Here is a 55775-nt window from a genome sequence, read left to right as displayed (position 1 = left end):
CCCTTTAACGGCCGTGGGCCCCGCCAGGTTGGCGGGGCCCACGGTTGTTGGGGTTACGACAGCGGCAGCTGCCTGGGTACCTAGTCGTCCCCTCGGAGAATGGCCAGGAGACGGATGATCTCCACGTACAGCCACACGAGAGTGACGGTCAAGCCGAAAGCTGCGGTCCAGGAGAAGCGCTGCGGGGCGCCGCTGCGGACGCCGGCTTCGATGCTGGTGAAGTCCATGATCAGCGAGAAGGCGGCCAGGCCGATGGCCAGCAGGCCGATGAAGACGCCCAGCGGGATGCCGAAGATCACGATGCTGGTACGCAGGCCGAACGGTTCCTGCACGGCGCCGGTCCAGACCAGCACCATGTTGATCAGCGAGAAGACTGCGTAGCCAATGATGGCGATCATGAAGAACCGCATGGCACGGGGGGTGGCCCGGACCTTGCCGCTCTTGAAGAGGACCAGGGTGACGGCGAAGACCGAAAGCGTGCCGATCACGGCCTGCAGGCCGACGCCGGGGAACTGCGTGTCCAGGATCCGGGTCAGGCCGCCCAGGAAGAGTCCTTCCAGGGCTGCGTAAGCGAGGATCAGTGCCGGTGAGGGCTGCTTCTTGAACGTGTTGACCATGGCCAGCACGAAGCCGCCCAGGGCGCCGACGATCATCAGCATGGAAGCGAGCGGCAGCGCCGCGGTGAGGGTGATGGCTGCGCCCACCAGCACAGCGCCCAGGCACGCGGCGGTCTTCATGATGACATCGTCGAACGTCATCCGGCCGGTGTCGGCCGGGCCGGCCGACGGCTGGGCGTACATCTGGCGCAGCTGCTCGTCCGTCATGCTCTGCGGCTGCCCGTAGGGGGCCTGGCCGTAGGGCTGCTGGCCGTATGCGGGCTGCCCATACTGCTGCTGGCCGTATGCGCTGTGGCCGTATTGACCACCGTAGGGAGCCTGCGGGACAGGCGGTGCCTGGGTGGCTCCACGGAAATTCTTTCCGTTGAAGATTGGGTTGCCGCCAAGTGCCATTGCGGGGTTCCTCCATGTGGATGTGGGTGATGAGCTTTTTGTCACGCTACCAATTCCCACGTGGAGGCATTGGGGAAAGTTCCCCCGGGGTCCGGTTGCAACCGAACCGTGACCGTTGCGGCCCGTTCGTGCACCGGACCCCGTCCCCGGCTACCCGACGCCCAGGTAGGCCTCCTTGACGGAGGGATCTTCCAACAGCTCCTTGCCGGTGCCGCTGCGGGTGATCGCCCCCGTCTCGAGCACAAAGGCGCGGTGCGCGCCGGCCAGCGCCTGGTTGGCGTTCTGCTCCACCATCAGCACCGTGGTGCCCTGGTTGTTGATTTCCTTGATGATCTTGAAGATCTGTCGGATGAACTGCGGTGCCAGGCCCATTGATGGCTCATCCAGCAGCAGCAGCTTCGGGTTGGACATGAGGGCGCGGCCGATGGCGAGCATCTGCTGCTCGCCGCCGGACATCGTGCCGCCAAACTGCTTTTCCCGCTCTTTCAGGCGCGGAAAAAGGTCGAAGACGCGGTCCAGGTCCTTGGAAACGCCGCTTCTGTCCTTGCGTCCAAAAGTTCCCATGTCCAGGTTTTCCATCACCGTCATGCCCGGGAAGATCCCGCGGCCCTCGGGGGCCTGTGAAATACCGTGGACCACCCGGATATGGGCCTTCATCTTGGTGATGTCCTGGCCGGCAAAGGTGATCTTGCCTTCGGTGCAGTTCAAGAGGCCGGAGATGGTCCGCATCGTGGTGGTCTTTCCGGCGCCGTTGGCCCCAATCAGTGCCACCACTTCCCCTTCCTCAACCGTGAAGGAAATGTCGCGCAGGGCCTGGATCCTGCCGTAGTGGACGGATACGCCCTCAAGCTCAAGCAACGTCATCTTCAGGCTCTCCTAGGTAGGCGGCAATGACACGCGGGTCCTCGCGGATTTCGCGCGGCAATCCGTCCGCAATCTTTTTCCCAAACTCCAGCACTACGATCCGGTCCGTCACGCCCATCACGAGCTTCATGTCGTGCTCAATCAGGAGCACGGTGTAGCCCTCATCCCTGATGGTGCGGATGAGCGCCATCAGTTCCTCTTTCTCCGCGGGGTTGAAGCCCGCGGCGGGTTCGTCAAGGCAGAGCACCTTCGGGTCGGTGGCAAGTGCGCGTGCGATCTCCAGCCGGCGCTGGTAGCCGTACGGCAGCTGCCGCGACAGCACGTGTGCATGGCTGCCGATGCCAACGAAGTCCAGCAGCGCCATGCCGCGCTCGATGGCCGACTTTTCCTCCCTGGTGTGGGTGGGCAGGCGCAGCAGCGCCCCGCCAACGCTGGTGCGGTGGCGCGCGTCCAGGCCCACCACCACGTTCTCAAGGGCGGTCATTTCGCCGAACAGGCGAATGTTCTGGAAGGTGCGCGACAGCCCCAGGCGGGTGATTTTGTGCTGCTTGATGCCGTTCAGGACCACGCCTTCCATCACCACCTTCCCGCTCGTGGGCTTGTAGACGCCGGTCATGGCGTTGAAGCAGGTGGTCTTGCCGGCACCGTTGGGGCCAATGAGCCCCAGGATCTCGCCCCGCTTGATGTTGAAGCTGATGTTGTCCAGGGCCACAAGGCCACCGAACTTGATGGTCAGGTTCTGCACCTCGACGATGTTGTCGCCCACCTTGACCGCGATGTCGCGGTCGGGCGCCACTTTCTCCGCCAGTTCCTGGTCAACCCCCGCCTCGGCCAGGGCTTCCATGTCCAGTTCAGGCGCAACAGGGGCCGCAGATGTTTCCTGGGCGGTGTCGTCCTGTGCCGGCTGCTCCTCCACGCTGCTGGATCCGCTGTGCCTCTCCTCGGAGCTCATGCCTCCGCTCCTCTCTGGCCGGCCGCGTGGGCGCCCGGTCCGGCCGGTGGTTTGTCCATGTCCTTGGTTTCGGTGGCGTCACGGCTGGTGATCTTGTTCAGAGCAGTCCGGCCGTAGGCCAGCAGGCGCTGCCGGGCCGGAAGCAGCCCTTGGGAACGGAAGATCATGATCAGTACCAGGGCGATGCCGAAGATCAGGTATTTGTACTCGGCAATAGCGGTGAACCGGAGCGGGATGTAGCTGACCAACGCCCCGCCCAGGATGGCACCCACTTTGTTGCCCGCACCGCCCAGGACGACGGCGGCGAGGAACAGGATGGACGTGGTGACATCGAACTTCTGGTTGTTGACGAACCCTACCTGGCCGGCAAACAGGGCGCCGGAAAGGCCGCCGACGGCAGCACCGATGGCGAAGGCCCACACCTTGTATTTGAAGGTGGGGACGCCCATGATCTCCGCGGCATCCTCATCCTCGCGGATGGCAATCCACGCCCGCCCCACGCGGCTTCGTTCCAGGTTGCCCACCAGCAGGGTGACGATGATGATGATCGTCAGTGTCAGCCAGTACCAGGGAACGCCGTTCGAGTTGGAGAAAATCGGCGTTCCGTCGGCCCCGTCTCCGGGCGGGTGGCCGACGTTCTGGAAGCCCACCTGGCCCTTCATGGCCGGGATGATCGTGGCCAGGATGCGGATGATCTCCCCGAAGCCGAGCGTCACGATGGCGAGATAGTCGCCCCGGAGCCGGAGGGTGGGCACGCCCAGCATGACACCAAAAAACATGGTGACCGCCATGGCCACAGGAAGCGTCCACAGATAGGGGATGTGCAGGTAGGGCGAGTCCGGGCTGGTCAGCATGGCGGCGACATACGAACCCACCGCGAAGAAGGCGACGTATCCCAGGTCCAGCAGGCCGGCGTACCCCACCACGATATTGAGTCCGACCGCGATCAGCGCAAAGCGTGCCATGTCGAAGCAGGCCAGGGCGAAGTTGTTGCCGGGTTCGGTGGTGATGATCGGCGGATTGATCAGCGGCAGCATGTAGGCCAGGACCACCACGACCACCAGGAATGCCCACTGCTGTTGGCGGGACAGGGCGTGCCACCGGTCCGAGAAGTAGCCGGACTTGCGTTTGCCCTGCTGCCGGAGGGCGCTTCGGCCCGGTGCTTTCGGCGAGGCTTCGCGGTCCTCTGCAGCCTGTTCGGCGGCAGCAGTCCGCAGCGGCGTGGGGCCATCCGTCATACTCATGCTTTGCTCCTTCCAAGGGAGGTGCCCAGGATGCCTTCGGGCCGCAGCAGCAGCACGAGCACCAGCACCACGAACGCCACGACGTCGGTCCACTGCGAGTTGCCCAGCAGGATCTGGCCGTAGTTGCCGATCAGGCCGAGCAGCAGGCCGCCCAGCAGGGCGCCGCGGACGTTGCCGATGCCGCCGAGCACCGCGGCCGCGAACGCCTTGATGCCAAGGACAAACCCGCCGCTGTACTGGACACCGGACGGAATCTTCATGACGTAGAACAAGGCGGCGGCTCCTGCAAGCAGGCCTCCGATGACGAAGGTGGTAATAATAATGCGCTCTTTGTTGACGCCCATCAATGTGGCAGTGTCGGGGTCCTGGGCGACTGCCCGGATGCCGCGGCCGGTGCGCGACTTGCTGATGAACCTGTCAATGCCCACCATCATGATGACGGCGGCGATGATGATCACCAACTGCTGGGAGTCGACGATGGTACCGAAGACGTCGAAAATGGGCGTGGGCCGGAACATGGTCAGTGCAAGTTCGGGGCTGGGACCGCGCCACAGGTAGATCAGGTACTGGATGGTGAAGGAAGCACCGATGGCGGTGATCAGGAAGACCAGGCGTGGTGCGTTTCTTTGTCGCAGGGGTTTATAGGCGATCCGCTCCAGCAGGAAGGCTGTGACCGCCGAGGCGACCATGGCGAGGACCAGTGCCAGCAGCAGGTTCAGGATAATGGCCCAGATGTCGAGGCGGGGGGCGGAGGGGCCGAAGCCAAGGCTGCTGAGGGTGAAGAACACTGCGTAGCAGCCAACAATGAACACTTCCGAGTGGGCGAAGTTGATGAGGTTCAGAACGCCGTAAACGAGCGTATAGCCAAGCGCAACGAGCGCGTAGATCGCGCCGAATGTGAGGCCATCAAAGGTGGCACTCCAGAAGTTCTGGATCAGGGACGGTATGTCGAACGTGATCCAGTCATTTTCGGTGGGGAGCAGTGGGACGAGAGAGGGAAGCATGGGAACATCCTGATCCAGTTGCACGCGGCCTTGTGGGCCCGGCCGTGGGACTTGTGTCTATTGACGTTGCTTGTCGATTGACGTTGCTTGGTCCTGGGCTGCTGCCAAGCGAAGAAAAGGCTGTGGGGGCCCGTAGTGCTGGCCCCCACAGCCTTTTCCCGCCGGGCTGCTACTCCCCGATTGGGCCGATCGGTACGATCTTCCCGTTTTCAACCTTGTAGCCGTAAACAGTCGGTGCCTGGAGCTCGCCCTTGGCATCCCACTTGTAGTGCTTGCTCAGGCCGTCCTTGTCATAGGACTTGACCCAAGCCAGCAGGTCCGCGCGGCTCTGCTTGCCCGCGTCAATGCCGGACAGGAGCACAGTAGCGGCGTCGTAGCCTTCGATCGAGTACGTGCCGGGTTCGGCGCCCTTGGAGACGTCCTTGTACGCCGAAGCGAAATCGGTGATCAGTTCACCCGGGATGCAGGGGCAGGTGAAGTACGCGTTGTTCGAAGCGTCGCCTGCCTGCTTGATGAACTGGTCATCCTTCACACCGTCAGGGCCCACGAACGTTCCGTTGAAGCCCTTGGAAACCAGCTGCTGGTCGAACGGTGCACCCTCGGCGTAGTAGCCGGCGTAGAAGACCGCGTCCGCCTTGGCGTTCATGATCTTGGAGATCACGGCCGAGAAGTCCTTCTGGCCGGTGGTCACCTTCTCCGTGCCGGCCAGGGCACTGCCGAGTCCGGCCGATGTGGAGGTTCCCAGGCCGATGCCGTAGTCCGAATCATCCTGGACCAGGTAGACCTTCTTGGCACCGATCTTTCCGGTGAGGAACTTGGCGGCAGCGGGGCCCTGGACGGCGTCATTGCCGAGGCCGCGGAAGAAGGTGGTCCAGCCGTTCTCCGTCAGGGTGGGGTTGGTGGCAGACGGCGTGATGTGGACCAGGCCCTTCTGTTCGAAGATGTTGCCTGTGGCCTTGGACTCGCCCGAGAACGGGAGCCCGACGACCCCCACGATGTCCGGCTCGCTGACCATCTGGGTGACGGGACCGGTGGCCTTGTTGGGGTCACCTTCAGTGTCGAATTTCTTGAACTGCACCTGGCAGCCCGGGTTGGCCTTGTTGTGCTGGTCGATGGCCAGCTGGATGCCGTTAAAGATGTTGACGCCCAGCTGGGCGTTGGGGCCGGTCTCCGCGCCCGCGTAGGCCAGGGTGGTGGTGGAGGGGCAGTTAGACTTGCCGTCACCGGCCGGTTTGACCGCAGCGGCGGGAACGTCGACTTTCGAAATGGCGGGGATGTTCACCTTGCTGGACGAGCCGGAACTTTCGGTGGTGCCGGGGCCCGCCTGGTTGGCACAGGCCGACAGCAGCACGGTGAATGTGGCTGCCGCTGCCAACGAGGTGAGGACTTTCTTTCGGTACATTTGTCTGCCTTCCGAAACAGGGCCATGCGATGCGCGTACGGATCAAGGGCGCTTCGGCGCCCGGAATGGGACCAGGTATTCCTGATTTAGCTTCAAGCTAGTGCATAGACAGCAGCGAAGCTAAGTGACTGAGGTCACAGCCTTATAACAGTCGTTGCCTATGCGGAATTAAACGCCGGAAGCCGCCTGCACTGCAGGCGGCTTCCGGTGTCCGCTGGACACTGCCATGGACGGGAGAGTGTGTACCCCAGGTGGGACTCGAACCCACAACACGCGGATTTTAAGTCCGCTGCCTCTGCCAATTGGGCTACTGGGGCGCCGGGTCAATGGTACCTGTCCAACCCGGGTTGGCCGGTAACGCCGACGGCGGCCGGCCCCGCAAAGGGACCAGCCGCCGTCGGACGCTGCCCGGCGTACCGGGACTGGGGCGTTACTTGGCGTTCGCCGCCACCGTTTCCTTGGGAGCGGCGGCAGCGCTTGAGCCGGAACCGGCGGCCGGGGCGGCAGCCGGTGCAGCGGCAGGCTTGGGGGCCGGGGTGGCTGCTGCCACGAAGGCACCGCGGGGGTTGTCCAGATCCATCAGCTGGGTGGTGTCGCGGCCGGCGAAGAAGCCGATGATCCAGTTCAGGATGACGCGGAACTTGCGCTCAACCGTGGGCATGGCCATGCCGTGGTAGCCGCGGTGGGCCAGCCAGGCCAGTCCGCCCTTGAGGCCAATACGGCCCAGGAGGTTGATGTTGGCAACGCCCTTCCATTCACCGAAGCCGGCAACCGCACCCAGGTTCTTGTGCTTGTAGTCGGTCAGCGGCTTGTCCCAGCGCGAAGCCCACAGGTTCTTGGCAAGGCGCTTGGCCTGGCGCAGCGCGTGCTGGGCGTTGGGGACGCAGGTGCCGTCGGGGAGGCCCTTCCCGGTGAGGTCGGGGACTGCGGCGATATCGCCCGCGGCCCACGCGTTCTCCACGATGCCTTCATCGCCGGAGATACGGAGGTCCGGCAGGACGCGGACGCGGCCACGCGGCTCAAGCGGGAAGTCGGTGGAGCGGACCATCGGGTTGGCCTGCACGCCGGCCGTCCAGACCAGGGTGTCGGCCTCGAATTCCTGCGCCGGGGTCTTGTCCGGGAGGTTGATGAGCTTCAGGGTGCCTTCGGCGCTGTCCAGCGAGGTGTTCAGCAGGACCTCGATGCCGCGGCTGCGCAGGTGCTCAACCACCCAGTCAGCCTGCTTGGCGGTAACCTCGGGCATGATGCGGCCCATGGCTTCGACCAGGACGAAGCGGACTTCCTCCTGCTTGATGCGCGGGTTGTTGCGCACGGCGGCGCGGGCGAGGTCTTCCATTTCGGTGATGCACTCGATGCCGGCAAATCCACCGCCGACCACCACGAAGGTGAGGGCCTTGGCGCGGGCTGCGGGGTCGGTCATCGTGGAAGCAACCTCGATGCGCTCCAGGAGCTTGTTGCGCAGGGCAACCGCTTCCTCGATGGTCTTCAGGCCGATGCCCTTGTCCGCAAGGCCCTTAATGGGGAAGGTGCGGGTAATGGCGCCTGCAGCCAGCACGACGTCGAAGTAGGGAACCTCAAAGTTCTCGCCGCCGTCGGCGGGAGCCACCACAGCGGTGCGGTTGACGTGGTCGATCGAGGTAACGCGGCCCTGGATCAGTTCGGTCTGCTTCAGGTGCTGGCGGTGGGACACCACCGCGTGGCGAGCTTCGATGTTGCCGCCGGCCACCTCGGGAAGGAAGGGCTGGTAAGTCATGTAGGGCAGCGGATCGACGACGGTAACGATGCCACCGGCGTTCGCGATCTTCTTCTGCAGTTTCAGTGCTACGTACAGGCCGACGTACCCGCCGCCGACGACGAGTACCCTGGGACGGTCCTGGAGCTGTGGGGTGGTTGCCATAGTTTAAGGATAGCCCAGTTTGTGAAAATCTTCACTAGCCGGTGCGGCGGTCCGTAATGTGCGGTTTCCTGCGTGGAGTGACCCGTTCCATGGCTCCCGTCTCCGGTTCTTCCCCGGCGGGCAGGGGCTTCCCGGCAGCCCTGCGGAGCTGGACGGTGGCCGCCCCGATGATCGCCAGGAAAAGCGCGGCGAAACCAATGACGACGGCGGCGCCGATGGCACTGTCCCGCTGTGAGGGCGCCTTGGCTGCAGGAACGGTGGCTTCGGGAAGCGTGGGTGCGGCACTCGCCACGGGAGCTGCCGACGGCGCCGGCGAAGCGGGCACGGCGTTGCCCCGCCGGTGCACGCGGATCCATCCAGCAATGGTGCCCAGCGGATTCACGGAGACCTCCGGGACATCGGCCTTGAGGGCAGCCTCCGCGTTGAGGATGCCGTAGCCGTACAGCGGGTCTTTCCCCGGGGCGCCTGCATCCCTGGCGGTGGTGATGATCCTGTTGATCACCTGTTCGGCGCTCATGTCCGGCCACTTGGACCGGATCAGGGCTGCGACGCCGGCCACGATGGGTGTGGAGCCGGAGGTTCCCGCCCATTCCGCGTAGCCGCCTCCGGGGAGTCCGCCCACGAGGTTCTCCGCAGGGGCCGCCACGCCGATGCTGATGCCCTGCGACGAGGCGTCCACGCTTGCCACGTTCTTGCGGTCCACCCCGGCTACCGTGAGGACACCCGGAATGGTGGCGGGGGCACCTACCTGCGTGTTTCCACCGATCCGGTTACCGGCTGCGGCAACAATGACCACGTCTTTTTGCTCTGCATAGAGAAAGGCGGCATCCCAGCTTTGCGGCCACTGCGGCGTGGTACTGCCCAGGGATATGTTGATCACCCTGGCGCCGTTGTCCACGGCCCAGCGGACCGCTTCCGGAATCTGGTCCTGGTCGCTCTTGCCGGACGGGTTGGGGGAACCCAGCCAGGTGGATATGGAGAGGAGCTGCGCTTCCGGTGCCACACCAATGATGCCGTCAGGCGGGGTGCCGGCGGTGCCGGGGCTGGGGCTGGCGCCTGCGGGCTGGTGTCCACGGCCGGCCAGCATGGTGGCCACAAGCGTGCCGTGTTCAGGCTTGGAGCCCACGCTCTTTTGCCCGTTGGGATCGCCGGAACCGGAGGCGTCATAGCCGCCCGTGACCGCACCTTTGAGGTCCGGATGCTGGGCGTCGATGCCGCTGTCGATGACCGCTACCTTGACGCCCGCGCCCTTGGAGACTTCCCAGGCTTTGGTGATGCCGGAGTCGGCCAGCCAGTATTCTTTGTCGCGCCAGTCGTCTGCCCTGGCTGCGGGGGCGGTGAAGAGGCCGGCGCAGACGCAGCAGGCAGCCAGGAGGACAGCCGTGAGGGCCGCCGCTGCCCGGGGAACGCGCGGGGTGGAAGCTGTGGTGGACTGCATGGGTCTATCCGATGCTCAGCGCGATGCCGTCGAGGATGTCGTGCTCGCTTGCGGTGGCCGCGGTAATCCTCCCGCCGGTCAGTTCCCCCATCCGTTCCAGGATGCGGCGCCACACCAGTCCCCCGGCGCCGATGACGTCCACGCGGCCCGGGTGCATGTAGGGCAGTGCGGCGCGCTGGTCCCGGGTCATGCCGAGCAGGTCGGTGGCAGCGGCACGCACGTCCCCGATGGGCAGCACGGCGCCGTGGATGGCTTCCGGCGAGTATTCCGGCAGGCGAAGGGCATGCGCTGTGATGGTAGTGACGGAGCCGGCAACACCGACGACGGCGGTGGCGCGCTCAAGCGGCACGTTTCGTCCGGCGCGGTCCAGGGCAGCGTCCACGTCGGCCTCCGCTGCGGCGGTTTGTTCGGGTGTGGGCGGATCGTTCCGCAGGTGCCGTTCGGTCAGGCGGACACAGCCGATGTCGACGGATTTGGCTGCGGTCACCCCCGCGGCAGTGCCCAGGACGAACTCGGTGCTCCCGCCGCCGAGGTCCACCACCAGCACCTCGTGGCCGTCGAGGATGGGCAGCACGCTGCTGGCACCGGCAAAGGACAGCGCCGCCTCCTCATCCCCGGAGATGACTTCCGGCTCCACGCCCAGAAGGTCCTTGACTCCGTCCACGAAGACGTCCCGGTTGCGCGCGTCCCGGCTTGCCGATGTGGCCACAAAACGGACCCGCTCCGCGCCGTGCTCCCGGATCATGCGGGCATAGTCGGAGGTCGCGGCAAACGTCCGCTCCAGGGCTTCCGGAGCGAGTTCCCCCGTGGCATCCACGCCCTGGCCCAGCCGGACCACGCGCATCTCGCGCACAACATCGGTGAGGACTGTCCTGCCGTCGTTGCGGTCAATGTCCGCAATGAGAAGCCGGATGGAGTTGGTGCCGCAGTCAATGGCGGCCACGCGGGTCATTCGGCGGCGCCTGTGCTGCCGGCGGACTTCCGCACCGGGGCGGGGCGGCCAACGAGGTCGGGCAGGCCCTGGGGTCCGTGGCGGCTGAGGTCCCTGGACGGTGCCTCGCCGCTGGTGTCCCAGGCGCCGTCGCAGTAGCACTTGTCCGCCGTCCACCATTCGCTGATCATCTCAAGCGCCCGGTCACCCAGGGGGTTGGCGCCCCTGCCGGCTGCCAGGGAGTGGCCCACCAGGACATGCAGGCATTTGACGCGGGTGGGCATGCCGCCGGCCGAGACACCGTCGATTTCGGGCACGGGGCCGATGCCGGAGCGCCGGCCGATCGCCTCCCGGGCGGCCAGGTAGTCCTCGTGGGCAGCCCGGTAAGCCGTGGCGAGCCCAGCGTCGGAGGTCAGCTCGTCATTCATCGTGTTCATGACGCCGGCCGCTTCAAGCCTGGAAACCGCGGAAGTGATCACCGGGTGCGTCAGGTAGAAGGTGGTGGGAAACGGGGTCCCGTTGCTGAGGCGTGGTGCGGTGGCCGCCACCAGGGGGTTGCCGCACACGCAGCGGGCAGGAATCTCCACGACGTCGCGGACGGGTCGTCCCAGCTGCCTGCTCAGTACTTCAAGGTCGTGGGCGGTGGGTTGGCGGGATTCGTCCCGGGCGGCTGCCGTGTTGTGTTCCACTGTCGCGGGCCGTCCTTCCTGTGCGGTTCAGTCTGTGGCCGCGCGCCTGATGGACTCCCACAGGGAATCCACCCACGGCAGATCGGCGGGGTCTTGTGCTGTTGCTGCGTCGGCGGGGCTACTGCTTTCTCCGGCCGGCTCATCGCTGCCAAAAACCCAGTAGCCGGTTTCGCCCGGCATAACCATGTTAATGCGGTCGCGGGCCTGCTGCTTGACGTAGTTGGGGTCCTGCCAGCGCGACACCTGCTGCCGAAGGGCGTCGCCTTCGGCCTGACGTGCGGCGATATCGGCGTTCAGCGCGTCAATTTCGGCCTTCTTGTCGAAGAAGATTTTCACCGTGGGGGCAAGCATGATGGTGATGGCGACCATCACCACGGCCAAGGCAAGCATGCGGCCGGAGAACGCCTTGGCGGGGACCGGGTGCTGGTCTTCTTCGCCGGTCCGGGCGGCGTCCACGGGGCTGCTGCCCTTGCGTCCGGCAGACGGTTTGGGCTTGCTCTCCTCCCCCGGTTTCCGGGCCTTGGCCCGCTCTGCAGGGCCACGCCCGTGGTTCTGCCCGGACGCCGCAGCGTCCGGGGACGCCGCACTGCCCTTCGACGCCGCACCCTTGGCCGGCCGGAAATCGGCCCGGATGATCTCGGCACCGTCGGCGGACCCGGCGTCGTCCGTTGCCTTGGCTTGACGGGTGGGGGCGACCTTGGGAACTTTGGGGCGGCGGGTAGCCATGACACTCCTGAAACGCAGCCTGCTGGACCAAATGCTGCTGGAAACAACAGCGGTGGCTATGGTCTTTCAACCATAGCCACCGCTGATGGATTTAGCCGGTTACTAGCCCTTGAAACGCGGGAAGGCGCTGCGTCCGGCGTAGCGTGCGGCGTCGTCGAGTTCCTCTTCGATGCGGAGCAGCTGGTTGTACTTGGCTACGCGCTCGGAGCGGGCCGGTGCACCAGTCTTGATCTGGCCGGCGTTGGTGGCCACCGCGATGTCGGCGATGGTGGTGTCCTCGGTTTCGCCGGAGCGGTGCGAGGTGATGGTGGTGTAGCCGGCCCGCTGGGCCAGGCTGACGGCGTCCAGGGTCTCGGTCAGCGAACCGATCTGGTTGACCTTGACCAGCAGGGAGTTGGCGGTCCTGGTGTCGATGCCGCGCTGCAGGATGGACGGGTTGGTGACGAAGAGGTCGTCGCCCACCAGCTGGACCTTGTCGCCGATGGCGTCGGTGAGGGTCTTCCAGCCTTCCCAGTCATTCTCGTCCAGTGGGTCCTCGATGGAGACCAGCGGGTAGTCCGCCACGAGTTCGCCGTAGTAGGCGCTCATCTCGCTGGCGGACAGTGCCTTGCCTTCGAACTGGTAGGCGCCGTCCTTGTAGAACTCGGAGGAAGCGACGTCCAGGGCCAGGGCGATGTCCTTGCCCGGGGTGTAGCCGGCGTTCTTGATGGCCTCGGTGATGAGGTCCAGGGCTGCGCGGTTGGACGGCAGGTTGGGGGCGAAGCCGCCCTCGTCGCCGAGGCCGGTGGACAGGCCCTTCTGCTGCAGCACGGACTTGAGGTTGTGGTAAACCTCTACGCCCCAGCGCAGGCCCTCAGAGAAGGTTTCGGCGCCGATGGGGGCGATCATGAATTCCTGGATGTCGACGTCGGAGTCGGCGTGCGATCCACCGTTGAGGATGTTCATCAGCGGCACGGGCAGGACGTGTGCGTTCGGGCCGCCCAGGTACTTGTAGAGCGGCAGGTCGGCGGAGGCGGCTGCGGCATTCGCAACAGCCAGGGAGACGCCGAGGATGGCGTTGGCGCCGAGCTTGCCCTTGTTGGGCGTGCCGTCCAGGTCCAGCATGGCCTGGTCGATGCTGCGCTGGTCGGTGGCGTCGAAGCCGGTCAGTGCGGGAGCGATCTGGTCGATCACGGCGTCGACGGCCTTCTGCACGCCCTTGCCGAGGTAGCGGCCCTTGTCGCCGTCGCGCAGTTCGACGGCCTCGTGCTCACCGGTGGAGGCACCGGAGGGAACCGCCGCGCGGCCGATCTGGCCGTCCGACAGCAGGACTTCAACTTCAACGGTGGGGTTGCCGCGGGAATCAAGGATCTCGCGGGCGTGGATGGCATCGATAAGCGCCATGAATTTGCTCCTTATGGCCGATTAACGGGGGGAATCAGACTGAAAACTCGACGTACTCGTCACGGACCAGCCTAGTCGAGAGTGCTCCGGGTTACTCAAACTGGTCAAGGCCGGGACGTCATGATGGCGCGTGGTCACTTGGCCCACTTTGGCCACGCTGATATCGGCTGACGGCGGCACGGAGCGCACGCTCGGCGTCCATGCCGTTGTCCCGGGCGGAACGCACGACGGCGAGCAGCAGGTTTCCGAGCTCATCCTCGTTTTCGGGAACCGGGACTCCGTCCGGCAGCCCCAGGCCTCCCCGTGCCGCCCGGTCCAGCGACTTCTGCGCTTTGGCCAGGGCCGGGAGGGCCTCCGGGATGCCGTCAAAGGCGTTACGGCGGTCCGGCCGCTCAGCCCGTTTAACCGCATCCCACTTCTGCTCGATCTCCTCCACGGTGGCGGGAAAGCTGTCCTGCAGCGTGCCGTCAGGCCTGAATACGTGCGGGTTCCGGCGCACCATTTTGGCACCCAGGCCGCGCGCCACGTCGTCGAACGTGAAGGCCCCGCGCTCCTCTGCGAGCCGGGCGTGTAGCACCACCTGGAGCAGGACGTCGCCCAGCTCACCCTGGAGTTCGGCGTCGGGGTGGCCCTCCTCGATGGTTTCGGCCACCTCGTACGCCTCTTCCAGGAGGTACTCCACCAGCGAGGCGTGCGTGAGGGCGCGCATCCACGGACAGTGCTGGCGCAGCTGCGCCATCTTCTCGAGCAGTTCCGCCGTGGCGGATCTGCTCGAGGATGGATGCTGGTCAGCCAAGGTTGGCGTAGGCGTCGTTGATGTATTCCACCAGCGCCTCCTTCTCCTCCAGGGGCAGGAAGGACGCCTCTGCGGCGTTCAGGGTCAGCTCCAGCAGGTCGTCGAGGTCGTAGTCGAAGGTTTCCACCAGCAGGTTGAACTCATCCGTCAGGGTGACCCCGCTCATCAGGCGGTTGTCAGTGTTGATGGTGACGTTGAAGCCCAGCTGGTAGAGCATGTCCAGGGGGTGGCTCTCGATTCCCTCGCCGAACTCCGCGATGGCGCCAGTCTGCAGGTTGGAGGAGGGGCAGATTTCCAGCGCGATCCCGCGGTCGCGGACCCAGCTGGAGAGGTCGCCGAGGGTCACCAGGCCAACCGTGTCCCCCGCCTCATCGTCGTCGTCGAATTCCACCATGATGTCCTCGGCGATGCGGACACCGTGTCCCAGCCGCAGGGCGCGGCCGTCCACCAGGGCGGACTGGATGCTCTCCAGGCCTGCCGCCTCGCCGGCGTGCACAGTGGCGGGGAAATTGTGCTGGGCCAGGTAGGTGAAAGCGTCCTTGAACCGGCTGGGCAGGAAGCCGTCCTCGGCGCCGGCGATATCAAAGCCGACAGCGCCCTTGTTGCGGTGGCGGACGGCCAGTTCAGCAATTTCCTGGCCCCGGTCGGCGTGGCGCATGGCGGTGATCAGCTGGCCCACCTGGATTTCGCGTCCGGTCTCCGACACGGCCTCGACGCCGGCTTCCAGGCCCTCCTGCACCGCTTCCACGACCTCGTCCAGGCTGAGGCCCTTCTGGAGGTGCTGTTCGGGTGCCCAGCGCACTTCGCCGTAGACCACGCCGTCGTCGGCAAGGTCCTCAACGAACTCCTTGGCCACCCGGAACAGTCCGTCGTAGGTCTGCATGACGGCTACGGTGTGGTCGAACGTCTCCAGGTAGCGCACCAGGGATCCGGAGTCGGCTGATTCACGGAACCACTGGCCCAGGGCCACCGGGTCCGTTGAGGGGAGCTGGTGGCCAACGGCCTCGGCCAGTTCGATGATGGTGGCAGGACGGAGTCCGCCGTCCAGGTGGTCGTGAAGGGAAACCTTGGGCAGGCTCTTCAGGTCAAAATCGATGGCAGGGGCAGCGTCAACAATGGGCTCAGTCACCTTCCCACCTTAGGGTGGGGCGGTGTTCAAAGCCAGCCGTTCAAAGCCGGCGGCTACTTTGCCGCGGGACCGGCCTCTGCCGACGGCACCACCAGGGCGTGGGTGCCGGGACGTCCGTCCTTGCCGGTGCCGGAGCCGGAGGTTCCCTCGCTCCAGTTGTCCGTATGCGGGCCGTCGTTCCGGCCGAGCCGCTTGTGCCACCAGCGCAGCAGGTGGTCGATGAGGACGCCCAGGACGATGGCGAACACCACCGCGATGGCCGCGCTCAGCAACGGATTGTGGTGCAGCCACGGGAACGAGCTGGCGAGCAGGCCGATGCCAAGCGAGTAACCCACCCACGTGAGGCAGGCGACGGCGTCGAATGCGAAGAACCTGCGGTGGGAGAAGCCTGTGCTGCCGGCCACATAGTTGACGGCGACGCGCCCCCACGGAATGTACCTGGCGGTGAAGATCAGCACCGCGCCGCGCTTCTCCAGCTCGTAACGGGCCCAGGCGAACACTTTCCGTACTTTGGGGCGCCGCATCCATCCCCACCGCTCCAGGCCGATCTTGCGTCCGAGCATGTAGGCCATGTTGTCACCGGCAATGGCACCCACCAGGGCAGTGATACCCAGGATCCAGAGGTTGGGTTCGCCGCTGTGCCGCGAGAAAGCCGCGAGCGCCACGATAAGGGTCTCGCTGGGGACCACCATGGCGAAGCCGTCCACGAAGAAGAACACCAGCAGCGCCGGGTAAATCCACCACTGGCCCGCTGCATGGAGCACGGCCTCATTAATAAACTCCACGCGGTGTTGCTCCTGTATGAAAATGACACAGCTAAAGTGCCGCAGCCAAAGCGGAAATCGTTCCTAAGTGTCCCACGGCAGGGGCGCTGTCCGCTACGCCCCGGTGCCGGGAATCGCCCTGTTAAACGAGCCGGTCAGGTGCCGGGTTCCCGGATGCGTTCCACCACGTTGGGTTTACCCCGGAATTTGTTGATGACCAGGTCCACCACAATCCCAAGCGCCACGGCGCAGATGATCGCGATGGCCGCCCCCAGGACATGGTTGTCCTCAAACCATTGCCCGAAAAAGAGCCCTATGGCCACGGAGTAACCACCCCAAAGGCCGGCCGAGAGGATGGTCAGCCCGGCGAAGCGGAGATGCGGGTAATGGGTCACACCGGCGCTCAGGTTGACTGCCACCCTGCCGATTGGAATGAAGCGGGCCACAAGGATCAGCGACGCGGGCCGTTTCCGCAGTTCCCGCCCTGCCCAGCGGAACGCGCTCTGCATGCGCGGCCCGCGCATCCATGCCCAGCGACTGGTGCCGACCCGTCGGCCCAGGAGATAGGCAATGTTGTCTCCGGCGAAGGCGCCGGCTGCGGCCACCAGGGCGAGGAGCAGCGGGTTGGGAACGTCGGCGGTGGCGGCTACGGCGGCAAGGCCCACCACCACCGATTCGCTGGGGACCGGCGGAAAGAAGCCGTCAATGACACAGCAGGCCAGCACCAGGACCAGCACCCACGGCTGTCCGGCTGCGGCGAGGATGAAGTCGTTGATGGCCTGCATTGGTTCCTATGCTATGCGGTCGATGATCAGCTGCTGGGCGGGCCGCGAGCCTTCCGGCGCGATGACCACGGCATGTTCCAGGGCTTCCCGTGCCCGTGCGAAACGGTCAGAGGTGTCGGTCAGCAGCGTCATCAGGGGTTCACCGGCCCGGACGGTGGCACCGGGCTTGGCGTGCATGCGCACACCCGCCCCGGCCTGGACGCTGTCCTCCTTGCGCGCACGGCCGGCGCCGAGGCGCCATGCCGCCACGCCAACGGCGAGCGCGTCGAGTTCCACCAGCACGCCGTCGGCAGGGGCGTAGACGACGTCGGATTCCCTGGCCTCCGGAAGGGCGGCATGGGGGTCTCCGCCTTGGGCGGAGATCATCCTGTTCCAGACGTCCATGGCACGGCCGTCCTTCAGGGCGGCAGCGGGGTCGGCGTCCCGCACGCCAGCGCAGGAGAGCATTTCTTCGGCCAGCCGGACGGTCAGCTCCACCACGTCGTCCGGGCCGCCGCCGGCCAGCACTTCGAGCGACTCCTCCACTTCGATGGCGTTCCCGGCGGTGAGTCCGAGGGGGGTGTTCATGTTGGTCAGCAGCGCCACCGTGTTGACTCCTGCATCCTTGCCGAGGGCAACCATGGTCCCGGCGAGTTCGCGGGCTTTTGCCTCATCCTTCATGAAGGCCCCGCTGCCCACTTTGACGTCCAGGACCAGCGAGCCGGTGCCTTCCGCGATCTTCTTGCTCATGATTGAGGACGCAATCAGGGGAATGGCTTCCACGGTGCCCGTGACGTCCCGCAGCGCGTAGAGCTTCTTATCCGCGGGCGCCAGGCCGGCGCCCGCGGCGCAGATCACTGCGCCGACGTCCTGGAGCTGGGCCAGGATCTCGTCATTGCTGAGGTTGGCCCGCCAGCCCGGGATGGATTCCAGCTTGTCCAGGGTGCCGCCGGTGTGCCCCAGTCCGCGGCCGGACAGCTGCGGTACTGCGACGCCGAAAACCGCCACCAGCGGAGCCAGCGGCAGGGTGATCTTGTCCCCCACCCCGCCGGTGGAGTGCTTGTCCGTGGTGTACTTCAGGCCGCCGTCCGGACGCCGCAGGCTGGAGAAGTCCATCCGTTCACCCGAGGCGATCATGGCTGCGGTCCACCGTGCGATCTCGGTCCGGTCCATCCCGTTGAGCAGGATGGCCATGTTCAGGGCTGCCATCTGCTCGTCGGCGATGGCGCCACGCGTGTACGCGTCTATGGTCCAGTCGATCTGCTCCGGGCTCAGCGTCCCTTTGTCCCGCTTGATGCGGATGATGTCGACGGCGTCGAACGCTTCGGCTCTGCTCTCAGTCACCGGGTCTCCTCCAGGTGTTCGGGACCAAAGGCGTCAGGCAGCACCTGGTCCATGGTTTTGATGCCTTGGGTGGTCATGAGCTGCATGTCCGGGGCACGGAATTCGTACAGCAGCTGCCGGCAGCGTCCACAGGGCATCAGGATGTTTCCCGCCCCGTCCACGCAGTAGAAGGCCCGCAGCCGTCCCCCGCCGGTCATCTGGAGGTTGCCCACCAGGGCGCACTCGGCACACAGGGTCAGTCCATAGCTGGCGTTCTCCACGTTGCAGCCGCTGACGATCCGGCCGTCCCCAGTCAGCGCCGCAGCGCCCACCGGAAATTTTGAGTACGGGGCGTAGGCGTTCTTCATGGCAGCGACGGCGGCCGCCTCGAGGGCTGGCCAATCCACGGTTCCCCTGGTATCCACGGCCGTCACCCCTTGACGTACGGTATGCCGTCGGCGGCCGGCGGCCGGGAGCGGCCCACCAGTCCGGCCACCGCGATGACGGTCAGGGCGTAGGGCAGCATGGCCATGAACTGGCTGGGCACGGGTGAGCCGATGATGGTGATGATGCTTTGAAGGTTGTCGGCGAATCCGAACAGCAACGCGGCCAGGAACGCCCCGATGGGGTTCCAGCGCCCGAAAATCATGGCGGCCAGCGCGATGTATCCCCTGCCGCCGGACATGTCCTTGCTGAAGGCGTCCACCGACACCAGGGTGAAGAAGGAACCGCCGATTCCGGCGATGGCACCGCCCATGAGGACATTGATGAACCTGGTCCGGTTGACGTTGATGCCCACCGTGTCCGCTGCCTGGGGGTGTTCACCGACGGCACGCACCCGCAGGCCCCACTTGGTGTGGAACAGGCCGACGTAAACGACGATCACAGCCACGTACATGAGGTAGCCGACAAGGGACTGGCGGAACAGGATAGGTCCGATGATGGGGATGTCGGCAAGGAACGGGATGTCCACGGCCTGCAGCCGGCCGGGTTTGTTAAGGTGCTCGGGGTCCGCTGTCAGCAGGGTCGAGAACAGGAAGCTGGTGAGCCCGCTGATCAGGACGTTGAGCACCACGCCGACGATGATCTGGTTGACCAGGTACTTGATGCTCACCACGGCCAGGACCAGGGACACGAGCGCCCCTGCAACAGCCGCGGACACCAGGCCCACGTACACGTTGCCGGTGACGGTGGCCACGACGGCGGCGGAGAAGGCGCCCAGCAGGAGCTGGCCCTCGATGGCGATGTTGACCACGCCGGCCCGTTCACAGAGCACTCCGGAGAGCGAACCGAATACCAGCGGCACAGCCAGGGTGACGGCGCCGGCCATCAGCCCTGCGAGGGAGATGGACGGCTCGGGGTCCCGTCCGCCCGCGACGATCCAGATCATGAACCCGACGAGGAAGACGACGGCGAAGCTTCCGCCCACCCAGGCGGGGACCTTCCTGCGCTGCACGGTCAGGAAGCAGGCGTATGCGGCGAGGGCAAGCAGCAGGACCGAGCAGATCCAGCCGAACACCATGGAGGGCACGGTGATCTTCTCGACCCTGGCGACGCCCAGGGCGGCCAGGCCCAGGACGACGACGGCGGCGATGGTAGTGGCGGGAATCCACCGGTCCACCGGTCCGCCTCCGCGCCGCTGGCTGATCCACCGGTAGCCGACGTAGGCAGCGGCCGCCAGGGCGACGGCCAGGGTGACCCAGGCCGCAGCGGAGGAGGCGTTGGGGTCGCGCGCCTCCGCGATCCGGAATCCGGCCGACTTGGTGTTGGCCAGGAAGCCGAACAGCACGGTGCCAAGGACGGCGAGCAGGCCCAGGCCGACGCCGGCTTTCCAGCTCACCAGCTCGGCGGCAGCCGGGGCGCCGGCCTTCCCGGCGTCGGTCCCCTTTCCGGTTCCCGGCTGTTTGTTGGCCGGGGATTGTGTCGTGGCGCTCATGCTGCCGCTCCGCTCTTAATACCGCCGGTACGCGAACCAGCGGTCCCACTCGTCGTTTTCTTCTTACGGGGGTTGAGTCCGAATATTGCACGGACCAGCGGCGGTGCCGCGATAAACAGGACGATCAGGGACTGGATGACCAGCACGATGTCGATGGGCGTCTGCGTCTGTGCCTGCATCGCCACGCCGCCGGCGCGGAAGGCGCCGAACAGCAGGCCAGCGAAGAAGGTCCCCCACGGCGTCGAACGTCCCAGCAGGGCGACGGTAATGGCATCAAAACCGATGGAAGCCGCGACGCCGCCGGAAAGGTACTTTTCCGTGCCGGACACCTGGGCCACCCCGGCGAGGCCGGCCAGTGCACCGGCGATCGCCATGACCAGGACGGTGCTGCGCGCGACGTTGATGCCGGCTGTGCGCGCGGCGCTGGGGTTTGCGCCGACTGCCCGGAACTCAAAGCCGATCGTGGAGCGGTTGAGCAGCCACCAGACCAGGACTGTGGCCGCTATGGCGACCAGGAAGCCCGCGTGCAGGCGGAACTGCGGTCCAAGCAGTTCGGGAAACAGCGCTGTGGAGTCCAGGAAGGGCGAGATCGGGTTGGTGGACCCCTTCCGCTGGAATGCCGGGGTGGTCAGCAGGAACAGCAGGAGGAAGTTGGCGATGTAGTTGAGCATGATCGTCACGATCACCTCGTGCGCCCCGGTCCGGGCCTTGAGCAAGCCGACGACGCCACCCCAAACCGCACCGCCCACCAGGCCGGCCAGGATGACGACAAGCAGGTGCAGGCCGATCGGAAGGTGCCAGGCGAATCCGATGTAGGCGCCAAAGAGAGCCCCGAAGATGATCTGCCCCTGCGCGCCGATGTTGAACAGGCCGGCGCGGAAGGCAAGCGCGACACCGAGACCGGCGCAGATCAGCGGGGTGGCCACGGTGAGCGTTTCGGTAATCGGGTACAGCTGCGCGGCGAGGTCGGCACCGGCCCAGTTAAAGATCGACCCCTGCACCAGCGCGGTGTACGGGCGAACGACCTCGGCCAGAAGGTCCCCGGGCTGGGCAAAGAAATACCCGGCCGCGACCGCCACCTTGGGGTTGGTCACGGCCATCAGGATGCCGCCAAGCACAATGGCGAGCAGCACGGACAACACGGACACCATGGCATTTCCGGTGGCAATCCGGTGCAGCAGGGACCCGTCGTCCCCCACGTGGTCCCGGCCGTGCCGCTGCGTCGCTGCCGGCACGGCGGACGGCGGCATCTGGCCGCCGGCAGTGTCAAGCACGACGTCGGAGGCTACGGCTTCGGAGGTGGTGCCGCCGGTTGCCTTGACTTCCGCAGGGTCTGGCGCCTGGACGTGGTCCGCGGCGGTGGGTTCCGGGGTTGTCTTCTCAGACATGGGATTCTCCTTCGTGGCCGGCCGGGTCCGATGCCGCCGCCGTCGTTGTGCCGGTGTGGGCGTGCGGGGAGACGCTGGCTTCAGCTTCTGCGGCCGGAACTCCGGCCATCATCAGGCCCAGCACATCGCGGGACGTGGTGGCCGGTACCACCCCCACCAGCCGGCCACGGTAGAGCACCGCAATCCGGTCCGCCAGCTGCAGCACTTCATCCAGCTCAGTGCTGACGATCATGACCGGCGTGCCGTGGTCCCGTTCGGCGATGACGCGCTTGTGCACGAACTCGATTGAGCCGACGTCGAGCCCGCGAGTGGGCTGCGATGCGATGAACAGGCGCAACGGACGCGACAACTCACGGGCCAGGACCACCTTTTGCTGGTTGCCGCCGGAAAGGGTGCCCACGGCAGCAGACACGGACGGGGTGCGGACATCGAACTCCTCGACCTTCCTTGCCGCGTTCTCGGCGATCACCCCCGGCTTCATTCCGACGCCGCGCGCGAAGGGTGCCTTGTCGTAGAGGTCCAGGATCATGTTTTCAGAGATGGTGAATGTCCCCACGAGCCCGTCGACGGTGCGGTCCTCGGGGACGAAGCCCACGCCTGCGCCGAGGACGTGCTTGACGCTTTTGCCCAGCAGTTCCTCGCCGTCGAGGGTAATGGATCCGGCCACGTGCGGCTGCACCCCCAGGATCGCCTCGGTCAGTTCCGTCTGGCCGTTGCCCTGCACGCCGGCGATGGCGAGCACCTCGCCCTTGGCGATGTCGAACGACAGGTCGTCGACGACGTGCTGGCCGTTGTGGTCCGTCACGGTGAGGTTGCGCACCTTGAAGGTCACCTCGCCGGTCCTGGCCGGTGCCTTGTCCAGAGTGAGGCTTACCGTGCGGCCCACCATGGCGGACGCGAGCTCGGTGGGCGAGGCGGTGGGATCGGCCTGCCCCACCACCTTGCCGCGGCGGATCACGGTGATGGTGTCCGAGATGGCTTTGACCTCGCGCAGTTTGTGGGAGATGAAGACGATCGACTTACCGTCCCGCTTCAGCTGCCGGATGATGTCGAGGAGTTCATCGGTCTCCTGCGGCGTCAGCACCGCGGTGGGCTCGTCAAGGATGAGCACCTCGGCATCCCGGACCAATGCCTTGATGATCTCGACGCGCTGCTGGACGCCCACCGGCAGATCCTCCACCATGGCGTCGGGGTCGACGTCGAACCCGTACTGGTCCGAGATCCGGCGGATTTTCTCACGCGTGGCCTCAAGGTTCAGCAGTCCGGCGGCTTTGGTGGTTTCGTTGCCCAGCGCGACGTTCTCGGCCACGGTGAACACCGGGATGAGCATGAAGTGCTGGTGGACCATCCCGATGCCGGCAGCCATGGCCTCGCCGGGATCCCTGAAGACGACCGGCTTGCCGTCGACCAGGATTTCGCCCTCGGTGGGGTCGTACAGGCCGTAAAGCACGTTCATCAGGGTAGACTTGCCTGCGCCGTTCTCTCCCAGGAGGCAGTGCACCTGGCCCGGCTCGACGACCAAATCGATGTGGTCATTGGCTACCAGGGATCCGAATCGCTTCGTGATCCCCTTCAGTTCGAGTTTCAAAACCCAACCAATCTCTGTGTATGGATCTGCTCCGGCGCGCTGTGGGCGGCAAGGCAGCGGGTAATCCCAGCCTAGTGTTACGGGTGGTTCCTGGGCAGGGCAGGCAGCTGGCAAAAAGGACCCCGAACGGCCTACGGGACGCTGCCGTCAAGACAGAACGCGCCGCCCTTCGGCCGGGTAACGGCGGAAGGGCAGCGCGCCCCGCGGTTCTGTGGCTACTTGGTGGGGCTGGACTTCGACTCGACCTTGACGCTGCCGGAAATGATGTCCTTCTTCAGCTGGTCCAGTTCGCTCTTCAGGTCTGCCGGTACGGCGGAATCGAGATCGTGGAACGGAGCCAGGGCCACGCCGCCGTTTGCGAGGGTACCGATGTACGGCGAGGCGTCGAACTTGCCGTCTTTGTCGTCCTTGATGACCGATTCCACAGCATTGGCCATGGTCTTCTGGACGGAGGACAGGATCACGGACTTGTAGTCCGGGGCAGTCAGGTAGCCATCTGAGTCAACCCAGATGAGCTTGGCGTCCTTGCCCTTGGACTTGGCATCGAGGATCGCGCTGCCCGCGCCGCCGCCCACGGGACCCGCGACGGGGAGGACGATGTCGGCGCCCTGGTCAAGGAAGCCCTGGGTCAGGACCTTGCCCTTGTCGACCTGCTTGAAGTCGCCGACGAAAGTGCCGTCCTGCTTGTCCTTGTCCCAGCCGATGAGCTGGACATTCTTGCCCTTTTTCTCGTTGTAGTACTTCACGCCGTCGGCGAAGCCGTCCATGAAGATGGTCACGGTGGGGATGTTGATGCCGCCGAACGTTGCCACCTTGCCGGTCTTGGAGGTGCCGGCTGCCAGGTAGCCGGCCAGGAACGCAGCCTGGGCGGTGTCATAGACGATCGGCTTGACGTTCTTGGGGAAGGTGGGGTCGTTGTAGTCGATGATGGCGAAGTGGCTGTTCGGGTTGGCCGTGGCGATGGACTTGGTGGCGTCGCCGAGCAGGAAGCCGACGGTCACGGTGAGCTTGCAGCCCTGCTGGACCATGGAGCGCAGGTTCGGGTCGTAATCGGTGTCAGCCTTGGACTGGACGTGCTTCTCTTGGATGCCGAGGTCCTTGACTGCACTCTGCAGGCCCTCGTAGCCGGACTGGTTGAACGACTTGTCGTCGAAGCCCCCGGAGTCAGAGACCATGCATGCGGTGTAATCGGACTTGGGCGCAGCGCTTGAGCCCCCCGACGAGGACGGCGGTGCTCCACACCCGGCCAGCAGGAAGGCCGCGGCACCTGCGGTGGCCACGCCGGCCATTGAACCGCGCTTGAAGCCGGCACGCAGTGATTTCTTCAATTTTCCTCCAGGGATGATGCGAGTGGCACTACGGGCTGGAATTCAATGAGTGTCCGTTTCGGCGCTGAAATTCTGTTTTCACTGAAGGCACGCAGCACTGCGCCGGAGCGCACTGACGGCACTTACTTTAGTGGCCTGCGCCACGTCGCCATAGCACGTCGGGAGCCCATCCGGGAGATTGTTTACAAGTTGTTACCATGCAGTAAGGGCACCGCAAAGCGCGGTGCCCTTACTGGTTCTTATTTGGTTGGATTGGCTACAGCCGGACCAGCATTTTGCCGGTGTTCGCACCGTCCAAAAGGTCCATGAACGCCTGCGGCGCGTTCTCCAGGCCGTCCACGATGGTCTCGTCGTAGCGCACGGTCCCGTCCGCCAGCCAGCCGGCCATCTTCTCCGCAAACTCTGCCGCGTGCTGTCGCTGTCCACCTACCAGGAAGCCTCGAAGGGTGAGCTGCTTGCCGATCGCCTGCATCAGGTTGTGGGGCGCCGGCGTGGGCTCGGTGGAGTTGTACTGCGCGATGGCGCCGCACATTGCCACCCGGCCACCCACATTGAGGACTGCCAGTGCCGCTTCCAGGTGTTCACCGCCCACGTTGTCGAAGTAGACGTCGATACCGGCGGGGCCGGCGGCCTTTTCCAGCTGCTCCACGACGGGACCGTCGTGGTAGTCGAAGGCGGCATCGAAACCGAGTTCCAGGAGGCGTGCCACCTTGGCAGGCGACCCGGCGGAGCCAATGACGCGTGAAGCGCCCATGGCCTTGGCGATCTGGCCTACCAGGGAGCCCACGGCACCTGCGGCACCGGAGACGAAGACGGCGTCGCCGGGCTTGAACTCCGCAACCTTAAGAAGCCCTGAGTATGCCGTCAGCCCCGTCATGCCCAGAGCACCAAGGAAAGCCGAAGCAGGGGCCAAGTCCGTGCGGGCCGGGCTGGTTGCGGAGGCGTCCACGACGGCGTATTCGCGCCAGCCGAGGGAATGCACGACGACGTCGCCCTCCTTGTGCGCGCCGGAACGGGACGCGATCACCTCGCCCACGGCGCCGCCGTCGAGCGCCTTGCCGACCGCGAAGGGGGCCGCGTAGGACTTGACGTCATTCATGCGGCCCCGCATGTAGGGGTCCACCGACATGAAGAGGTTCCGCACCAGGATTTGGCCGTCCTCGAGGGCGGGAAGCGGGGACTCTGCCAGCTCGAAGTTGTCGGCGCCCGGGCGTCCCACCGGACGGGAGGCGAGGCGGATTTCACGGGTTGTGGTTGCCAGTGCTGTGCTCATGCTGCGTACTCCAGAATCTTGAGGTCGACATTGATGTTGCCGCGGGTGGCGTTGGAATAGGGGCAGACCTGGTGTGCTTTGGCCACCAGGTCCTCCGCGGTTGCCAGGTCCAGGGCCGGAAGGGCGATTTCCAGCTCGGCGGCCAGCCCGAAGCCGGCCCCGCCGTCCAGCTGCCCCAGATGGATCTTCGCCGCCACCGCCGAGTCGGTGAGGTCGGCCCCGGCCTTGCGGGCCACCAGCCGAAGCGCGGAGTGGAAGCACGCCGCGTATCCGGCCGCGAAGAGCTGTTCAGGGTTGGTGCCCTGGCCGTTGCCGCCCAGTTCGACGGGGCTGGCCAGGTCGACTGCCAACCGGCCGTCGTTGCTGCGCGCGGTGCCGTCGCGCCCTTCGCCGGAGGCAAGGGCCTCGGCCGTATAGAGAGTCTTCATTAGGGATGTCCGTCCTGTTGATGGATGGTTACAGCGATTCATGCAGTGCGGCCGTGAGCTTGCCCAGGGTGGTCCGCAGTTGTTCCAGTTCGTCAAGGGAAAGGCCGGCGGCATCTGCCAGCCGCTGGGGAATGGCACTTGCCGGTCCGCTGAGGCTGCGTCCCGCAGGCGTCAGATGGATGGCCACGCGGCGTTCGTCCTCACCGGACCGTCGGCGCTCCACCAGCCCAAGTGTCTCCAGCCGCTTCAGGAGCGGCGACAGTGTGCCCGAGTCCAGACCCAGTTCCCCACCGAGTTCTTTCACACCCCGTGGTTCGTTTTCCCACAGCACCAGCATCACCAGGTACTGCGGGTAGGTGAGTCCGAGCTCGTCAAGGATGGGCCGGTAAACAGCGGTGGCGGCACGGGACGCCGAGTACAGCGCAAAACATACTTGCCGGTCCAGGCGGGGCGCTTCGGTCATGACAACAACATATCGCACAACTCAATTGTGCACAACTTAACTGCCGCAGGGGCGCCCCAGCGCCGCCGTCGTGCCCCTAACGCGGTTGGCACGGACGGCCAGGCCGCGCAAAGGCACGCGGACAGTGTCCCGGCTAGGGAACCGGGGCCTGCTCTAGGTCGCGAATGGTGCGCAGGGCTGCTGCGGCGAGGACGCGGATGCCCATGCCCAGCGACCGCTCGTCCAGGATGTAGTCTCCGCGGTGGAGGTCGTAATCCTCGCCGCCGGGGGTTTTGGTGCCCAGGCGCATCATCGCTCCGGGAAGTTCGGCCAGGAACCACGCGAAGTCCTCGCCACCCATGGATTGGGGGGTCAGCACCACGGCGTTCTCGCCGATTTCAGCGCGGGCCGCAGCCTCGATAATGGCGGTCTCGTGCTCGGAGTTCACTACCGGGGGCACTCCCCTGGTGTGTTCCAGGTGCACGTCCACGCCGTAGGGCGCGGCCACCTGATGCACCACCTCGTCCAGGAGTTCACCGGCAGCGTGCCAGGCGTCCCGGTCCAGGCACCGCATGGTGCCTGCCATGTAGCCGGTGCCGGGGATGGCGTTGGGTGCGGAACCGGCCGTGATCTGGCCCCACACCACGGATACGCCGCTGCGGACATCCACCCGGCGGGACAGCACCGCAGGGACGTTGACGGCGATCTGGGCCAACGCGAACACCAGATCCTCGGTGAGGTGCGGACGTGAGGTGTGGCCGCCCCGGCCGGAGAGTTCGATCCGGATGGTGTCCGAGGCCGAGGTGATGGCACCGATGCGCGTTCCCACCTTGCCCACTTCAATCCGAGGATCGCAGTGGAGCGCCAGAATGCGGGGAACCCCTTCCAGGACACCCTGCTCGATGCAGGCGTGTGCTCCGCCGGGCATGGTTTCCTCGGCCGGCTGGAAGATGATCCGGACGGTGGCGCCAAGCGGCGTTTCCTGGTGCATACGCTGCAGGACCAGGGCGATACCCAACATGGTGGTGGTGTGCACGTCATGCCCGCAGGCGTGCGTCACGCCGTGGTTCCTGGACGCGAACGGCAGGCCCGTTTCCTCGATGATGGGCAGGGCGTCGATGTCACCGCGCAGGGCGGTGGCAATGGGGCCTTCGCCCACGTCCACCGTCAGGCCGGTGCCTTCCAGGCGGCGTGGCGACAGGCCGGCCGCTTCGAGCCGCTCGGCGAGTTTGTCAGTGGTGCGGAATTCCTTGAAGGACAGTTCAGGGTGCGCATGGAGGTCCCTCCGGAATTCGATCAGTTCCGGCAGGAGCGGTTCGAGCCACGGAGCCACCAAAGCGGTGGGCTCGGCTTCAGTAGTGTAATTGCGCACTGCTTCACTCTAGCGAGGGTGCCCGCTTTAGCACCCATTCACTGACGCAGCATTACATCGGAACCTGCCGGCACGCGCGGCGCCGGCAGGTTGTCCCGCTAGAGGACGTCCGTGTCCCCGCTTGCCTTCAGTGCGTCCACGGCGGCCTTCACCCGCTGGGAGTTGGCCATGGTGGTCACCAGCAGGGCGTCCGGGGTATCGACGATGACGACATCCTGGATGCCGATCAGCGCGATCACGCGCTTGGTGTCCGTGACCACCACGCCGCTGGAGTTTTCGGTGAAGACACGGGCGCCTTCACCGAGGACGGTGACGTCGTCCACTTCCTTGGCACTGTTCAGCCGGCCAACCGAGGCGAAGTCGCCCACGTCGTCCCACCGGAAGGATCCGGGCACGACGGCGACGTCCCCGGCTTCGGCGGCGGGCTCGGCCACTGCATAGTCGATGGCGATCTTGGGCAGGGTGGGCCAGATGCGTGCGGTGACCTCGTCACGCTGCGGAGTGTCCCAGGCGCGTGCGATTTCCTGCAGGCCCTGGAACAGTTCGGGCTGGTTGGCCTCGAGGTGCTTGAGCATCAGTGAGACTGGCGCCACGAACATGCCGGCGTTCCACACGTAGTCGCCGCTGTCCACGTATTGCTGGGCCACCACCTCGTCGGGCTTCTCGACGAACTCCACCACGTCATGGGCGCTCGGCGCTCCCTCGACATTCAATGCCTTGCCGGAGCGGATGTAGCCGAAACCGGTGGAGGGGTGGGTGGGCTTGATGCCGATGGTGACGATCTTGCCCGCGGCGGCGGTGTGGATCGCCTCGCGGACGGCCTGCTGGAACAGCGCATCCGGGCTGATCACCTGGTCAGCGGCGAAGGAACCCATAATGGTGTCGGGATCGCGCTCATGCAGGATCGCCGCGGCAAGGCCGATGGCTGCGGCCGAGTCCTTGGGCTCCGACTCAAGGACCAGGTCGGCGTCGTGGACCTCGGGAAGCTGGCGGCACACCGCTTCACGGTGCGCCTTGCCGGTCACCACCAGCATCCGGTCGCCGGCCAGCGGGTGCAGGCGGTCATAGGTGGCGCGCAGCAAAGTGCTGCCGGATCCCGTGAGATCGTGAAGGAACTTGGGAGCTGCTGCTCGTGACAGAGGCCAGAGGCGGGTCCCCACTCCGCCTGCCGGAATCACCGCTATGAAGCGGTCAAGGGGTGAGGCCGGGCTTGTCACTTTGTCTGTACTCATCACGGCTACTTTAGCCGAAGGGGGCCATGTGGCTCCTGTGATGACACCGGCCGTATCTCTCCGGCGCACCGGGGATTCGCTCCGCCGCCGGGTCCAAATGCGGCCAGCGGTGTGGCGTTGGTCTCATTTAACGCGAAAATCCGCACCAGCACTGGGCACCAACGAACGTCTAAATTGAATAAGCTGTAAGCGGAGCCTAGATTTAGGCCTGAGCTACGAGTGCTCTCGCAGCAGGCGTTCCCCCCGCATGGATCTCATGCCAGCGCCGCTGTGTTGCAGGGAGGTTTATCAGTGCCGACAAAACCAGCTGGCACCTTGTACCGCGGCCGTGAAGGCATGTGGTCCTGGGTAGGACACCGCATTACCGGTGTAGTGATCTTTTTCTTCTTGTTGGTCCACGTGCTGGACACCTCCTTGGTGCGTGTGTCACCGGAGGCCTACACCGCCGTCATCGGCGCCTACAAGAACCCCCTGATGGCATTGGGCGAGACCGGCCTCGTCGCCGCCATCGTTTTCCACGCCTTCAACGGCCTGCGGATCATTGCGGTCGACTTCTGGAAGAAGGGTGCCAAGTACCAGCGCCAGATGCTGTGGGCAGTACTGGCCCTCTGGGTTGTGACCATGGTCGCCTTCTCCATTCGCCACCTGTCCCTCGCCCTCGGAGGTCACTGAGCCATGACTGCAACGATCGAGAGCCCCCGCAGCGGGCGGATCGCCCCCCAGTACCGCCGAAGCGGCGGCGCCAAGGGCAACTTTGAGATGATTGCCTGGCTGTTCATGCGCCTCTCCGGCGTTGTGCTGGTGGTCCTCATCTTCGGCCACCTGTTCGTGAACCTCATGGTGGGCGAAGGCATCCACGCCATCGACTTCGGCTTCGTGGCCGGCAAGTGGGCCGACCCGTTCTGGCAGTTCTGGGACCTTGCCATGCTGTGGCTGGCCATGCTGCACGGCACCAACGGCGTCCGCACCATCGTCAACGACTACGCCGAGAAGACGTCCACCCGCCGCTGGCTGAAGACGGTTCTCTACGCCGCCGCAGTGGTCATCATCCTCCTTGGCACGCTGGTGATCTTCACCTTCAACCCGTGCCCCGTGGTGAACGGCGTCGCCCTTCCGGGCGGATTCTGCCCTGCCTAGCACTGGCACCACCCCGGGCCCGCGGGCATTCCCGCGGGCCCTGTTTTGCGGAGCAGGCAAAGCCGCCCCGTTGTTTCATAGCGAATTTTGAGAGAAAGAGCGTCTGGTATGCAGGTCCATAAGTACGACGTCGTCATCGTCGGTGCCGGTGGCGCTGGCATGCGCGCCGCGATCGAATCCGGTCAGCGTGCGCGCACAGCAGTACTGACCAAGCTCTACCCCACCCGCTCGCACACGGGTGCGGCGCAGGGTGGCATGTGCGCAGCCCTTGCCAACGTCGAGGAAGACAACTGGGAATGGCACACGTTCGACACCGTCAAGGGCGGCGACTACCTGGTTGACCAGGACGCCGCGGAGGTCATGGCCAAGGAAGCCATCGACGCGGTGCTGGACCTGGAGAAGATGGGCCTGCCGTTCAACCGGACGCCCGAAGGCCGGATCGACCAGCGCCGGTTCGGCGGGCACACCCGCGACCACGGCAAGGCTCCGGTCCGCCGGGCATGCTACGCCGCGGACCGCACCGGCCACATGATCCTGCAGACCCTGTACCAAAACTGCGTCAAGCACAACGTCGAGTTCTACAACGAGTACTACGTCCTGGACCTGCTGACGGTCGAGGAAGACGCTGTCCGCGAGGACGGCACCCCGTACAAGCAGAAGCGCGTGGCCGGCGTCGTGTCCTACGACCTCGCCTCCGGCGAACTGCACGTCTTCCAGGCCAAGTCGGTCGTCTTCGCCTCCGGCGGCGCCGGCAAGGTCTTCAAGACCACCTCCAACGCCCACACCCTCACCGGTGACGGCATGGGCATCGCGTTCCGCCGCGGCATCCCGCTGGAGGACATGGAGTTCTTCCAGTTCCACCCGACAGGCCTTGCCGGACTGGGCATCCTGCTGTCCGAGGCCGCCCGCGGTGAAGGTGCCATCCTCCGCAACTCCGAGGGTGAGCGCTTCATGGAGCGCTACGCCCCCACCATCAAGGACCTGGCACCGCGTGACATCGTGGCCCGTTCCATGGCCAACGAGGTCCGCGAAGGCCGCGGCTGCGGCCCCAACAAGGACTACGTCCTCCTGGACCTGACCCACCTGGAGCCGGCGCACATCGACGCCAAGCTTCCGGACATCACAGAGTTCGCCCGCACCTACCTGGGCGTGGAACCGTACACCGAGCCGGTGCCGGTATTCCCCACGGCGCACTACGCCATGGGCGGTATCCCCACGAACATCCAGACCGAGGTCCTGCAGGACAACGACACCGTGATCCCCGGCCTCTTCGCCGCCGGTGAAGTGGCCTGCGTATCCGTCCACGGATCCAACCGCCTGGGCACCAACTCGCTGCTGGACATCAACGTGTTCGGCAAGCGCGCCGGCATCGCCGCTGCGGAGTACTCCAAGACCGCCCCGTTCGTGGAACTGCCGGAGAACCCGCTGGCCTACACCACGGAATTGCTGGACATTGCCCGCAACGGCACCGGCGACGAGAAGGTGGCGCAGATCCGCAAGGAACTGCAGGACACGATGGACGCCAACATGCAGGTGTTCCGCACGGCGGACACCCTGAACCAGGTGCTGCGCGACATTGCCTCCTTCGAGGAGCGGTACAAGCGCATCAACGTCCAGGACAAGGGCAAGCGCTTCAACCTGGACCTGCTCGAGGCCGTTGAGCTCGGCTTCCTGCTGGAACTGGCCAAGGTCATGACCGTGGCCGCACTGCACCGCGAGGAATCCCGCGGCGGACACTTCCGCGAGGACTTCCCCGAGCGTGACGACGAGAAATTCATGAAGCACTCCATGGCGTACAAGGATGACCATGCGCCGGCCGACGGATCGGCGGAATCAATCGCCGGCATCCGCCTCGCCACCAAGCCGGTTGTCTTTACCCGCTACGAGCCGATGGTGAGGAAGTACTAAGATGACCGCTGAAATCGCTGAGCCAGCCTCAAAGGTTGAACTTCCTGCCGGCGTCGGCGGAGGCGGGGAAATCCCCACGTTCGACGTCCACATGCGGGTCCGCCGCTACAACCCGGAGGTTTCCGGGGAAGCCACCTGGGACGACTTCCACCTGACCATGTACGGCACGGACCGCGTGCTTGATGCCCTGCACAAGGTCAAGTGGGAAATGGACGGCACCCTGTCGTTCCGCCGCTCCTGCGCCCACGGTGTGTGCGGCTCGGATGCCATGCGCATCAACGGCCGCAACCGCCTTGCCTGCAAGACGCTGCTGAAGGACCTGGACACGTCCAAGCCCATCACCGTGGAACCCATCAAGGGCCTGCCGGTGGAGAAGGACCTGATCGTGGACATGGAACCGTTCTTCCAGTCATACCGCGAAGTCATGCCCTTCCTCATCAACAAGGGCCACGAGCCCACCCGCGAACGCCTGCAGTCCGCAGAGGACCGGGAACGCTTCGACGACACCACCAAGTGCATCCTGTGCGCCGCGTGCACGTCCTCCTGCCCCGTGTTCTGGACCGACGGGCAGTACTTCGGTCCCGCAGCGATCGTCAACGCACACCGCTTCATCTTCGATTCCCGTGACGATGCCGGCGACATGCGCCTGGAAATCCTCAACGACAAGGAAGGCGTGTGGCGCTGCCGCACCACCTTCAACTGCACCGAGGCATGCCCCCGCGGCATCCAGGTCACGCAGGCCATCGCGGAGGTCAAGCAGGCCATCCTGGCCCGCCGTATCTAGTCGCGTCCAACAACAGGTACAACGGCCGACGGCGTCGCCCACCACACGTGGTGGCGGCGCCGTCGTCGTTCCAGCTCTCAACCACCCCGGATGCTCCATCAGCTTTGGTCCCTAAGCCGGGGGTTTAGGGACCAATAGTGATAGAGCAAGCTGTCCGCCCGCAGAAAGGCTCCCCTTTGTCCCGGTCCGAAAAAGTCTCCTTTGCCGGTTCCACAGGCGAAATGCTGTCCGGCATCATCGACGTCCCGGAAGGCCCCGTTAAGGGGTGGGGCGTCTTCTCGCACGGCTTCACGCTGGGCAAGGACAGCCCCTCCGCGGCCCGCATGTGCAAGGCGCTGGCGGACAGCGGCATCGGAATGCTGCGCTTCGACAATGTGGGACTGGGCGGCTCTGCCGGTGAATGGTCCGCGGGGTCCTTCAGCCACAAAGTGGCTGACACCGTAAAGGCTGCGGAGTTCATGCGCAGCGAAGGGAAGGAGATTTCCCTCCTGGTGGGGCACTCCTTTGGCGGCGCCGCCGTGCTTGCGGCCGCGCGGGAGATCCCGGAGCTCGACGCCGTTGCCACAGTGGGCGCCCCCTTCTCCCCCAAGCACGTGGCGCACGTCTTCGATGCAGCACTGGACAGGATCCTGAGCGAGGGCAGCGCCGAGGTGGACCTGGGCGGCAAGCGGGTGGAAATCCGCCGGCATTTCGTCGAGGACCTGGAGAACGCAGACCTGACGGACTGCATCCGGCAGCTGCACAAGCCGCTGATGGTGCTGCACTCCCCCACCGACAACACTGTGGGGATCGAGAACGCCAGCACCATCTTCCAGACCGCCAGGCACCCGCGGAACTTCGTATCGCTGGAGGGAAGCGACCACCTGCTGACGGGCAAGGGCCAGGCTGCCCGGGCCGCCCGGATCATCGCCGCCTGGGCAGACCAGTACCTGGACGCCGGGAACGGCTCCTAGAAGGGCCCCGGGGCCCTTCCCCTGTTGTCAGGTCTGTGGCGTCGCTCGGCGCGCCCCGAGGATGGCTTTCCGGGGAGAGCTGCCGGAGTCCAGGTCGGCCTCGCGTACGGCTGCCCAGCCTGCGGAGACAAGGTAGACCTGGCTGACCAGGTTGAACCAGATCAAGAGCCCGATAATGACGGCGAACGAGGCCAGGAGGGGGTTGCGGCTGGCCCCGCCCAGGAGCTCGGTGCTGAAGATCTGCAGCACAGTAGTGCCCAGGGCGGCGAGGATGGTTCCCTCAAGCAGGGCCTGGCGTGAGAGCTTCAGGCCTGCTGCCAGCCGGTACATGATCAGCGCGGTAACCCAGTTCAGCACCAGCGGCACGAAGATTTTGACGGACGTGGTGAGTGGACCGGCCAGGGCTTCGGTAAGGTGCAGGAAGTTCGAAACCCAGCCGGCCGCCGTGCCGAATACCAGTGACGCACCCGCGCTGAGTACCAGGGCCACCCCCAGCAGCAGGAGGGTTCCGGCGTCGCGGAGTTTCATAAGGATGGGGTTGACCATCAGTGGCGGCAGTTGCAGCACGCCACGGAGGCCGTCCCGCAGGCCGTTGATCCAGCCGAGGGACGTGACAACCGTGACCACGGCACTGATGACGGCAGTCCAGCCAAGGCTGCCGGGATTGAGCAGGTCCTTGGGATCCACCAGGCCCTGGCCACCATTGATCTTCAGCAGGCCGGGGGCGCTGGTGGCCACGCTTTTGATGATCGTGTCCAGCAGCACCGGTTGACTGCTCAGCACCAGGCCGGCAACGGAAAAGCCGGTGGCCAGCAGGCCGGTGATGGAGAAGAACATGGTGAAGCCGATGCCGGCGCTCATCAGGGGCCCATAGTGGAGGCTGTAATGCCGGAACGCGCGCATTGGCCGCAGGACGTTCACCCGGGCGGTAAGCCACTGCACCAAGGCCATCAGGGCGGCGAACCTGGCTCCGGTCCTGCGCACCCTGTTCCACTCCATCCGCTTCTGGATGACCTCCAGCTTCAGCTGGGCGTGCTCAGTGGGCAGCGGCTGCTGGTTACCCTGCGTCCGTTGGGGTGTCCGCGGCATCGCCCACGAAGCGGGCGTCGCCGTGGTTGTCAGTTTCGGTCCCAAAGTCCAGCTCTTCCCGTAGCTGCCAGATGCCGTCGGCATCATGCTCATAGAGTCCCATGCTAACCACGGGGAAGGTTGCCCTGTAGTTCTTCAGCACCGTTTCGGCCTCATCGAGGCTTTCGGGGGCAACATCGTGGGCGATGGTTACGTGGGGATGGTAGGCAAAGGGCAGTTCGCGGTGGAGCGGGCCCTGCTGGAGCTTGCGGTGCAGGTCCACGCAGTGATCAAATCCGTCCTCCACGTTGATGAAGACCACGGGAGAAACCGGCCGGAAGGTTCCGGTCCCGGCGATGGTGACCATGAAGGGGCTCTGGCACCGGGCCACTTCGCGCACGTGCCGGCGGGTGGCCTCCCAGTCCTGGGTGGGGGTGGTGGTCACCAGGGTGATATGTGCCGGTACGACGCCCGCCATGGGGTCGCCGAAAGACGCCCGCCATCGCTGGAGTTCTTCGGCGATCTCCGGCGGGAAACCAAGGATGACGCCCACGCTGATTTCGTCGCTGGGCGTCCTGCCATGTTCGGCGCCGGGGCTCTTGCCTGACTGGTCTCCGATTCGGTCGGCCAGGGTCCGCTCGGCCTGGGCGGCAGAGCGGGCACCTCCCCTGGCGGTGACGTTTCCCGAAGACATGGCGCTAGCGGACTCCTGCGAGGCTGAGGGACGGCAGGAAGCCCATGCGCTGGTACACCTGGCCCAGGGTGACCGACGCAATCTCGCGGGCCCGTTCAGCGCCGAGGGCCAGCAGCCGGTCGAGCTCTGCGGGATCTGACATGAGCTCGTTGGTCCGGTTGCGGAGCGGGGTGATGAAGTCCACCACCACCTCGGCGAGGTCCACTTTGAGGTGGCCGTACATTTTGCCCTGGTATTCGGCTTCCAGGTCCGCCACGGACTTGCCAGTAAGGGAGGAGTAGATGGTCAGCAGGTTGGAGACCCCGGGCTTTTCCTCCGGGTCGAAGCGGATGTCCGTTCCGGCGTCCGTCACTGCGGACTTGATGCGCTTGGCGGCGATCTTGGGATCTTCCAGGAGCTGGATGGCGCCGTTGGGAGACTCCCCCGTCTTCGACATTTTGGCGCTGGGATTCTGGAGGTCGTAGATCTTGGCGCTTTCCTTGACGATGGTCGCCTCGGGCACCGTGAACGTGTGGCCAAACCGGGTGTTGAAGCGTTGGGCCAGGTTTCGGGTCAGTTCAAGGTGCTGCCGCTGGTCCTCGCCCACCGGCACCAGGTCACTCTGGTAGAGCAGGATGTCCGCGGCCATCAGCGTGGGATACGCGAACAGGCCCAGGGTGGCTGAATCCGCGCCGGACTTCTGGGTCTTGTCCTTGAACTGCGTCATCCGGGAGGCCTCGCCGAAGCCGGTGATGCAGTTCAGCGCCCAGGCGAGCTGCGCGTGTTCGGGAACGTGGGACTGGACGAAGAAAATGCTCTTGTCCGGATCGATCCCGGCGGCAATGTACTGGGCCGCGACGATGCGGGTGCGCTTGGCCAATTCGGCGGGATCAAAATCCACCGTGATGGCATGCAGGTCCGGGATGAAGAAGACGGCGTCATACTCCGCCTGCATGTCCACCCAGTTGCGCACGGCTCCAATGTAGTTGCCCAGGTGCAGGGAATCGGCAGTGGGCTTGGCGCCGGACAGAATGCGCTTTTTGGCGGTGGGGGAAGTCTGGGTGGTCATGGAAAAACTTTCGGGCTTAGAGCTGGTAGTCCACTACCAGCGGGGCGTGGTCGGAGAAGCGGGTGTCCCAGGAGGCTGCACGGTCAACGACCGCCGAAATGGCGGACGCCGCCAGCCCTGGAGTGGCCAGGTGGTAGTCGATGCGCCAGCCGGTGTCGTTGTCGAACGCCTTGCCGCGCCAGGACCACCACGTGTAGGGCCCGTCGACGTCGCCGGCCAGGTTCCGGTGGACATCGTGCCAACCGATCTCCTCGCCCAGGAAGCGGTCGAAGTAGGCGCGTTCCTCCGGGAGGTGCCCGGCCTTCTTGACGTTGCCTTTGGAGTTCCTGATGTCCCTGGGCGTGTGGGCTACGTTCAGGTCCCCCACCACCAGGGCATGGTCGCTGTGCTTGGTCAGCTCCGGAAGCCGGGTGCTCATAACGTCCAGGAAGCGGAACTTGTCGTCCTGTTTGGGGGTGCCCACTTCGCCCGAATGCACATAGGCGCTGGCGACGGTGAGCTGGACAGGGTTCCCTGCGGCATCCGGGACGCGGAAGTCGGCTTCAACCCAGCGGCCGGCGGTGGCGAAGTAGTCGTCGCCGATGCCGTTCCTGGTGTCGAGCGGTTCCTGGCGGGACGCGATGGCGACGCCGGCACGGCCTTTGGCTTCCGCTTCGGCATGCAGGATGTGCCAGCCATCCCCCAGCAGCTCCCGGACGATCGCGTCAGGGGCGCGCACTTCCTGCAGGCAGAGAATGTCCACCTCGCGCGGCTCCAGCCACGCCGCCATGCCGTTTTTGTAGGCAGCCCGGAGGCCGTTGACATTCACGGATGCGATGCGGATGTGGTCCTTGTTCAATGCCGAGCTCACCCGCTCCACTCTAGTCGATGATGGTTCCGGTCACCGGCTCGCCGCTGCCGCCGGAAGACTTGATCATGTCCCTGGCGTTGGTGGCAGTGATCTCGATAGTCTCCAGGGCGCGGTTGATGGTGTCCTGGTTGGCGGCGGCGCCCTTGGCGCGCTCCTCCTCCACCACGCGGACCTGCACCTGGACAATCTTGAAGGAGTGGTCCAGCTTCAGGTCCCGCACTTCGTCAGCTTCGCGGCGCTCGTAGATGACGCGTGTGCCGCCCTGGTCTGCAGCTGTATGGGCCGGCGCGCGTCCGGTGGCCGTGTGGAAGGCACTCTGCGCCTCTGAGAGCTTCGCCCCTGCCTTCTTGGCGGCCCGCTGGATGCTGAAGACCACAAACGCTGCCAGCCCCAGCCAGAAAGCGGCAATGACGGCGACAACCCAGCCCACGACGTCGTTCTGGTTGGCGGCGAAGATGACCGCCACGATGAAGGCAGTCACCAGGACCATCAGGCCGGGCCCGCTAATCCGGAACATCGAAAAGCCGCCCCTGGCGGGTTTGGAGGATGACGAAGAGCTGCCCAAAGTTCGCATGGAGCTATTGTCTCAAACGGTAGACCGTGCTCCCGCCGCCTTCCACCCCGGGCGAACAGTGCGGGAGCGACGGGTCACTTTTGGCGTCGGTCTCCGCTGCGCAGGACCTCCAGCCGCTGCCTGAACTCTGTCTCGTCGACCTCGCCCCGGGCATAGCGTTCGCGCAGCACTCCTTCGGCCCCCTGGCCGGCTGCCCAGTGCTGGTTCCGGCGCCAGGTCCTGCGGGCCACAAAGATAAACAGCGCGATCACCAGGATCCAGAAGAGCGGGAACAACAGGAACCAGGGGGAAAAGGCACCGTGCCAGGGTCCGTAGACGACTGTGTCGGCCGGCACCCGCGCAGCCGCGGACAGGGCCGCGGTGGACAGTGTGGTGGTCAGTGAAGGCAACATTTTCGTTCTCCAGACTTTCTCAACGGGCCGGGGACCCGGCCTTGTATCGAGTCTGGTTGCCGGCGCCTGCGGGCGCGTCCGGCGGCGGGAGTCACCTGCACCGGGCCGCTTACTCCCCAGGGAGTGCGCCGGCTGCACCCGGTGCCGGGGTCAGCCGGCCCAGCCGGGCCTGACGAGGCCGGATTCGTAGGCCAGGACCACCAGTTGCGCCCTGTCCCTGACCATCAGCTTCGCCATGATCCGGGATACATGCGTCTTTGCCGTGAGCGGAGTGATGAACAGCCGGTCCGCTATTTCGGCGTTGTTCAGCCCCTCCCCCACAAGCTGCAGGACTTCCCGTTCCCTGTCGGTGATGCGGTCCAGCGCCACGGGCGGTTCGGCGGCGCGGGAGTGGCGTGCCAGCTGGGCCATGATCCGCCGGGTCACCGACGGCGACAGCAGCGCATCGCCGTCATGCACGATGCGGACTGCGCGCAGGAGCTCGGCCGGTTCGGTGTCCTTGACCAGGAAACCGGCGGCGCCGGCCCGCACGGCCTCGGCGATGTATTCGTCCAGCTCGAAGGTGGTGAGGATGACCACCCGGGTACCGGACAGCGAGGGATCCGAGAGGATCTGGCGCGTTGCCTCCAAGCCGTCACCGTCCGGCATGCGGATATCCATCAGGACCACGTCGGGGTGGTATTGGCGGGCGAGCCGCACCGCTTCGCGACCCGTCCCGCATTCCGCCACCACCTTCATGTCGGCTTCGGCGTCCAGCAGCGCCCGGAAGCCCGCGCGGATGAGGTTCTGGTCATCGGCCAGCAGGATGCTGATCATCCTGGCTCCTGCCCTGCACGGGCGGGCAGCGGGAGGACCGCGCGGACCCGCCAGCCCGTGCCGGACGGTGCTGGCCCGAGCCCAAGCCTGCCGCCCAAAGCTGCCACCCGCTCCCTCATGCCGGTGATGCCGTTACCTTCGGGCAGTGTGCCGGCCCCGGCGCCGTCGTCGTCAATGGTCACCAGCAGCTCCCCTTTCGCAGCGTGGATGGAAACCTGGGCCGTCCGCGCCCCGGAATGCCGGACCACATTGGTCAGCGCCTCCTGGATGATCCGGTACGCCGTTTCCTGCACTGCAGCGGGAACGTGTTCCGTACCCGGGTCGGCCTGAAGCCGGACCTCGAGCCCGGCGCGCCGCGCGTTGTCAACGAGTTCCGGGACGCGGCCCAGGCTGGGCCGGGTGGTGGGGGTCAACGGCGCATCTTCCCGGAGCACGCCCAACAACTGCCGGACCTCGGCCAGAGATTCCCTGCTCGCGGCCCTGATGGTCTCCAGGGCGGGCCGGAACTGCGCCGGATCCTTCTCACCCAGGTGCAATGCAACCGAGGCCCGGACATTGATCAGGGACAGCGAATGGGCCACCACGTCATGGATGTCCCGGGCCAGGGCAAGGCGGTATTCGTCGCGGGCAGCCTGCTCCGCCGCGGCCTCCTGGCGGCGCCGTTCGGCCAGCCGTTCGCCGCGGAACCGCGCCCCTTCGCCGATCAGGACCAGGATGGCCAGCCACGAGGAACCGGCAAATGCGCGGACGAACGCCGCTTCGTCGCCGCTGCGTGCCGCGGCCAGAAACAGCGCCAGGATTCCTGCCGCCGCCCCCAACCATGCCGCAGCGCGCTTTCCGGCCGCCGCCGTCAGGATCAGGGCCAGCGCGAAGGACAGGACCACCGGACCCCAGGCGTAGCCCAGGGCAAGGTACGCTGCGGTGGAAAAGGCTGCGACGGGCAGCATCACCAGCGGCGCGCGCCGGCGAAAGGCCAGGGCTGCGGGACCCAGCAGCAGAAGTGCCAGTGCCAGCGGATCCAGCGGCACGTGGCCGGGCTGCCGTGAGGACGCGAACGCCGACCCTGCCACCTGGATCACGGCGACCACCACCACGATGACGGCGGTGGGCGGTCCCCTGAAACGGCGCTGCATGGTCCGAGCCTATTCCCGCGGACCGCGAAAGTCGTCAGGTGGGCGGCGTAGCGCCCGTACTCCTCCTGGAGTAGGTGCACGGGGCCGCCCGGGCGGGCCTGCCGGCAGTGTGCTTAAACGGCCGACGGCGGCACGGGGCCTTCCGTGCGGAGGGTACCGTGCCGCCGTCGTGCGTTTGGGGGCGGTCCTACTCCCCGATGCCTGCTGCGCGTTCGGCCGCTTCGACCACGTTGGTCATCAGCAGCGCCACCGTCATGGGGCCCACGCCGCCCGGGTTCGGCGAGATCCAGCCGGCCACCTCGGCGGCCGCAGGATCGATGTCGCCGTAGACGCGGCTCTTGCCCGTCTCCGGATCGGTTTCACGGGTCACTCCGACATCCAGCAGTGCTGCGCCCGGCTTGACGTCGGCGGCCTTGACGATGTGCTTCACACCCGCCGCGCCCACGATCACGTCCGCCTGCCGGAGCAGCTCGGACAGGTTCCTGGTCCCGGTGTGGGTCAAGGTCACGGTGGCGTTGACATCCCGCCGCGTGAGCAGCAGCCCGATGGAACGGCCGATGGTCACGCCGCGTCCGACCACCACAACGTGCTTGCCGGCGAGGCTGTAGCCGTTGCGCTCGAGGAGTTCGATGACTCCCCGGGGAGTGCAGGGCAGCGGCGTGGTGATCTTGTTGTTGACGTTCAGCACCAGCCGGCCCAGGTTGGTGGGGTGCAGGCCGTCGGCGTCCTTGGCGGGGTCGATCCGCTCCAGGATGGCGTCCGTGTCCAGATGCTTGGGAAGCGGCAGCTGGACGATGTAGCCGTGGCAGGCGGGGTCCGCATTGAGTTCGTCAATGAGGGCCTCCACCTGTTCCTGGGTGGCGTCGGCCGGCAGCTCGCGCTGGATGGAGTTCATCCCGATCTGCACTGACTGCTTGTGCTTCATGGAGACGTACAGCTGCGAGGCGGGGTCGGCGCCCACCAGCACAGTGGCGATGCCGGGAGTGACGCCCTTGGCCTTGAGTGCGGCCACGCGTTCGGTCAGCTCGGCCTTGATGGCAGCGGCGGTGGCCTTGCCGTCGAGGATCTGTGCGGTTGTGGTTTCAGTCATTGGTTACCACTGCTCGTGCTGCGGGTAGAGCGGGAAGTCTGCTGCCAGCTTGTCCACGCGGGCCTGCAGTGCTTCGACGTCGGCGCTGTTGCCTGCCTTGAGGGCGGTGGCGATGATCTCGGCAACCTCGGTGAACTCGGTGGCGCCGAAGCCGCGGGTGGCCAGGGCGGGAGTACCAATGCGCAGGCCGGAGGTGACCATCGGCGGGCGGGGGTCGAACGGGACGGCGTTGCGGTTGACGGTGATGCCCACGGAGTGCAGGAGGTCCTCGGCCTGCTGGCCGTCCAGCTGCGAGTTGCGGAGGTCGACGAGGACCAGGTGGACGTCCGTGCCGCCGGTGAGGACGGAGACGCCGGCCTCGGCTACGTCCGCCTGGTTCAGGCTGTCGGCGATGATCTTTGCACCCTCAAGGACGCGTTCCTGGCGCTCCTTGAATTCCTGGGTGCCGGCGATCTTGAAGGCCACGGCCTTGGCGGCGATGACGTGCATCAGCGGGCCGCCCTGCTGGCCGGGGAAGACGTTGGAGTTCAGCTTCTTGCCGTACTGTTCCTTGGCCAGGATGACACCGGAACGGGGGCCTGCCAGGGTCTTGTGCACGGTGGAGGTGACGACGTCGGAGTGCGGCACCGGGCTCGGGTGCAGTCCGGCGGCAACCAGGCCGGCGAAGTGCGCCATGTCGGTCCACAGCAGTGCGCCCACTTCATCGGCGATGGAGCGGAAGGCCTCGAAGTCCAGGTGGCGGGGGTAGGCGGACCAGCCGGCGATGATCACCTGGGGCTTTTCCTTGATGGCCTGCTCGCGGAGCTTGTCCATGTCCACCCGGAAGGTGTCTTCCTCCACCTGGTAGGCGGCAACTTCGTAGAGCTTGCCGGAGAAGTTCAGCTTCATGCCGTGGGTGAGGTGGCCGCCGTGGGCCAGGGACAGGCCCAGGATCTTGTCGCCGGGGGTGATCATGGCGGAAAGCGCTGCGGCGTTGGCCTGGGCACCGGAGTGCGGCTGGACGTTGGCGAACTCGGCACCGAACAGTGCCTTGACCCGGTCGATGGCCAGCTGCTCTGCGACGTCGACGTATTCGCAACCGCCGTAGTAGCGGCGGCCCGGGTAGCCCTCGGCGTACTTGTTGGTGAGGACGGAGCCCTGGGCCTCCATCACGGCGCGCGGCGCGAAGTTTTCGGAGGCAATCATTTCCAGGGTGCCGCGCTGGCGGCCAAGCTCCTGCTCGAGGACTTTGGCGATTTCGGGGTCGAGCTCGGCCAGCGGCTGGTTGCTGACGGCTGTAGTTGAGGTGGCTGTAGTAGTCACGAAGAACTCCTGGCTAGGGATACGGGCACTGCTTAGGTCAGGCTACCGGCTGGCGCGCTTTCCTACCGTGTTGATGACAGGGTATGGAAGCACGGCATGGCACTGCTGCGCTGACGCGGGGTGCAGCCCCAATTCCGGCAAGACATGACCCTCGGCCCAGGCGTACGATCCGTGGTCTTCGTGATTGCCGCTCCCTGGTGGTTAGCCACCCAACGCCAGTTGCGACCGTTCCAGCCTACCAAAAGCGGGGCCTGCGGCGCGGGTAGGCTATTACGCGTGAATGAACAGCTGCTGAACCAAGCGTACGTCGTAACCCTGTCCTGCCCGGACCGTCCCGGAATTGTCCACGCCGTGGCCGGAGCACTGCTGGTGGCAGGCTGCAACATCACCGATTCGCAGCAGTACGGCAGCCCCACAACGGGGAACTTCTTCATGCGGGTGGAGGTCACCACGGCTGCTCCCAAGTCCGGGCTGCGCGCCGCGCTTGAGCCGGTGGCGGAAGCCTTCTCCATGCAGTGGAGCCTTAATACTGTAGGCGATAAGGTGCGTACCCTGGTGATGGCCAGCACGTCGGCGCACTGCCTTAACGATCTGCTCTTCCAGCAGCGCTCGGGCACGCTTCCCATCGAGATTCCCGCCATTGTGTCCAACCACCGGGACCTGGCCGGGCTCGCCGAGTTCTACGGCATCCCGTTCCACCACATCCCCGTCACCAAGGACACCAAGAGCCAGGCGGAGGACAAGCTGCGCGCCCTGATTGCCGAGCACGATATCGAGTTGACCGTCCTGGCCCGTTACATGCAGATCCTCTCGGACGAACTCTGCACCGACCTGACCGGCAAGGCCATCAACATCCACCACTCGTTCCTGCCGTCCTTCAAGGGCGCCAAGCCGTACCACCAGGCACATGCCCGCGGCGTGAAGCTGATCGGTGCCACCGCCCACTACGTCACCGCTGCCCTGGACGAGGGGCCCATCATCGAGCAGGAAGTCATCCGGGTGGACCACGCCCGCACTGCCGAGCAGTTTGTCCAGATGGGCCGCGACGTGGAAGGCCGCACCCTGGTCCAGGCCGTGCAGTGGCATGCCGAGCACCGCGTGCTGCTGGACGGCAACCGCACCGTGGTCTTCAACTAGGGTCCTCCCCGGTGCCGGCAGTCGCAATCCACACGGATGCCGGCGCCGCCAGGGGTGGCTTAGGGTGAAGCCATGGCTCCTCTTTACCCTTTCGCCGGCAACTCCCCGGCTGTCCATGAATCAGCGTTCGTGGCACCGTCAGCCTCGATCATCGGCAACGCCACTTTGGGCCCGGACTCCAGCGCCTTCTACGGCGTCTCAGTCCGGGCCGACACCGCGGCCATCACCGTGGGCGCGGGCAGCAACCTGCAGGACAACGTGGTGCTGCACGCCGACCCCGGCTTCCCCTGCACGGTGGGCGAACGCGTCAGTGTGGGGCACGCAGCCGTCGTGCACGGCTGCACGGTGGAGGACGACTGCCTGATCGGGATGGGCGCCACCGTCCTCAACGGCGCAGTGATCGGCGCCGGCTCGCTGGTGGCGGCCGGCGCCGTCGTTCTCGAAGGAACGGTGGTTCCGCCCCGGTCACTGGTGGCGGGGGTACCCGCCAAAGTTCGCCGCGAACTCACCGATGAGGAGTTCGACGGCGTGCGCGCCAATGCGGTGCGCTACGTGGAGCTCGCGGCGAAACACCACGAGCTCCACGCCTAGCGTTGCCCGGACCTAGTCCAGGCTGATCGGCCCGAACTCGTCCAGCAGGTCGCCCGGGCCCGGGTTCCCGGCCGCGGATGACCCGCCCAGGTGCTTCACCACGCCCCACACCGCGTTCAACCCCGTGGTCACCGCACCCTCGGCCCATCCCGCCGTGAAGGAGACGTCGTCCCCGGCAAGGAAGATGCCGCGCTGCGTTTCCGGCAGTTTGTCCTGCTTGAAGTGCGTGAACAGCCGCTGCTGGTAGCGGTAGTGCCCGGGCAGGTTGGCTTTGAAGGCGCCCATGAAGTTGGGATCCGCTTCCCAGGACACGGTGATGGGCTGGCCAACGATGTGCCCGGCGATGTCCACGCCCGGGTAGATCTGCTCAAGCGAGTGCAGCATCAGTTCCACGCGTTCGTCCGCGTCCAGGGCCAGCCACTTCAGCGCGTCGTCGTTCCAGGTGTAGGACAGCAGGATCACGGCGGGCTGGTCCGGGCCGTTGTCCAGCAGGTAGGTGGCGCGGTTCAGCCTGTCCGTCAAGGTCATGGACAGGACCTCGTTGCCCGTTTCGGGGTCGATGTCCTTCCAGAACGGCCGGTCCACCATCACGAACGTCTTGGAGGACTGCATGTAGTGTGATTTCTCCATGGCAGTCCACAGCTCGGCGGGGAACAGTGCCTCCTCGGTGTGGATGCGGGTGGACAGCAGCCACGACTGGCAGGTGGTCACCACGGCCGGGTAGCTGGCCTCGCGGCCCCAGCGTTCACGGACCCGCAGGTTGCCGTCCGGGTCCCGGCTGATCCTGCCGACGGCGCCGCGGGGCGAGCCGGAGTGCAGGGAGGACAGGGAGGTTCCGGCGGGCCAGTGCACCAGGTCCGACGGCGCGTGCTGCCAGAGTGCCTCGGGCAGCCGCTGCGCTCCCCCGCGGATGAGCCGGTGCTGGTCGTCCGCGTCCGTATAGACCACGCGGAGGATCTCCAGGATGGAGTTGGGGAAGTCGGTGTCCCAGCCGCCGGTGCCGAACCCCACCTGACCGAAGGCCTCACGGTGCGCGAACCCCGCCTTTTTGAAGGACTCGCTGGCCGCGATGAAGCCGTAGAAGGTCTGCTCGTCCATGAGCGGGAGCAGTTCGTTCCACAGTTCCTTGATGCGCGCCATATCCCGTGCCTTGATGGCATCCTGCATCTCCGCGAACTTGGCGCCGTCATTCACCGCGGCCTTCCAGGCATCCGCCACCTCGCGGAAGAACGGCGGCAGGTCGCTGGACTTCTTCGCGTAGTACTTCTTACCGGCCAGCTCGATCACGGTGCTGGAGGTGGCTTCCGCCAAGGGGTTGGGGAAGTCCTGGGTCTCCAGGCCCAGCAGGTCCACGTAGTGGTAGAACGCCTTGCCCGAGACCGGGAACCGCATTCCGCCCAGGTCCGCCACCACGCCGGGCGCTGCGGGGAAGGCTGCCGTGCGGAGGCGGCCGCCGATCTGGTCGGCCTCGTAAACCACCGGCCGGAGCCCGAGTTTCATCAGCTCGTAGGCAGTGACCAGGCCGGAGAGCCCGGCGCCGATCACGGCCACTTCCGTGCCGTACAGTTCCGGCGGGACCGAGCCCAGGCCCTCCGGGTGGGCCAGGTAGTGGTCGTAGCTGAACGGGAAGTCGGGGTTCAGCATGGTGATGGGGGCTGCCTGCCCGCCGGTGCCGCGTCCGGCTGCGTCCGCGGGCGGCGTGGAGGTGCTGGAGGGGTCGAACGCGGGCAGTTCGGTGGCGATGGTCATCGTTGTTCTGCTTTCACAGGTTCCTGGCGTGGTGCCATGGCAGTCAGTTCACGGTAGTCGGGCTCGCTCAGCGCCGCTACCTTGGAGTTCCGGCGTCCGTAGCCGAAGTAGATGGCGATACCCACGAGCATCCAGGCCCCGAAGACAGCCCAGGTATCAGCGCCGAGGTTGGCCATCAGGTAGGCGCACATGAGGGTGCCCAGCACGGGCGTGATGGGGTACAGCGGCACCCGGAAGCTGCGCGTCAGGTCGGGTCGGTTGCGGCGCAGGTAGATGACGGCGATGTTGACCAGGGCGAACGCGAACAGGGTCCCAATGCTGGTGGCGTCGGCCAGGGCGCCGAGCGGCACCAGGCCCGCGGTGAGGGCGACGGCGGTGCCCACAATCAGGGTGCCGGCGGCCGGGGTGCCGGTCCGGGGAGAAATGCGTCCGAAGACCTTGGGCACCAGGCCGTCCCGGGACATCGACAGGAGGATGCGGGTCTGGCCGTAGAGGACGGTGAGTACGATGCTGGCAATTGCCAGGACGGCACCGGCGGAGAAGACCAGGGCAATCCACGGCTGGCCGGTGAGCTCGTCAAGGATCTGGACCAGTGCGGCCTCGGTGCCGTCGAACCAGCCCCATGGGCGGGCACCGATCGCAGCCACAGCGACCAGGACGTAGATGCTGGTGACGATCACCATCGACAGCAGGATGGCACGCGGTAGGTCGCGTTTGGGATTCCGGGCCTCTTCGCCTGCGGTGGAGGCGGCATCGAACCCGATGTAGGAAAAGAACACCCGCGATGCCGCGGCTGATACGCCGGCGGCACCCATGGGCATCAGCGGCTCGAAGTTGCCGGCATTGAAGGCGGTGAAGGCAACGGCGCAGAAGAACAGCAGGATGCCGACCTTGATGATCACGATGGACGTGTTGATCCAGGCGCTTTCGCGGGCGCCGCGGACCAGCAGGACCATGGCCAGCACCACGATGGCCACCGCCGGGATGTTCACCACCCCGCCGTCACCGGGCGGCTGGGACATGGCATCGGGCAGCACCTGTCCGAAGGCGGCCAGCGCCTCGTTGACGTACTGGCCGGCCCCCACGGCCACCGCGGCGACGGAAACCGCGTATTCAAGGACCAGGCACCAGCCGCAAATCCATGCCATCCCTTCGCCCATGGTGGCGTAGGAGTAGGAGTAGCTCGAACCCGCTACCGGGACGAGCGCGGCCATTTCCGCGTACGACACCGCCGACAGCAGTGCGGCCAGGCCGGCAATGACGAAGGAGATCCAGATGGCAGGGCCGGCGAGTGGAACCGACTCGCCAAGGATCACCAGAATGCCTGTCCCGAGTGTGGCGCCCACGCTGATCATGGTCAGGTGGAGGACGCCGAAGCTGCGCACCAGTCCGCCGCCCTCGCCGCTGCCGGCTTCGCTGGCCATCTGGCTGATTGGTTTACGCCGCAGCAGCTGCGCCCCGAGGCCGGGGCGTGGGCCCCCGGACGGGCTCGCTGCCGGGTCAGTCGTTGTTGACTCGGTGGTTGTTTCGGTGGTCACAGGCACAGTCACCGTTGACGTCCCTTCAGAGTAGTTGGCGGTTTCCCCTCACCAAGGTTGGCATGTGAGCCAACTCTCAGGCTGGTGCAAAATGACTTATAGTCAATCAGCATGAGACTTTATGCACATAATTGGCCGGCCGTTTCAGCGGGGCCCCGGGGGCTGCGCAATGTCGTTTGAAGCCGCCGGCAGGCTGAGCTTCGTCACCCTCCAGCAGTTCCTGGACCAACTGCCTCCGGTCCTGAAGATGCTCCACGACGGTGGCAGCGGCGGCCGGCTGCTGCGCTGGGTGGAGCCCAGCGAACTGGAGGACCCCACCCCCTACCTTCCGGAAGGCGAGTTCCTGCTCACCGCCGGCCTCCCGTTCCTTGGCGACGGCGGTTCCCCCGCCCGCGTGGACGCGTACGTACGGCGCCTGGTACAGGCCAAGGTTGCTGCGCTTGGCTTCGGCATCAGGCCCTACTTCGACGCCGTTCCAGGCGTGGTGCAGGACGCCTGCCGCCGGCACAACCTCACCCTGTTCGAGGTGCCGGAGTCGCTTCCGTTCGCTGCCATCGGCCTTGAATTCTCCCAGTTGCTGGAGACTGACAACGCAAGGGTTTTCCGCCAGCTGGCCGGGACCAACCGGCAGCTTATGCGGGCCGTCCTTTCCCCCAGGCCGGAGCATGAACTGCTGGCGGCGTTGGTCCAGCGCGTGCCGGTCTGGGCGGTGATGGTGGGAGCGGACGGCCGGATCCGGGCCCGGGGTGCCAGCGCCGGCGGCAGCACCGCCGTCGAACTTTCCCTCCTGGAGCCCATGCTGGAACGGCTGATGACCGGGCGCGGCCCGCGCGTGGAAATGGACGGTTTCGACCAGCCGGGTTCTGCGCTGGTTGTAGGCCACCCGCTGCGCAGCACCAAGGACGCGAACCTTGGCGCCCTGATCCTGGGCTCCGACGTTCCACTGAGCCCGGCACAGAACAACGTGGTCCAGACCGCCGTGGGCCTGCTCGAACTGCTGCTGCGGCAGCGCACCAGCGGGTCATTGGCCCCCAGCCAGCTTGCCACCGCAGTCCTGCTGCACCCCGAAAGCCTCCACACCGGCGGGACGAGACATCTCAACGGACTCAAGGACCTGCTGGCACAAAGCCTGTCATCCACGCGCTCCGCGCCCATGCGGGTGGTTCAGGGCATCAACGTGGAAGCTCCCGGCTGGCCCGCCGGCGACAGCCCTGTCCGTGAACTGCTCCAGTGGCGCCGCCTGTTCGACTCCAAGCTGGTGGAGATGACGGACTACGGATTCGCCGCCGTGACCCGGCTGAAGGTGGATGACGCACTGCTCGCCGACGTGGAGAAGCTCGGGTGGCGCCTGGTGGTCAGCGAACCAACCGAGCTCACCGCCCTTCCGGCCGCCTACCAGCGCGCCACCTCGCTGCGCGGCCAGGTCCAGAGAAGTGGCCGCAGCATCCGCGCGGACGAGGTGTCCTGGTCCGTGACCGGACTGCTGGGCCGGGAGGCCGGGAACCTCCTGGCCGCTCGGCTGCTGGGCCCGGTCCTGGCGCTGGAACCGGAGCGGCGTGACCCGCTGCTGGCTGTCCTCCGCGGGTGGCTCGGCGAGAACGGCAGCTGGGATGGCTCCGCCAAAACGCTGGGTCTGCACCGGAACAGCGTGCGGCGCCAGATCGGTGTGCTCGGCGAGCTGCTGGGCATGGACCTGAACCGGGCACAGGTGCGGGCGGAGCTGTGGATTGCGCTGCAGTACGTGGAGGACGTGGTTGCCGCCGGCTAGGGCCCGTTTCTAGCCCCGGCCCCTTCCCGCCCGGCCAGCATCGCGCGGAAGCCCGGCATCCCAGGCGGCGTACAGTTCCGGGCGCCGCTCCCGGAGGTACGGAACCCCGTCCCGGGCGGCGGCCACGGCCTCGGCGCCCACCTGCGCGAACAGGAGTTCCGGACCTTCCCCTGCGCCCGCGAGGAGCGCGCCGTCCGGGCCCACAACCACGCTGCCGCCGCCGAACGTGTACATGTCCTCGTTCCCGCAGTGGTTGGCATAGGCCACGTTCAACTGGCTCTCCAGGGCCCGGGCACGGACCAGCACCTGCGGCACCGCGTCGAAGCCGGCGGACAAGGCGGTTGGCACCAGAAGCAGCTCGGCCCCGCGCGCAGCCGCCGCGCGGGCGGCTTCGGGAAACTCGATGTCGTAGCAGATCAGCAGCGAGGTGCGGATGCCCTTGAAGGTGACGACGGCGGGAGGTTCCGCGGCTGCCTCGAAGGCCTCCCGCTCCTCGCGGCCGAAGAGATGCACCTTTGCGTAGCTCAGGAGGTCGGTGCCGGTGGCATCCACAAGCGTGGCCGTGATGTGCCAGGCAGAGCCTTCTGGGGACGCCTCCGTTTCGGCATGTGCCAGGTCAGGCAGGCTGTAGACGAGGGCGATCCCGTTCCGGCGCGCAATCCCCGCCAGCCTGGCACGGATAGCGGGGAGGGCTGCGGGATCCAGCTCCTCCCGCAGCCTCAGCGGGGCGTACCCCACGGGAAACAGCTCCGGCGTCAGGAGGAGGTCGGCGCCTTCCTTCGCGGCCCGGCGGGCGGCCTCCTCCAGGGTCCGAAGATTGGCCTCCACGTCCATGACCACTGCGTTGGCCTGCAGGACGGACAGCAGCATCGTTACCACCTTCTGTATGCCGCTCCCGGGGAAATGCAGGGGCGGAACCTTCTCGCCTCCAGCCTAGCCAGCACCGCGCGGACACCAGCGGGTCGTTTGGACCCGGCTCCCAGCGCTCCGGGACGGAATGCACGGCGCCGTCCACCGGATCCAGCTGCCTCATCTTCTACGGGCGGAGGCACGGCGATGCGTTAACTTCTTGACTACAAGAGCCGCGATAAGGCAATGTTCTTAGCATGTCCGCAACCCCGCGCTCAACGAGGAGCAAGCCCAAGAATCCCGGGTCGCAGTCAGCCCTGCGGCAGCTGAACCAGCAGCGGATTATCGAGACGCTGATGGGCGGCCCGTCAACGCAGGCGGAACTCGCCCGGCAAACGGGACTGTCCACGGCAACGGTCTCGAACATCGTGAAAATCATGCTCGATTCCGGGCTGGCGTCCACCGAGCCCATTACCAGCTCCGGCCGCCGCGCATTGAATGTGCGGCTGAACAGCAATGGCGCGGTGGCGGTCGGGATTGACTTCGGCCGGCGCCACCTGCGGGTGGTCCTGGCGTCGCTCAGCTACCACGTGATCGCCGAGGAATCGGTGATGCTCCCGCTGGGCCACCAGGCTGATGACGGCATCCAGGCTGCGGTGGGCCTGCTGGAGAAACTGCTGCGCGAAAGCGGCGTGGATCGCTCCTCCGTGGTGGGTGCCGGCGTCGGAATTCCAGGTCCTATCGACCGGCGGACGGGGACCGTGGCGCAGGGGGCCATCCTTCCCGAATGGGTGGGCATCAACATCCTCCAGCATCTTGAGGAAACCTTGAGAATCCCCGTCTTTGTTGACAATGACGCCAATCTGGGCGCCTGGTCAGAGGTGACCTGGGGGCAGCACTCGGGGGTCAGCAACCTGATGTTCATGAAGATCGGATCGGGCATCGGTGCCGGCCTGATCCTCAACGGCGCCCCCTACTACGGGAACGTGGGGATCACAGGCGAAATCGGGCACGCGACCATCCATGAGCAGGGCCTGGTATGCCGGTGCGGCAACCGCGGCTGCCTTGAAACCATCGCTTCCACCACCACCATGATCGAGCTCCTCAGCCGCGGGGAGAACCGGCCCCTGACACCCGCGGACATCGTCCGGAAGGCCCTGAACCGGGACTCCGCCACCCTGCGCGTCGTGGACGATGCCGGGCTTGCGGTGGGCCGCGCGCTCGGCAATGTGGCCAACCTGATCAACCCTGAGGTCATCGTGGTGGGAGGCCCGCTGGCGGGCCTTGGGGACATCCTGCTGGACCCCATCCGGCGCGGCCTGATCCGCCACGCGGTCCCGGTAATCGGCGAAACGACGACCCTCACCATGTCCTCCCTCGGGGACCGCGCGGAGGCCCTTGGCGCCGCCGCCCTGGTCTTCCAGCACGCCGGGATCCGCCGCTCCTAAATCATTTCGTTATCCGTCAATTGCGTTAAAGACTTGACGACAATAGCTGTGATCCAGTTTACTTTTGGTTCAGACGGCCCTGCGCTTTGCCGGCCGGACAAAGAAGTCATTGCATTGGAGGGTTAGGGCTCATGACGTCCCAGACCACGCGAACGGAGCCGATCATCCTCGAGATGCGGTCCATCACCAAGGAATTCCCCGGCGTCAAAGCCTTGTCTAACGTGAACCTCCGCGTTAAGGCCGGCGAGATCCACGCCATCTGCGGCGAGAACGGCGCCGGCAAATCCACTCTCATGAAGGTCCTGTCCGGCGTTTACCCGTACGGCAGCTACGACGGCGACATCGTGTACCAGGGGCAGGTGCAGCAGTTCCGGGACATCCGGGCCAGCGAGCACGCGGGCATCGTCATCATCCACCAGGAACTGGCGCTGATCCCCGAGCTGTCCATCATGGAAAACATCTTCCTGGGCAACGAGCCCACCAAGCGGGGCATCATCGACTGGGGCGAGGCCCGCCTGCGGTCGCTGGACCTCCTGGCCCGTGTGGGCCTCCGGGACGACCCCGACACCCCCATCAAGGAAATCGGCGTCGGCAAGCAGCAGCTGGTGGAGATCGCCAAGGCGCTGAACAAGTCCGTGAAGATCCTCATCCTGGACGAGCCCACGGCAGCACTGAACGAATCCGACTCGCAGCACCTGCTGGACCTCATCCTCGGGCTGAAGGCCAAGGGGATCACCTCGATCATCATTTCGCACAAGCTCAACGAGATCGAGCAGATCGCCGATTCCATCACCATCATCCGCGACGGCAAGTCCATCGAGACCCTGGACGTCAAGAAGGATGGCGTGGATGAGGACCGGATCATTAAGGGCATGGTGGGGCGCACCCTGGAATCCCGGTTCCCCGACCACACGCCCAAGATCGGTGAGGTGTTCTTCGAGGTCAAGAACTGGACGGTGGGCCATCCCGCCATCCAGGACCGGCTTGTCTGCAAGAACTCCAGCTTCTACGTCCGCCGCGGTGAGATCGTGGGTTTCGCCGGCCTCATGGGTGCTGGACGCACCGAACTGGCCCGTTCCGTCTTCGGCCGCTCCTATGGCCGCTTCATCGACGGACACATCTATAAGGACGGCAAGGAGATTGCCCTCAAGAACGTCCGGCAGGCCATCGACGCCGGGCTGGGCTACGTTACCGAGGACCGCAAGACGCTTGGCCTGAACCTTCTGGATGACATCAAGACCACAACCGTGTCTGCTGCTTTGAAGAAGATCAGCCGCAACTCGGTAGTGGATCCCAACCAGGAGTTCACGGTGGCCGAGCAGTACCGCAAGTCATTGCGGACCAAGACACCGTCCGTCGAGGAGGGCGTGGCCAAGCTTTCCGGCGGAAACCAGCAGAAAGTGGTCCTGGCTAAATGGATGTTCACCGACCCCGACCTGCTGATCCTGGATGAGCCCACCCGCGGCATTGACGTCGGAGCCAAGTATGAGATTTACGGCATCATCCAGCAGCTGGCCAACCAAGGCAAGGGAGTCATCGTCATCTCCTCCGAGCTCCCCGAGCTCCTGGGCCTCTCCGACCGCATCTACACCATCTTCGAAGGCGCCATCACCGGTGTCCTGACCAAAGAAGAGGCCAGCCAGGAAAGCCTGATGAAGCTGATGACCTCCGCCACCCGAAAAGCCGCCTGACCCTCTGGCCCATCCAGAACCTTCCGGACACAAGGACTGACACCATGAACGCCCTCAAAAAGCTGTTTGGCGGAAACACCCGCCAATTCGGCATGATCTTCGCCCTCGTGGCCCTGATCATCTTCTTCCAGTTCGCCACCGAAGGCCGGACGCTGACCCCCGGCAACGTCATCAACCTCTTCAACGGCAACTCCTACATCCTGATCCTGGCCATCGGCATGGTCCTGGTGATCATCGCCGGCCACATTGACCTCTCCGTCGGCTCGGTCGCCGCGTTCGTCGGGGTCACCGTCGCCCTGGCTATCCGCGACTGGGGCATCCCGTGGTGGGCCGGGGTCCTGCTGGGCCTGGTCCTCGGCGCGGTCATCGGCGCCTGGCAAGGCTGGTGGACAGCCTATGTTGGCATCCCCGCCTTCATCGTGACCCTGGCCGGCATGCTTCTCTTCCGCGGCTTCAACCAGTTCGTGGGTAAGTCCAACACCATCCCCGTACCCAGCGACTTCCAGTACATTGGCTCCGGCTACCTCCCCGAGGTTGGACCGGACACCGGCTACAACAACCTGACGCTCCTGATGGGCATCCTCGCTGCCGCGTTCGTCGTTGTGGGCGAGCTGCGCTCCCGTGCCCGGGCCAAAGCCTTGGGCGCCGAAGTCCCCGAAATGTGGGTGACCGTGCTGAAGCTGGTGCTCATCTGCGCCGCCATCCTCTACGCCACATACCTCTTTGCCACCGGCCGCCCCGGAACCTCTTTCCCCATCCCCGGCCTGATCCTGGCCGTGCTGGTGCTGATCTACGGCTTCATCTCCTCCCGCACCATCCTGGGCCGCCACGTCTACGCGGTCGGTGGCAACCGGCACGCGGCCGAGCTCTCCGGCGTCCAGTCCAAGAAGGTCAACTTCCTGGTCATGATGAACATGTCCATCCTGGCCGGGCTGGCCGGCATGATCTTCGTGGGACGCTCCACCGCATCAGGCCCCTTCGACGGCGTGGGCTGGGAACTGGACGCCATCGCGGCCGTCTTCATCGGTGGCGCGGCAGTCACCGGCGGCGTGGGCACCGTAGTCGGTTCCATCATCGGTGGCCTGGTCATGGCTGTTCTCAACAACGGCCTGCAGCTCCTCGGCGTCGGCGCGGACCTCACCCAGATCATCAAGGGCCTGGTGCTCCTGATTGCAGTCGCCTTCGACGTCTACAACAAGTCGCAGGGCAAGCGCTCCATTATCGGCATGCTGACCAGGAACATGAACCGCCCCTCTTCAGGTCCCAGCAGCCCCATACAGCCCGACGAAACCACCTCCACCAAGGAAGCGATCGCCAGGGAAGCCTGAGCTTTGCAGCCTGAATACCGTTCCATTACACAAAGAAAGAGAACCAACAATGCAAATGTTTGGTAAAGCAGGAAAGGCCGCAGCGGTAGCTGCTATCGCAGCACTGGCGCTGACGGGCTGTGGACGCTCGGAGCCGTCCGGGGGGTCCAGCAGCGGTGCCGCGGGATTCGACCAGAACTCCTCCATCGGCGTCGCCCTTCCCCAGAAGACCAGTGAAAACTGGGTGCTGGCCGAGAAGCTGTTCAATGACGGCCTCAACGGGGCCGGGTTCAAGGCTGACGTCCAGTTCGCCAACGGCGGCGTGTCGGAGCAGCAGAACCAGATCAGCGCAATGGTCACCAAGGGTGCCAAGGTCATCATCGTGGGCGCCATCGACGGCTCCCAGTTGGGTACCCAGCTCAAGCAGGCCAAAGACGCCGGCGCCACCGTCATCGCCTACGACCGCCTCCTGCTGAACACGGACAACGTGGACTACTACGTGGCCTACGACAACTTCAAGGTCGGCGTGCTCCAGGGCCAGGCCCTGCTGGACGGCATGAAGGCGAAGAAGCCCAACGGCCCGTACAACATCGAACTGTTCGCCGGCTCCCCCGACGACGCCAACGCCAAGGTGTTCTTCAACGG

General features: G+C 65.8%; 52 protein-coding genes, 1 tRNA gene and 1 riboswitch (1 of these 54 cut by a window edge). Of the genes, 12 read left to right on the top strand and 41 right to left on the bottom strand.

Going from position 1 to position 55775, the window contains the following annotated elements; translation table 11 throughout:
* Positions 1-80: 80 nt before the first annotated feature.
* From VXJ37_RS05535 to VXJ37_RS05400, 28 genes are all read right to left on the bottom strand, one after another.
* Positions 81-1010: a Bax inhibitor-1/YccA family membrane protein gene (locus VXJ37_RS05535; protein WP_331322062.1), complete on the bottom strand. Its 930-nt coding sequence runs from the start codon at positions 1008-1010 to the stop codon at positions 81-83.
* A 150-nt stretch (positions 1011-1160) separates the two neighbouring features.
* Positions 1161-1874 carry an ABC transporter ATP-binding protein gene (locus VXJ37_RS05530; protein WP_331322061.1) on the bottom strand — a complete coding sequence of 238 codons (714 nt, stop codon included), beginning with the start codon at positions 1872-1874 and terminating at the stop codon, positions 1161-1163.
* Positions 1861-2826, bottom strand: coding sequence for an ABC transporter ATP-binding protein (locus VXJ37_RS05525; RefSeq protein ID WP_331322060.1), 966 nt, complete (start codon positions 2824-2826; stop codon positions 1861-1863). The genes VXJ37_RS05530 and VXJ37_RS05525 overlap by 14 nt, the downstream gene beginning before the upstream one ends.
* Positions 2823-4070, bottom strand: coding sequence for a branched-chain amino acid ABC transporter permease (locus VXJ37_RS05520; RefSeq protein ID WP_331322059.1), 1248 nt, complete (start codon positions 4068-4070; stop codon positions 2823-2825). The genes VXJ37_RS05525 and VXJ37_RS05520 overlap by 4 nt, the downstream gene beginning before the upstream one ends.
* Positions 4067-5074, bottom strand: a complete 1008-nt coding sequence (locus VXJ37_RS05515) for a branched-chain amino acid ABC transporter permease (RefSeq protein WP_141940568.1) — start codon at positions 5072-5074, stop codon at positions 4067-4069. The genes VXJ37_RS05520 and VXJ37_RS05515 overlap by 4 nt, the downstream gene beginning before the upstream one ends.
* 169 nt (positions 5075-5243) lie before the next feature.
* Complete coding sequence (locus VXJ37_RS05510; RefSeq protein ID WP_331322058.1) at positions 5244-6476, bottom strand: branched-chain amino acid ABC transporter substrate-binding protein; 1233 nt, start codon at positions 6474-6476, stop codon at positions 5244-5246.
* Between the two features lie 243 nt (positions 6477-6719).
* A tRNA-Leu gene (locus VXJ37_RS05505) sits at positions 6720-6793 on the bottom strand.
* Positions 6794-6906: 113 nt separating this feature from the next.
* Positions 6907-8373, bottom strand: a complete 1467-nt coding sequence (locus tag VXJ37_RS05500) for an NAD(P)/FAD-dependent oxidoreductase (protein ID WP_331322057.1) — start codon at positions 8371-8373, stop codon at positions 6907-6909.
* Positions 8374-8407: 34 nt separating this feature from the next.
* Positions 8408-9811 carry a S8 family serine peptidase gene (locus tag VXJ37_RS05495; protein WP_331322056.1) on the bottom strand — a complete coding sequence of 468 codons (1404 nt, stop codon included), beginning with the start codon at positions 9809-9811 and terminating at the stop codon, positions 8408-8410.
* 4 nt (positions 9812-9815) lie between these two features.
* Positions 9816-10763 (bottom strand): Ppx/GppA phosphatase family protein, encoded by a 948-nt coding sequence (locus tag VXJ37_RS05490; RefSeq protein WP_331322055.1) that lies wholly within the window; start codon positions 10761-10763, stop codon positions 9816-9818.
* Complete coding sequence (locus VXJ37_RS05485; RefSeq protein WP_331322054.1) at positions 10760-11431, bottom strand: DUF501 domain-containing protein; 672 nt, start codon at positions 11429-11431, stop codon at positions 10760-10762. The genes VXJ37_RS05490 and VXJ37_RS05485 overlap by 4 nt, the downstream gene beginning before the upstream one ends.
* Before the next feature lie 27 nt (positions 11432-11458).
* A complete protein-coding gene (locus tag VXJ37_RS05480; protein ID WP_331322053.1) occupies positions 11459-12157 on the bottom strand; it encodes an FtsB family cell division protein in 699 nt (232 codons plus the stop codon).
* Between the two features lie 102 nt (positions 12158-12259).
* A complete protein-coding gene (gene eno / locus VXJ37_RS05475) occupies positions 12260-13540 on the bottom strand; it encodes a phosphopyruvate hydratase (RefSeq protein ID WP_141940561.1) in 1281 nt (426 codons plus the stop codon).
* 118 nt (positions 13541-13658) lie between these two features.
* Positions 13659-14249, bottom strand: a complete 591-nt coding sequence (locus VXJ37_RS05470) for a MazG nucleotide pyrophosphohydrolase domain-containing protein (RefSeq protein WP_331322052.1) — start codon at positions 14247-14249, stop codon at positions 13659-13661.
* Between the two features lie 79 nt (positions 14250-14328).
* Positions 14329-15465 carry an adenosine deaminase gene (locus VXJ37_RS05465; protein ID WP_331322051.1) on the bottom strand — a complete coding sequence of 379 codons (1137 nt, stop codon included), beginning with the start codon at positions 15463-15465 and terminating at the stop codon, positions 14329-14331.
* Positions 15466-15518: 53 nt separating this feature from the next.
* Positions 15519-16250 (bottom strand): DedA family protein, encoded by a 732-nt coding sequence (locus tag VXJ37_RS05460; RefSeq protein ID WP_331322050.1) that lies wholly within the window; start codon positions 16248-16250, stop codon positions 15519-15521.
* A gap of 134 nt (positions 16251-16384) precedes the next feature.
* Positions 16385-17014: a DedA family protein gene (locus tag VXJ37_RS05455; RefSeq protein ID WP_331322049.1), complete on the bottom strand. Its 630-nt coding sequence runs from the start codon at positions 17012-17014 to the stop codon at positions 16385-16387.
* Positions 17015-17020: 6 nt separating this feature from the next.
* The gene (locus VXJ37_RS05450; RefSeq protein ID WP_331322048.1) at positions 17021-18337 is read right to left on the bottom strand and encodes a thymidine phosphorylase; all 1317 of its coding nucleotides are present in this window, start codon (positions 18335-18337) and stop codon (positions 17021-17023) included.
* Positions 18334-18741: a cytidine deaminase gene (locus tag VXJ37_RS05445; RefSeq protein ID WP_331322047.1), complete on the bottom strand. Its 408-nt coding sequence runs from the start codon at positions 18739-18741 to the stop codon at positions 18334-18336. The genes VXJ37_RS05450 and VXJ37_RS05445 overlap by 4 nt, the downstream gene beginning before the upstream one ends.
* 5 nt (positions 18742-18746) lie before the next feature.
* Positions 18747-20252 (bottom strand): ABC transporter permease, encoded by a 1506-nt coding sequence (locus tag VXJ37_RS05440; protein ID WP_331322046.1) that lies wholly within the window; start codon positions 20250-20252, stop codon positions 18747-18749.
* Complete coding sequence (locus tag VXJ37_RS05435; protein ID WP_331322045.1) at positions 20249-21640, bottom strand: ABC transporter permease; 1392 nt, start codon at positions 21638-21640, stop codon at positions 20249-20251. The genes VXJ37_RS05440 and VXJ37_RS05435 overlap by 4 nt, the downstream gene beginning before the upstream one ends.
* A complete protein-coding gene (locus VXJ37_RS05430) occupies positions 21633-23228 on the bottom strand; it encodes an ABC transporter ATP-binding protein (protein ID WP_331322044.1) in 1596 nt (531 codons plus the stop codon). Before VXJ37_RS05430 ends, VXJ37_RS05435 begins: the two co-directional genes overlap by 8 nt.
* Positions 23229-23443: 215 nt before the next feature.
* Positions 23444-24556, bottom strand: a complete 1113-nt coding sequence (locus tag VXJ37_RS05425) for a BMP family lipoprotein (protein WP_331322043.1) — start codon at positions 24554-24556, stop codon at positions 23444-23446.
* Positions 24557-24812: 256 nt separating this feature from the next.
* Positions 24813-25829, bottom strand: a complete 1017-nt coding sequence (locus tag VXJ37_RS05420; protein WP_331322042.1) for an NADP-dependent oxidoreductase — start codon at positions 25827-25829, stop codon at positions 24813-24815.
* On the bottom strand, positions 25826-26257 hold the full coding sequence (locus VXJ37_RS05415) for an organic hydroperoxide resistance protein (RefSeq protein ID WP_141940551.1): 432 nt from the start codon (positions 26255-26257) through the stop codon (positions 25826-25828). Before VXJ37_RS05415 ends, VXJ37_RS05420 begins: the two co-directional genes overlap by 4 nt.
* A gap of 28 nt (positions 26258-26285) precedes the next feature.
* A complete protein-coding gene (locus tag VXJ37_RS05410) occupies positions 26286-26720 on the bottom strand; it encodes a MarR family winged helix-turn-helix transcriptional regulator (RefSeq protein ID WP_331322041.1) in 435 nt (144 codons plus the stop codon).
* Between the two features lie 133 nt (positions 26721-26853).
* Positions 26854-28071, bottom strand: coding sequence for an amidohydrolase (locus tag VXJ37_RS05405; RefSeq protein WP_331322040.1), 1218 nt, complete (start codon positions 28069-28071; stop codon positions 26854-26856).
* Between the two features lie 98 nt (positions 28072-28169).
* Positions 28170-29303 (bottom strand): mannose-1-phosphate guanylyltransferase, encoded by a 1134-nt coding sequence (locus tag VXJ37_RS05400; protein ID WP_141940548.1) that lies wholly within the window; start codon positions 29301-29303, stop codon positions 28170-28172.
* Between the two features lie 291 nt (positions 29304-29594).
* Here VXJ37_RS05400 and sdhC point away from each other — a divergent pair, with 291 nt between their 5' ends.
* The 5 genes from sdhC to VXJ37_RS05375 all read left to right on the top strand — a co-directional run bounded on the left by sdhC (position 29595) and on the right by VXJ37_RS05375 (position 34085).
* Entirely contained in the window at positions 29595-29975 is a 381-nt protein-coding gene (gene sdhC / locus VXJ37_RS05395) for a succinate dehydrogenase, cytochrome b556 subunit (RefSeq protein ID WP_081620212.1), read from the top strand.
* A gap of 3 nt (positions 29976-29978) precedes the next feature.
* Positions 29979-30440 carry a succinate dehydrogenase hydrophobic membrane anchor subunit gene (locus VXJ37_RS05390; RefSeq protein WP_331322039.1) on the top strand — a complete coding sequence of 154 codons (462 nt, stop codon included), beginning with the start codon at positions 29979-29981 and terminating at the stop codon, positions 30438-30440.
* 108 nt (positions 30441-30548) lie between these two features.
* Positions 30549-32348: a succinate dehydrogenase flavoprotein subunit gene (gene sdhA / locus VXJ37_RS05385; protein WP_331322038.1), complete on the top strand. Its 1800-nt coding sequence runs from the start codon at positions 30549-30551 to the stop codon at positions 32346-32348.
* A gap of 1 nt (position 32349) precedes the next feature.
* Entirely contained in the window at positions 32350-33132 is a 783-nt protein-coding gene (locus tag VXJ37_RS05380; protein ID WP_141940545.1) for a succinate dehydrogenase iron-sulfur subunit, read from the top strand.
* A gap of 176 nt (positions 33133-33308) precedes the next feature.
* The gene (locus VXJ37_RS05375) at positions 33309-34085 is read left to right on the top strand and encodes an alpha/beta hydrolase family protein (protein ID WP_141940544.1); all 777 of its coding nucleotides are present in this window, start codon (positions 33309-33311) and stop codon (positions 34083-34085) included.
* Between the two features lie 27 nt (positions 34086-34112).
* Here the strand turns inward: VXJ37_RS05375 and VXJ37_RS05370 are convergent, their stop codons facing one another.
* From VXJ37_RS05370 to glyA, 10 genes are all read right to left on the bottom strand, one after another.
* Positions 34113-35084 carry a YihY/virulence factor BrkB family protein gene (locus VXJ37_RS05370; RefSeq protein ID WP_331322151.1) on the bottom strand — a complete coding sequence of 324 codons (972 nt, stop codon included), beginning with the start codon at positions 35082-35084 and terminating at the stop codon, positions 34113-34115.
* Positions 35085-35142: 58 nt separating this feature from the next.
* The gene (locus VXJ37_RS05365) at positions 35143-35847 is read right to left on the bottom strand and encodes a 2'-5' RNA ligase family protein (RefSeq protein ID WP_331322037.1); all 705 of its coding nucleotides are present in this window, start codon (positions 35845-35847) and stop codon (positions 35143-35145) included.
* A 4-nt stretch (positions 35848-35851) separates the two neighbouring features.
* Complete coding sequence (gene trpS, locus VXJ37_RS05360) at positions 35852-36895, bottom strand: tryptophan--tRNA ligase (protein WP_331322036.1); 1044 nt, start codon at positions 36893-36895, stop codon at positions 35852-35854.
* Between the two features lie 16 nt (positions 36896-36911).
* On the bottom strand, positions 36912-37745 hold the full coding sequence (locus tag VXJ37_RS05355) for an exodeoxyribonuclease III (RefSeq protein ID WP_331322035.1): 834 nt from the start codon (positions 37743-37745) through the stop codon (positions 36912-36914).
* Between the two features lie 10 nt (positions 37746-37755).
* Positions 37756-38319, bottom strand: coding sequence for a hypothetical protein (locus tag VXJ37_RS05350; RefSeq protein ID WP_331322034.1), 564 nt, complete (start codon positions 38317-38319; stop codon positions 37756-37758).
* Positions 38320-38393: 74 nt separating this feature from the next.
* Positions 38394-38711: an SHOCT domain-containing protein gene (locus VXJ37_RS05345; protein WP_331322033.1), complete on the bottom strand. Its 318-nt coding sequence runs from the start codon at positions 38709-38711 to the stop codon at positions 38394-38396.
* Between the two features lie 150 nt (positions 38712-38861).
* Positions 38862-39527, bottom strand: a complete 666-nt coding sequence (locus VXJ37_RS05340) for a response regulator transcription factor (RefSeq protein ID WP_331322032.1) — start codon at positions 39525-39527, stop codon at positions 38862-38864.
* A complete protein-coding gene (locus VXJ37_RS05335) occupies positions 39524-40660 on the bottom strand; it encodes a sensor histidine kinase (protein ID WP_331322031.1) in 1137 nt (378 codons plus the stop codon). The genes VXJ37_RS05340 and VXJ37_RS05335 overlap by 4 nt, the downstream gene beginning before the upstream one ends.
* A 187-nt stretch (positions 40661-40847) precedes the next feature.
* Positions 40848-41750 carry a bifunctional methylenetetrahydrofolate dehydrogenase/methenyltetrahydrofolate cyclohydrolase gene (locus tag VXJ37_RS05330; RefSeq protein ID WP_331322030.1) on the bottom strand — a complete coding sequence of 301 codons (903 nt, stop codon included), beginning with the start codon at positions 41748-41750 and terminating at the stop codon, positions 40848-40850.
* 3 nt (positions 41751-41753) lie between these two features.
* On the bottom strand, positions 41754-43052 hold the full coding sequence (gene glyA / locus VXJ37_RS05325) for a serine hydroxymethyltransferase (protein WP_331322029.1): 1299 nt from the start codon (positions 43050-43052) through the stop codon (positions 41754-41756).
* 147 nt (positions 43053-43199) lie between these two features.
* Positions 43200-43285, bottom strand: a riboswitch (ZMP/ZTP riboswitch).
* A 43-nt stretch (positions 43286-43328) separates the two neighbouring features.
* Here glyA and purU point away from each other — a divergent pair.
* Together purU and VXJ37_RS05315 are read left to right on the top strand one after the other, a co-directional pair.
* On the top strand, positions 43329-44189 hold the full coding sequence (gene purU / locus VXJ37_RS05320) for a formyltetrahydrofolate deformylase (protein ID WP_331322028.1): 861 nt from the start codon (positions 43329-43331) through the stop codon (positions 44187-44189).
* A 72-nt stretch (positions 44190-44261) separates the two neighbouring features.
* Positions 44262-44780: a gamma carbonic anhydrase family protein gene (locus VXJ37_RS05315; RefSeq protein WP_331322027.1), complete on the top strand. Its 519-nt coding sequence runs from the start codon at positions 44262-44264 to the stop codon at positions 44778-44780.
* Between the two features lie 12 nt (positions 44781-44792).
* Here the strand turns inward: VXJ37_RS05315 and VXJ37_RS05310 are convergent, their stop codons facing one another.
* Positions 44793-46529: a flavin monoamine oxidase family protein gene (locus VXJ37_RS05310; RefSeq protein ID WP_331322026.1), complete on the bottom strand. Its 1737-nt coding sequence runs from the start codon at positions 46527-46529 to the stop codon at positions 44793-44795.
* Positions 46526-47953, bottom strand: coding sequence for an amino acid permease (locus VXJ37_RS05305; RefSeq protein WP_331322150.1), 1428 nt, complete (start codon positions 47951-47953; stop codon positions 46526-46528). Before VXJ37_RS05305 ends, VXJ37_RS05310 begins: the two co-directional genes overlap by 4 nt.
* A gap of 283 nt (positions 47954-48236) precedes the next feature.
* Here VXJ37_RS05305 and VXJ37_RS05300 point away from each other — a divergent pair, with 283 nt between their 5' ends.
* Complete coding sequence (locus tag VXJ37_RS05300) at positions 48237-49835, top strand: PucR family transcriptional regulator (RefSeq protein ID WP_331322025.1); 1599 nt, start codon at positions 48237-48239, stop codon at positions 49833-49835.
* Positions 49836-49844: 9 nt separating this feature from the next.
* Here VXJ37_RS05300 and VXJ37_RS05295 read toward each other — a convergent pair whose 3' ends face one another.
* A complete protein-coding gene (locus VXJ37_RS05295) occupies positions 49845-50705 on the bottom strand; it encodes a nitrilase-related carbon-nitrogen hydrolase (RefSeq protein ID WP_331322024.1) in 861 nt (286 codons plus the stop codon).
* A 236-nt stretch (positions 50706-50941) separates the two neighbouring features.
* Here VXJ37_RS05295 and VXJ37_RS05290 point away from each other — a divergent pair, with 236 nt between their 5' ends.
* The 4 genes from VXJ37_RS05290 to VXJ37_RS05275 form a co-directional block, all read left to right on the top strand.
* Positions 50942-52132: an ROK family transcriptional regulator gene (locus tag VXJ37_RS05290; protein WP_331322023.1), complete on the top strand. Its 1191-nt coding sequence runs from the start codon at positions 50942-50944 to the stop codon at positions 52130-52132.
* Between the two features lie 131 nt (positions 52133-52263).
* The gene (mmsA, locus tag VXJ37_RS05285) at positions 52264-53823 is read left to right on the top strand and encodes a multiple monosaccharide ABC transporter ATP-binding protein (RefSeq protein ID WP_331322022.1); all 1560 of its coding nucleotides are present in this window, start codon (positions 52264-52266) and stop codon (positions 53821-53823) included.
* A 44-nt stretch (positions 53824-53867) separates the two neighbouring features.
* Positions 53868-55151: a multiple monosaccharide ABC transporter permease gene (mmsB, locus tag VXJ37_RS05280; protein ID WP_331322021.1), complete on the top strand. Its 1284-nt coding sequence runs from the start codon at positions 53868-53870 to the stop codon at positions 55149-55151.
* Between the two features lie 49 nt (positions 55152-55200).
* Positions 55201-55775: the 5' portion of a sugar-binding protein gene (locus VXJ37_RS05275; protein ID WP_331322020.1), read on the top strand. The gene runs 520 nt beyond the window's last position; the window shows 575 of its 1095 coding nt (coding positions 1-575); its start codon is at positions 55201-55203; its stop codon lies off the right edge, out of view.

The organism is Pseudarthrobacter phenanthrenivorans, assembly GCF_036455295.1.
In the GTDB taxonomy this organism is placed as follows: Bacteria; Actinomycetota; Actinomycetes; order Actinomycetales; family Micrococcaceae; genus Arthrobacter; species Arthrobacter phenanthrenivorans_C.
This window is presented reverse-complemented; position numbering and strand designations above follow the sequence as displayed.

What these genes read in the sequence shown, in the direction of transcription:
- VXJ37_RS05435 (WP_331322045.1), bottom strand. Translation starts at nt 21,640, where the DNA reads ATGTCTGAGAAGACAACCCCGGAACCCACCGCCGCGGACCACGTCCAG.
- VXJ37_RS05315 (WP_331322027.1), top strand. Translation starts at nt 44,262, where the DNA reads ATGGCTCCTCTTTACCCTTTCGCCGGCAACTCCCCGGCTGTCCATGAA.
- VXJ37_RS05400 (WP_141940548.1), bottom strand. Translation starts at nt 29,303, where the DNA reads ATGAGTACAGACAAAGTGACAAGCCCGGCCTCACCCCTTGACCGCTTC.
- VXJ37_RS05470 (WP_331322052.1), bottom strand. Translation starts at nt 14,249, where the DNA reads ATGCGCGCCCTCACGCACGCCTCGCTGGTGGAGTACCTCCTGGAAGAG.
- VXJ37_RS05345 (WP_331322033.1), bottom strand. Translation starts at nt 38,711, where the DNA reads ATGTTGCCTTCACTGACCACCACACTGTCCACCGCGGCCCTGTCCGCG.
- mmsA (WP_331322022.1), top strand. Translation starts at nt 52,264, where the DNA reads ATGACGTCCCAGACCACGCGAACGGAGCCGATCATCCTCGAGATGCGG.
- VXJ37_RS05415 (WP_141940551.1), bottom strand. Translation starts at nt 26,257, where the DNA reads ATGAAGACTCTCTATACGGCCGAGGCCCTTGCCTCCGGCGAAGGGCGC.
- mmsB (WP_331322021.1), top strand. Translation starts at nt 53,868, where the DNA reads ATGAACGCCCTCAAAAAGCTGTTTGGCGGAAACACCCGCCAATTCGGC.
- eno (WP_141940561.1), bottom strand. Translation starts at nt 13,540, where the DNA reads ATGGCGCTTATCGATGCCATCCACGCCCGCGAGATCCTTGATTCCCGC.
- VXJ37_RS05380 (WP_141940545.1), top strand. Translation starts at nt 32,350, where the DNA reads ATGACCGCTGAAATCGCTGAGCCAGCCTCAAAGGTTGAACTTCCTGCC.
- VXJ37_RS05515 (WP_141940568.1), bottom strand. Translation starts at nt 5,074, where the DNA reads ATGCTTCCCTCTCTCGTCCCACTGCTCCCCACCGAAAATGACTGGATC.
- VXJ37_RS05340 (WP_331322032.1), bottom strand. Translation starts at nt 39,527, where the DNA reads ATGATCAGCATCCTGCTGGCCGATGACCAGAACCTCATCCGCGCGGGC.
- VXJ37_RS05410 (WP_331322041.1), bottom strand. Translation starts at nt 26,720, where the DNA reads ATGACCGAAGCGCCCCGCCTGGACCGGCAAGTATGTTTTGCGCTGTAC.
- VXJ37_RS05310 (WP_331322026.1), bottom strand. Translation starts at nt 46,529, where the DNA reads ATGACCATCGCCACCGAACTGCCCGCGTTCGACCCCTCCAGCACCTCC.
- VXJ37_RS05330 (WP_331322030.1), bottom strand. Translation starts at nt 41,750, where the DNA reads ATGACTGAAACCACAACCGCACAGATCCTCGACGGCAAGGCCACCGCC.
- VXJ37_RS05295 (WP_331322024.1), bottom strand. Translation starts at nt 50,705, where the DNA reads ATGCTGCTGTCCGTCCTGCAGGCCAACGCAGTGGTCATGGACGTGGAG.
- sdhA (WP_331322038.1), top strand. Translation starts at nt 30,549, where the DNA reads ATGCAGGTCCATAAGTACGACGTCGTCATCGTCGGTGCCGGTGGCGCT.
- VXJ37_RS05500 (WP_331322057.1), bottom strand. Translation starts at nt 8,373, where the DNA reads ATGGCAACCACCCCACAGCTCCAGGACCGTCCCAGGGTACTCGTCGTC.
- VXJ37_RS05335 (WP_331322031.1), bottom strand. Translation starts at nt 40,660, where the DNA reads ATGCAGCGCCGTTTCAGGGGACCGCCCACCGCCGTCATCGTGGTGGTG.
- VXJ37_RS05390 (WP_331322039.1), top strand. Translation starts at nt 29,979, where the DNA reads ATGACTGCAACGATCGAGAGCCCCCGCAGCGGGCGGATCGCCCCCCAG.
- VXJ37_RS05520 (WP_331322059.1), bottom strand. Translation starts at nt 4,070, where the DNA reads ATGAGTATGACGGATGGCCCCACGCCGCTGCGGACTGCTGCCGCCGAA.
- VXJ37_RS05480 (WP_331322053.1), bottom strand. Translation starts at nt 12,157, where the DNA reads ATGGCTACCCGCCGCCCCAAAGTTCCCAAGGTCGCCCCCACCCGTCAA.
- VXJ37_RS05525 (WP_331322060.1), bottom strand. Translation starts at nt 2,826, where the DNA reads ATGAGCTCCGAGGAGAGGCACAGCGGATCCAGCAGCGTGGAGGAGCAG.
- VXJ37_RS05370 (WP_331322151.1), bottom strand. Translation starts at nt 35,084, where the DNA reads ATGGAGTGGAACAGGGTGCGCAGGACCGGAGCCAGGTTCGCCGCCCTG.
- VXJ37_RS05420 (WP_331322042.1), bottom strand. Translation starts at nt 25,829, where the DNA reads ATGAGCACAGCACTGGCAACCACAACCCGTGAAATCCGCCTCGCCTCC.
- VXJ37_RS05300 (WP_331322025.1), top strand. Translation starts at nt 48,237, where the DNA reads ATGTCGTTTGAAGCCGCCGGCAGGCTGAGCTTCGTCACCCTCCAGCAG.
- VXJ37_RS05530 (WP_331322061.1), bottom strand. Translation starts at nt 1,874, where the DNA reads ATGACGTTGCTTGAGCTTGAGGGCGTATCCGTCCACTACGGCAGGATC.
- VXJ37_RS05305 (WP_331322150.1), bottom strand. Translation starts at nt 47,953, where the DNA reads ATGGCCAGCGAAGCCGGCAGCGGCGAGGGCGGCGGACTGGTGCGCAGC.
- VXJ37_RS05455 (WP_331322049.1), bottom strand. Translation starts at nt 17,014, where the DNA reads ATGCAGGCCATCAACGACTTCATCCTCGCCGCAGCCGGACAGCCGTGG.
- VXJ37_RS05350 (WP_331322034.1), bottom strand. Translation starts at nt 38,319, where the DNA reads ATGCGAACTTTGGGCAGCTCTTCGTCATCCTCCAAACCCGCCAGGGGC.
- VXJ37_RS05290 (WP_331322023.1), top strand. Translation starts at nt 50,942, where the DNA reads ATGTCCGCAACCCCGCGCTCAACGAGGAGCAAGCCCAAGAATCCCGGG.
- VXJ37_RS05490 (WP_331322055.1), bottom strand. Translation starts at nt 10,763, where the DNA reads ATGACCCGCGTGGCCGCCATTGACTGCGGCACCAACTCCATCCGGCTT.
- VXJ37_RS05440 (WP_331322046.1), bottom strand. Translation starts at nt 20,252, where the DNA reads ATGAGCGCCACGACACAATCCCCGGCCAACAAACAGCCGGGAACCGGA.
- VXJ37_RS05535 (WP_331322062.1), bottom strand. Translation starts at nt 1,010, where the DNA reads ATGGCACTTGGCGGCAACCCAATCTTCAACGGAAAGAATTTCCGTGGA.
- VXJ37_RS05365 (WP_331322037.1), bottom strand. Translation starts at nt 35,847, where the DNA reads ATGTCTTCGGGAAACGTCACCGCCAGGGGAGGTGCCCGCTCTGCCGCC.
- VXJ37_RS05510 (WP_331322058.1), bottom strand. Translation starts at nt 6,476, where the DNA reads ATGTACCGAAAGAAAGTCCTCACCTCGTTGGCAGCGGCAGCCACATTC.
- VXJ37_RS05495 (WP_331322056.1), bottom strand. Translation starts at nt 9,811, where the DNA reads ATGCAGTCCACCACAGCTTCCACCCCGCGCGTTCCCCGGGCAGCGGCG.
- trpS (WP_331322036.1), bottom strand. Translation starts at nt 36,895, where the DNA reads ATGACCACCCAGACTTCCCCCACCGCCAAAAAGCGCATTCTGTCCGGC.